The sequence below is a fragment of the Pseudomonas rubra genome (assembly GCF_028656935.1).
Taxonomy (GTDB): Bacteria; Pseudomonadota; Gammaproteobacteria; order Pseudomonadales; family Pseudomonadaceae; genus Aquipseudomonas; species Aquipseudomonas rubra.
Genome location: NZ_JAMDGZ010000047.1, coordinates 1 through 56,083, shown reverse-complemented (window position 1 = coordinate 56,083; position 56,083 = coordinate 1). Strand labels below are relative to the sequence as shown.

Annotated in this window: 51 protein-coding genes (1 of these 51 cut by a window edge); 27 read left to right on the top strand and 24 right to left on the bottom strand. The window is 61.3% G+C overall.

The features are described from left to right. Positions 1-792: the 5' portion of a mannose-1-phosphate guanylyltransferase/mannose-6-phosphate isomerase gene (locus M5G17_RS19995; protein ID WP_273894640.1), read on the bottom strand. The gene continues 663 nt to the left of window position 1, outside the view; the window shows 792 of its 1,455 coding nt (coding positions 1-792); it begins with the start codon at positions 790-792; its stop codon lies beyond the left edge, outside the window. Between the two features lie 280 nt (positions 793-1,072). Between M5G17_RS19995 and yegS the strand changes: the two genes are divergently transcribed. Then, positions 1,073-1,972, top strand: coding sequence for a lipid kinase YegS (yegS, locus tag M5G17_RS19990; RefSeq protein WP_273894639.1), 900 nt, complete (start codon positions 1,073-1,075; stop codon positions 1,970-1,972). Here yegS and M5G17_RS19985 read toward each other — a convergent pair. From M5G17_RS19985 to M5G17_RS19975, 3 genes are all read right to left on the bottom strand, one after another. Next, on the bottom strand, positions 1,956-2,615 hold the full coding sequence (locus tag M5G17_RS19985; protein WP_273894638.1) for a response regulator: 660 nt from the start codon (positions 2,613-2,615) through the stop codon (positions 1,956-1,958). The genes yegS and M5G17_RS19985 overlap by 17 nt on opposite strands. Further along, positions 2,612-3,502, bottom strand: a complete 891-nt coding sequence (locus M5G17_RS19980) for a sensor histidine kinase (RefSeq protein ID WP_273894735.1) — start codon at positions 3,500-3,502, stop codon at positions 2,612-2,614. The genes M5G17_RS19985 and M5G17_RS19980 overlap by 4 nt, the downstream gene beginning before the upstream one ends. Positions 3,503-3,938: 436 nt before the next feature. Next, on the bottom strand, positions 3,939-4,466 hold the full coding sequence (locus M5G17_RS19975) for a histidine kinase (RefSeq protein ID WP_420793377.1): 528 nt from the start codon (positions 4,464-4,466) through the stop codon (positions 3,939-3,941). A 344-nt stretch (positions 4,467-4,810) separates the two neighbouring features. On the opposite strand from M5G17_RS19975, the gene M5G17_RS19970 reads away from it, so the two are divergent. Together M5G17_RS19970 and M5G17_RS19965 are read left to right on the top strand one after the other, a co-directional pair. Continuing rightward, positions 4,811-5,746: a chemotaxis protein CheV gene (locus M5G17_RS19970; protein ID WP_273894636.1), complete on the top strand. Its 936-nt coding sequence runs from the start codon at positions 4,811-4,813 to the stop codon at positions 5,744-5,746. 43 nt (positions 5,747-5,789) lie between these two features. After that, complete coding sequence (locus M5G17_RS19965; RefSeq protein ID WP_273894635.1) at positions 5,790-6,593, top strand: MOSC domain-containing protein; 804 nt, start codon at positions 5,790-5,792, stop codon at positions 6,591-6,593. 118 nt (positions 6,594-6,711) lie between these two features. On the opposite strand, the gene M5G17_RS19960 is transcribed toward M5G17_RS19965, so the two are convergent. Next, the gene (locus M5G17_RS19960) at positions 6,712-8,640 is read right to left on the bottom strand and encodes a transglycosylase SLT domain-containing protein (protein WP_273894634.1); all 1,929 of its coding nucleotides are present in this window, start codon (positions 8,638-8,640) and stop codon (positions 6,712-6,714) included. 221 nt (positions 8,641-8,861) lie between these two features. Between M5G17_RS19960 and M5G17_RS19955 the strand changes: the two genes are divergently transcribed. After that, the gene (locus tag M5G17_RS19955) at positions 8,862-10,781 is read left to right on the top strand and encodes an ATP-binding cassette domain-containing protein (RefSeq protein WP_273894633.1); all 1,920 of its coding nucleotides are present in this window, start codon (positions 8,862-8,864) and stop codon (positions 10,779-10,781) included. A gap of 45 nt (positions 10,782-10,826) precedes the next feature. Here M5G17_RS19955 and M5G17_RS19950 read toward each other — a convergent pair whose 3' ends face one another. Continuing rightward, positions 10,827-11,270: a universal stress protein gene (locus tag M5G17_RS19950; RefSeq protein ID WP_273894632.1), complete on the bottom strand. Its 444-nt coding sequence runs from the start codon at positions 11,268-11,270 to the stop codon at positions 10,827-10,829. Between the two features lie 109 nt (positions 11,271-11,379). Between M5G17_RS19950 and M5G17_RS19945 the strand changes: the two genes are divergently transcribed. The 7 genes from M5G17_RS19945 (at position 11,380) to M5G17_RS19915 (ending at position 19,639) form a co-directional block, all read left to right on the top strand. Next, positions 11,380-11,817 carry a hypothetical protein gene (locus M5G17_RS19945; protein WP_273894631.1) on the top strand — a complete coding sequence of 146 codons (438 nt, stop codon included), beginning with the start codon at positions 11,380-11,382 and terminating at the stop codon, positions 11,815-11,817. Between the two features lie 483 nt (positions 11,818-12,300). Further along, positions 12,301-14,448 carry a fatty acid oxidation complex subunit alpha FadB gene (gene fadB / locus M5G17_RS19940; RefSeq protein ID WP_273894630.1) on the top strand — a complete coding sequence of 716 codons (2,148 nt, stop codon included), beginning with the start codon at positions 12,301-12,303 and terminating at the stop codon, positions 14,446-14,448. A 31-nt stretch (positions 14,449-14,479) separates the two neighbouring features. Continuing rightward, positions 14,480-15,655 carry an acetyl-CoA C-acyltransferase FadA gene (gene fadA / locus M5G17_RS19935; RefSeq protein ID WP_273894629.1) on the top strand — a complete coding sequence of 392 codons (1,176 nt, stop codon included), beginning with the start codon at positions 14,480-14,482 and terminating at the stop codon, positions 15,653-15,655. Between the two features lie 78 nt (positions 15,656-15,733). After that, on the top strand, positions 15,734-15,985 hold the full coding sequence (locus tag M5G17_RS19930) for a DUF1653 domain-containing protein (protein ID WP_273894628.1): 252 nt from the start codon (positions 15,734-15,736) through the stop codon (positions 15,983-15,985). A 100-nt stretch (positions 15,986-16,085) separates the two neighbouring features. Next, positions 16,086-18,698 (top strand): type I DNA topoisomerase, encoded by a 2,613-nt coding sequence (gene topA / locus M5G17_RS19925; protein WP_273894627.1) that lies wholly within the window; start codon positions 16,086-16,088, stop codon positions 18,696-18,698. Between the two features lie 135 nt (positions 18,699-18,833). Then, on the top strand, positions 18,834-19,355 hold the full coding sequence (locus tag M5G17_RS19920; RefSeq protein WP_273894626.1) for a DUF6586 family protein: 522 nt from the start codon (positions 18,834-18,836) through the stop codon (positions 19,353-19,355). 50 nt (positions 19,356-19,405) lie between these two features. Beyond that, the gene (locus tag M5G17_RS19915) at positions 19,406-19,639 is read left to right on the top strand and encodes a hypothetical protein (RefSeq protein WP_010226971.1); all 234 of its coding nucleotides are present in this window, start codon (positions 19,406-19,408) and stop codon (positions 19,637-19,639) included. Between the two features lie 66 nt (positions 19,640-19,705). On the opposite strand, the gene sulA is transcribed toward M5G17_RS19915, so the two are convergent. Then, positions 19,706-20,200, bottom strand: a complete 495-nt coding sequence (gene sulA / locus M5G17_RS19910) for an SOS-induced cell division inhibitor SulA (RefSeq protein WP_273894625.1) — start codon at positions 20,198-20,200, stop codon at positions 19,706-19,708. Between the two features lie 10 nt (positions 20,201-20,210). Further along, positions 20,211-20,819, bottom strand: a complete 609-nt coding sequence (gene lexA, locus M5G17_RS19905; protein ID WP_273894624.1) for a transcriptional repressor LexA — start codon at positions 20,817-20,819, stop codon at positions 20,211-20,213. Positions 20,820-21,049: 230 nt separating this feature from the next. On the opposite strand from lexA, the gene M5G17_RS19900 reads away from it, so the two are divergent. Genes M5G17_RS19900 through nagZ form a run of 3 tightly spaced genes read left to right on the top strand, consistent with a single transcriptional unit; the run spans position 21,050 to position 23,355 of the window. Next, complete coding sequence (locus M5G17_RS19900; RefSeq protein WP_273894623.1) at positions 21,050-21,763, top strand: TetR/AcrR family transcriptional regulator; 714 nt, start codon at positions 21,050-21,052, stop codon at positions 21,761-21,763. A 46-nt stretch (positions 21,764-21,809) separates the two neighbouring features. Further along, complete coding sequence (locus tag M5G17_RS19895) at positions 21,810-22,334, top strand: L,D-transpeptidase (protein WP_273894622.1); 525 nt, start codon at positions 21,810-21,812, stop codon at positions 22,332-22,334. 22 nt (positions 22,335-22,356) lie between these two features. Then, on the top strand, positions 22,357-23,355 hold the full coding sequence (gene nagZ, locus M5G17_RS19890; RefSeq protein ID WP_273894734.1) for a beta-N-acetylhexosaminidase: 999 nt from the start codon (positions 22,357-22,359) through the stop codon (positions 23,353-23,355). Positions 23,356-23,436: 81 nt separating this feature from the next. Here nagZ and M5G17_RS19885 read toward each other — a convergent pair whose 3' ends face one another. Genes M5G17_RS19885 through mfd form a run of 3 tightly spaced genes read right to left on the bottom strand, consistent with a single transcriptional unit; the run spans position 23,437 to position 30,797 of the window. Continuing rightward, positions 23,437-26,772 (bottom strand): DEAD/DEAH box helicase, encoded by a 3,336-nt coding sequence (locus M5G17_RS19885; protein ID WP_273894621.1) that lies wholly within the window; start codon positions 26,770-26,772, stop codon positions 23,437-23,439. Positions 26,773-26,776: 4 nt separating this feature from the next. Next, entirely contained in the window at positions 26,777-27,337 is a 561-nt protein-coding gene (locus tag M5G17_RS19880; RefSeq protein ID WP_273894620.1) for a CsiV family protein, read from the bottom strand. Positions 27,338-27,347: 10 nt separating this feature from the next. Continuing rightward, positions 27,348-30,797 (bottom strand): transcription-repair coupling factor, encoded by a 3,450-nt coding sequence (gene mfd, locus M5G17_RS19875; RefSeq protein ID WP_273894619.1) that lies wholly within the window; start codon positions 30,795-30,797, stop codon positions 27,348-27,350. Between the two features lie 169 nt (positions 30,798-30,966). Between mfd and M5G17_RS19870 the strand changes: the two genes are divergently transcribed. The 3 genes from M5G17_RS19870 to sthA all read left to right on the top strand — a co-directional run bounded on the left by M5G17_RS19870 (position 30,967) and on the right by sthA (position 35,123). Then, a complete protein-coding gene (locus tag M5G17_RS19870) occupies positions 30,967-32,430 on the top strand; it encodes a glyceraldehyde-3-phosphate dehydrogenase (RefSeq protein WP_273894618.1) in 1,464 nt (487 codons plus the stop codon). A 73-nt stretch (positions 32,431-32,503) separates the two neighbouring features. Further along, complete coding sequence (locus M5G17_RS19865) at positions 32,504-33,502, top strand: FAD:protein FMN transferase (RefSeq protein ID WP_273894617.1); 999 nt, start codon at positions 32,504-32,506, stop codon at positions 33,500-33,502. Between the two features lie 226 nt (positions 33,503-33,728). After that, on the top strand, positions 33,729-35,123 hold the full coding sequence (sthA, locus tag M5G17_RS19860; RefSeq protein ID WP_130265491.1) for a Si-specific NAD(P)(+) transhydrogenase: 1,395 nt from the start codon (positions 33,729-33,731) through the stop codon (positions 35,121-35,123). A 42-nt stretch (positions 35,124-35,165) separates the two neighbouring features. On the opposite strand, the gene M5G17_RS19855 is transcribed toward sthA, so the two are convergent. Beyond that, positions 35,166-35,888, bottom strand: a complete 723-nt coding sequence (locus tag M5G17_RS19855) for a glycerophosphodiester phosphodiesterase (RefSeq protein ID WP_273894616.1) — start codon at positions 35,886-35,888, stop codon at positions 35,166-35,168. Positions 35,889-35,916: 28 nt separating this feature from the next. Beyond that, on the bottom strand, positions 35,917-36,504 hold the full coding sequence (locus tag M5G17_RS19850) for a PilZ domain-containing protein (protein WP_273894615.1): 588 nt from the start codon (positions 36,502-36,504) through the stop codon (positions 35,917-35,919). Between the two features lie 94 nt (positions 36,505-36,598). Between M5G17_RS19850 and M5G17_RS19845 the strand changes: the two genes are divergently transcribed. The 3 genes from M5G17_RS19845 to M5G17_RS19835 all read left to right on the top strand — a co-directional run bounded on the left by M5G17_RS19845 (position 36,599) and on the right by M5G17_RS19835 (position 39,857). After that, a complete protein-coding gene (locus tag M5G17_RS19845) occupies positions 36,599-37,849 on the top strand; it encodes a lipoprotein-releasing ABC transporter permease subunit (protein ID WP_273894614.1) in 1,251 nt (416 codons plus the stop codon). 7 nt (positions 37,850-37,856) lie between these two features. Continuing rightward, positions 37,857-38,540 (top strand): lipoprotein-releasing ABC transporter ATP-binding protein LolD, encoded by a 684-nt coding sequence (lolD, locus tag M5G17_RS19840; RefSeq protein WP_273894613.1) that lies wholly within the window; start codon positions 37,857-37,859, stop codon positions 38,538-38,540. A 72-nt stretch (positions 38,541-38,612) separates the two neighbouring features. After that, complete coding sequence (locus M5G17_RS19835) at positions 38,613-39,857, top strand: lipoprotein-releasing ABC transporter permease subunit (RefSeq protein ID WP_273894612.1); 1,245 nt, start codon at positions 38,613-38,615, stop codon at positions 39,855-39,857. Positions 39,858-39,932: 75 nt separating this feature from the next. Here the strand turns inward: M5G17_RS19835 and M5G17_RS19830 are convergent, their stop codons facing one another. Beyond that, positions 39,933-41,282, bottom strand: coding sequence for a heavy metal sensor histidine kinase (locus M5G17_RS19830; protein ID WP_273894733.1), 1,350 nt, complete (start codon positions 41,280-41,282; stop codon positions 39,933-39,935). After that, positions 41,279-41,959 (bottom strand): heavy metal response regulator transcription factor, encoded by a 681-nt coding sequence (locus M5G17_RS19825; RefSeq protein ID WP_273894611.1) that lies wholly within the window; start codon positions 41,957-41,959, stop codon positions 41,279-41,281. The genes M5G17_RS19830 and M5G17_RS19825 overlap by 4 nt, the downstream gene beginning before the upstream one ends. A gap of 156 nt (positions 41,960-42,115) precedes the next feature. Here M5G17_RS19825 and M5G17_RS19820 point away from each other — a divergent pair, with 156 nt between their 5' ends. Together M5G17_RS19820 and queF are read left to right on the top strand one after the other, a co-directional pair. Then, the gene (locus tag M5G17_RS19820; protein WP_273894610.1) at positions 42,116-42,625 is read left to right on the top strand and encodes a cupredoxin domain-containing protein; all 510 of its coding nucleotides are present in this window, start codon (positions 42,116-42,118) and stop codon (positions 42,623-42,625) included. A gap of 68 nt (positions 42,626-42,693) precedes the next feature. Further along, complete coding sequence (gene queF / locus M5G17_RS19815; RefSeq protein WP_273894609.1) at positions 42,694-43,524, top strand: NADPH-dependent 7-cyano-7-deazaguanine reductase QueF; 831 nt, start codon at positions 42,694-42,696, stop codon at positions 43,522-43,524. Between the two features lie 45 nt (positions 43,525-43,569). Here queF and M5G17_RS19810 read toward each other — a convergent pair whose 3' ends face one another. Both M5G17_RS19810 and M5G17_RS19805 read right to left on the bottom strand, forming a co-directional pair. Continuing rightward, complete coding sequence (locus tag M5G17_RS19810; RefSeq protein ID WP_123565405.1) at positions 43,570-43,833, bottom strand: DUF4404 family protein; 264 nt, start codon at positions 43,831-43,833, stop codon at positions 43,570-43,572. Between the two features lie 123 nt (positions 43,834-43,956). Further along, positions 43,957-44,514, bottom strand: coding sequence for an HAD superfamily inactivated hydrolase PcrP (locus M5G17_RS19805; RefSeq protein WP_273894608.1), 558 nt, complete (start codon positions 44,512-44,514; stop codon positions 43,957-43,959). 191 nt (positions 44,515-44,705) lie between these two features. On the opposite strand from M5G17_RS19805, the gene M5G17_RS19800 reads away from it, so the two are divergent. Then, positions 44,706-45,407 (top strand): MlaA family lipoprotein, encoded by a 702-nt coding sequence (locus tag M5G17_RS19800; protein WP_273894607.1) that lies wholly within the window; start codon positions 44,706-44,708, stop codon positions 45,405-45,407. Between the two features lie 52 nt (positions 45,408-45,459). Here the strand turns inward: M5G17_RS19800 and M5G17_RS19795 are convergent, their stop codons facing one another. Beyond that, the gene (locus M5G17_RS19795) at positions 45,460-45,759 is read right to left on the bottom strand and encodes a PilZ domain-containing protein (RefSeq protein ID WP_273894606.1); all 300 of its coding nucleotides are present in this window, start codon (positions 45,757-45,759) and stop codon (positions 45,460-45,462) included. Positions 45,760-46,021: 262 nt separating this feature from the next. Between M5G17_RS19795 and rssB the strand changes: the two genes are divergently transcribed. Next, the gene (gene rssB / locus M5G17_RS19790) at positions 46,022-47,206 is read left to right on the top strand and encodes a two-component system response regulator RssB (protein WP_273894605.1); all 1,185 of its coding nucleotides are present in this window, start codon (positions 46,022-46,024) and stop codon (positions 47,204-47,206) included. Then, positions 47,203-47,685, top strand: a complete 483-nt coding sequence (gene rssC, locus M5G17_RS19785) for an anti-sigma factor antagonist RssC (protein ID WP_273894604.1) — start codon at positions 47,203-47,205, stop codon at positions 47,683-47,685. The genes rssB and rssC overlap by 4 nt, the downstream gene beginning before the upstream one ends. A gap of 28 nt (positions 47,686-47,713) precedes the next feature. Here rssC and M5G17_RS19780 read toward each other — a convergent pair whose 3' ends face one another. The 3 genes from M5G17_RS19780 to dusA all read right to left on the bottom strand — a co-directional run bounded on the left by M5G17_RS19780 (position 47,714) and on the right by dusA (position 51,827). Then, complete coding sequence (locus M5G17_RS19780) at positions 47,714-49,618, bottom strand: alkaline phosphatase D family protein (RefSeq protein ID WP_273894603.1); 1,905 nt, start codon at positions 49,616-49,618, stop codon at positions 47,714-47,716. A 146-nt stretch (positions 49,619-49,764) separates the two neighbouring features. Continuing rightward, complete coding sequence (gene tal / locus M5G17_RS19775) at positions 49,765-50,691, bottom strand: transaldolase (RefSeq protein ID WP_273894602.1); 927 nt, start codon at positions 50,689-50,691, stop codon at positions 49,765-49,767. Positions 50,692-50,816: 125 nt separating this feature from the next. After that, entirely contained in the window at positions 50,817-51,827 is a 1,011-nt protein-coding gene (gene dusA, locus M5G17_RS19770; protein WP_273894601.1) for a tRNA dihydrouridine(20/20a) synthase DusA, read from the bottom strand. A gap of 370 nt (positions 51,828-52,197) precedes the next feature. On the opposite strand from dusA, the gene M5G17_RS19765 reads away from it, so the two are divergent. Next, a complete protein-coding gene (locus M5G17_RS19765; RefSeq protein ID WP_273894600.1) occupies positions 52,198-52,860 on the top strand; it encodes a hypothetical protein in 663 nt (220 codons plus the stop codon). 10 nt (positions 52,861-52,870) lie between these two features. On the opposite strand, the gene M5G17_RS19760 is transcribed toward M5G17_RS19765, so the two are convergent. Continuing rightward, the gene (locus M5G17_RS19760; RefSeq protein ID WP_273894599.1) at positions 52,871-53,119 is read right to left on the bottom strand and encodes a hypothetical protein; all 249 of its coding nucleotides are present in this window, start codon (positions 53,117-53,119) and stop codon (positions 52,871-52,873) included. 223 nt (positions 53,120-53,342) lie between these two features. Between M5G17_RS19760 and M5G17_RS19755 the strand changes: the two genes are divergently transcribed. After that, on the top strand, positions 53,343-54,383 hold the full coding sequence (locus M5G17_RS19755) for a DUF1176 domain-containing protein (RefSeq protein WP_273894598.1): 1,041 nt from the start codon (positions 53,343-53,345) through the stop codon (positions 54,381-54,383). A gap of 135 nt (positions 54,384-54,518) precedes the next feature. Here M5G17_RS19755 and M5G17_RS19750 read toward each other — a convergent pair whose 3' ends face one another. Further along, positions 54,519-54,872, bottom strand: a complete 354-nt coding sequence (locus tag M5G17_RS19750; RefSeq protein ID WP_273894597.1) for a hypothetical protein — start codon at positions 54,870-54,872, stop codon at positions 54,519-54,521. A 218-nt stretch (positions 54,873-55,090) separates the two neighbouring features. Then, positions 55,091-55,876: a sulfite exporter TauE/SafE family protein gene (locus M5G17_RS19745; protein ID WP_130265464.1), complete on the bottom strand. Its 786-nt coding sequence runs from the start codon at positions 55,874-55,876 to the stop codon at positions 55,091-55,093. Between the last annotated feature and the right edge of the window lie 207 nt (positions 55,877-56,083).

Below are 56,083 nucleotides of genomic sequence, written 5' to 3'. Positions count from 1 at the left end.
CACTTCCATCACGGCATAATCGATGGAGATGTCTGCCACCAGGGCAAAGCTGTCCGGGTCCAGTTCCACCTGGCGCTCGCGTGCGCCTTCCTTGCAAGGGCTCAGGGCCAGGCAGTGATTGACCGCCGCCAGCAACTGCGGGGTGTGCTGTTCCAGCTCATGGAGGATGGCATCGACGCGCATGCAGAACATGCCGGCATTCCACAGGTGCTGTCCGCCGTCGAGGTAGTGTTGTGCGGTTTGAGCGTCGGGCTTTTCGACAAAGCGTGCGACCTTGAAACCGTTGGCGTCCAGGGGCTGACCTTTTTCGATGTAGCCAAAACCGGTTTCGGCGCGGCTTGGCACCAGGCCGAAGGTGGTCAGCCAGCCTTGGGCGGCCAGGGCCCGAGCCTGGTTGACGGCCTGTTCGAAAGCGTTGAGGTCGGTGATCAGGTGGTCGGCGGGCAATACCAGCAATTGTGCGTCTTCGCCATAAAGGCGGGCGCAGTGCAGGGCGGCGGCGGCGATTGCAGCTGCAGTGTTGCGGCCGATAGGCTCAAGGATGTAATCCAGGGCCAGGTTGGCTTTGTTCAGTTGGCGGAATTCGTCCTGGGTGCGGAAGAACACGTCGCGATTGGTCACGGTCAAGACCCGCTCGACGTCGGCCAGTCGGCTGGCGCGGCTAAAGGTCTTTTGCAGCAGGCTCTGGCCATCGGGCAGGCGCATGAACGGCTTGGGCATGGTCTCCCGGGAGACCGGCCACAGACGGGTGCCAGCGCCACCAGCGATGATGCAGGGAATCAGAACACTCATCTCACAGCCTCGAGTCAGAGGCACTGCCGGGGCAGTGCAGCAACAGTAAACAGAGCAACCAGGCAGGCTTTTGCGCAATGAGTCAATAAAATGACTTTTACCACTGGCATCTTCCGTGAAGGCCAAATATTTGTCGAATGATGCTCCTAGGCGGCGAAGCTTTCAATGATATTTATATGAACGGTGTGCGAATCACTGCATAAAACTCAAATGCGGTGCAGTAAAGGCGTGCTGGAAAAGGTCGAGATATTCGACGCTCAATTGTTCGGGGAATGCACACATGGCGCAGCAAAAGGCATTGATGATCCTGCATGGCAAGCAAGCCATGAATGAAGAGGTACGCGCCGCAGTGGCCGCCATGCGTGAGCGTGGCTGGCAGTTGGAGGTGCGCCTGACCTGGGAGGGTGGAGATGCCCAGCGCCTGGTGCAAGAAGCATTGGCCGCCGGTTACCCGCAGTTGGTCGCGGCTGGCGGCGATGGCACCTTGCGCGATGTGGCCGAGGCCATGGCGCGCGCAGGTACTGACACCAGCCTGGTGTTGCTGGCGTTGGGTACCGCCAATGACTTTGCCAGGGCTGCTGGCGTGCCGCTGGAGCCGGATCGGGCCCTGGCGCTGTTGGAAGCGCCGGCGCAGGCGATTGATCTGGGGGAGGTCGGTGGGCAGGTGTTTTTGAATATGGCCACTGGCGGCTTTGGCAGCCAGGTCACGGCCAACACCAGCGAAGACCTGAAAAAGGTCTTGGGCGCTGCGGCCTACCTGTTTACCGGCCTGTCGCGCTTCAGTGAGCTGAGCGCCGCTTCGGTGCAGTTGCAGGGGCCGGATTTCCAGTGGCAGGGCGAATTGTTGGCGCTGGGTATTGGCAATGGTCGGCAGGCCGGGGGTGGGCATGTGTTGTGCCCGCAGGCCCAGGTCGACGATGGCTTGCTCGAGGTCAGTATTCTGCCGGCGCCCCAGGAAGTGGTCGGGACTTTGCGTGGCTTGCTCAGCGACGGCTTGGGTCTGGAAAGCCTGTTTGTCCGCGCGCGCTTGCCTTGGGTCGAGATCAAGAGTTCGCAAGGCCTGGACATCAACCTTGATGGCGAGCCCTTGCAGGGCGACAACCTGTGCTTTCGAGTAATGCCGCAAGCCTTGCGGGTGCATTTGCCCCAGAACTCGCCGTTACTCAGTCGTCAAGGCTGATGATCTGCTCGCGCACGGCGAACAGGACCAGGCCAGCAACATCGTAGATCTGCAGGCGTTTCATGATTTGCGAACGGTGGGTCTCGACGGTCTTGATGCTCAGGCCCAGGCCCTGGGCGATTTCCCGGGTCGATTTGCCGCGCACGATCAGGCGCAGGATCTCCAGCTGGCGGGCGGTCAGGTTGTGCTTTTCGGCTGCCTCCGGCTTGCCCGACTGGGCATGCAGCAGCGCCTGGTTGATCACCGTGTGGGCGATCGCCGGGCTCAGGTAGCGCTCGTTGCTGCGTAACGCCGCCAGCGCCTGTTCAAGCTCGGTGGCGGTGGTGTCCTTGAGCAGGTAGCCATGGGCGCCGCTTTCCAGTGCCTGCATGATCAGCTCCGGGTCGGTATGCATGGAGAGGATCAGGACCTTGCAGCGACAGCCGATGGCGCGCAAGCGGGCCAGGGCGTCCAGGCCGCTGGTGCTGCGCATGGAAATATCCAGCAGGACGATGTCCGGGTCCAGTTGCATGACCAGTTCCGGCACCTGGCCACCGTCATTGGCTTCACCGATCACGGCATAGCCGGGTATGTCGGACACCAGTGCGCGAACACCTGCGCGGATCAGTGAGTGGTCGTCCACCAACAGCAATGTACAGGTCATGAGGCGTTATTTGTCTTGGCGCGTTCGAGGGTACGGGGAGGCCAGGGAAACAGAGCATCGATCTGGGTGCCCAGGCCAGGCTGGCTGTTGACCGACAGTGTGCCATTGAGCAGGCCGGCGCGCTCGAGCATCCCGGCCATGCCGCGTTGGCCTGCATCGGCCGGGCTGTTGGCGGGCAAAAAGCCCAGGCCATCATCACTGATCGACAGGGCCAGTCCTTCGGACTGGCGCTGAATGCGCACCACCAGGTTCTTTGCCTTGGCATGGCGCAAGATGTTGGTCACTGCTTCCTGGGTAATGCGGAAGGCGGCAATCGCCATGTCTTTCGGGAGACCGCCCAGGCGTTGGCGGCATTCCAGGCTCCAGTGCAGGTTGGTGTTCTCCAGGGTGCGCAGCAGGTGCGCGCGCAAGCTGGCCTCCAGGCCCAGGCTGGTCAGTTGCCGTGGATTGAGGATGGTCGAGACATCGCGCACATTGGCCAAGGTGTCATCGAGGGTGCTGCGCAACATGCTGCAATGTTCCTGCAACTCTGCCGGAGCACGGCGTTGCAGCCAGTCGGCCTGTAGTTTGGCGGCGGTCAGCAGTTGGCCAATATCGTCGTGCAATTCGCGGCTCAGCCGCTGGCGTTCGCTTTCCTGAACCTTGAGCAGCCGGTCGGCAAGCTCCGCAGGGCGCAGGGCAATCGAGCGGGCCCATTGGCGCAACTGCCAGGCAATGCTCAGCAGGGCAATCAGTTGCAGGGCCAGGGCGGCGGCCGGCAGCGGGCGTTCAAGCAGGTAGACTGCCAGGTTGAAGGCAACCGAAGCCAGGCACAGCAGGGCGGTTGCCCAGCGCAACGCGGAGGCTTCGGGGCGCCAGCGCGTGAATGTCTTGAGGCTTGAGAGCATAGAAAATGAAGCCACTGAAATATCGCTGTTGAAAGCCCTGCAAAGGTCAAACTAGAGGCTTTTGTCGAATTGCCTTCAATAACGTTTAAATGTCGGCGCTGGGGTGTGGCGATGAAGTCTGCACTCGGCCTCTGGCGGGAGGCGCGCAATGATCAAGCCTTCATCTGCGCGCATGGTATCACTTCAAATACAATTGGTCGCGAACTCTTATAACTGACTGAATAGCCAGATTTTACGGGCTGGCACGAGTGTTCCGCTTGCCTGCAAATCTAGCACTTTGCCATCACTTTGCGGAACAACAATCTTGTCCGATATCAATTAAGTAGAGTGTTTTTTCGGCGTCACTAGAAACGTTGTGAATTACGCTAAGTTAGGCCTTAGTGTGCACGCATGAGGTCGACTGATTATCTTCGCCAGGGCAGTGTTGTTATATCCCTTAGTTGCCCTTGGTTGGCGAGGAAAGTGCGGGGGAGTGCGCGGCGGCTGGCGCAGTCTTTGCCGGGGCAGGGTGTTCGCAGGTGTGTCGGGCTTCGATGCAAGAGGCGCAGGCCAGAGAGGCTGCCGGGCTCAAGGCGCTGGCCAGGGTGTCGAGCAATTGCACCTGTTCCTCGGTATCCAGGCTCAGGCGCCCGGTGCGCGGGTCGATCAATTCCAGTTGCCAGGCGAGCAAGGTCAGGCAGCTTTCCAGGGCCTGCAGGGCTTCACCTTGCAACGCTGGTTGCGCCTTTGCAGGCTCCAGCAGCTGTTGCAATTGCAGGCTGTAGGCAGCGACCTCGACCAGCCTCAGCGCCTGTGCACGCTCCACCAGTGTGGTCAGGGTGTGGTTCAGGCAGTGGCAGGCATCCGGATCATTATCGATCAGTTGCAGGTGTAGCAGGCATTCCTCTGCCTTGGTCAGCAGCACCTGTGCGTCGATCAGGAAATCCTGTAGGGCGCTGTTGTAGAGTGCGTCGTTAGCCATCATTTGGCTCCAGCGTGAAAGGCTGGAGCGGGGGCTGTCCACCGTGAGGCGATCGCTGACAAAAGCCTGACTCCGTTCATGCAATGAGAATGGCGTCACATTAATGGCTAATGGATATTGCGAACATCAGGTCTCACCCGATTGTCACTAGGGGATTCCCTGATGAGGTGATTCCGGCACGACCCTTTGCGGGTGTTTGCGACAGCGGAGAGGTGAGCGCAGTAAAGCATGATGGTAAAATGACATCAATGGGCTGTGGAGCATTTTCTTCAAGGGGTCAAGCTCTGCGGCAAGCGGCCGATACAGGGCCATTGGGATCATTTTTCGACACACCTGGGGGCTCTTCGATGGCTGGCATTCTCGACACGGTAGACCAAAGAACGCAGCTGGTGGGCGAAAACCGCCTGGAAATCCTGATGTTCCGCCTGGCGGGCCGGCAATTGTTCGCGATCAACGTGTTCAAGGTCCAGGAAGTGCTGCAGATGCCCAAGCTGACCCTGATGCCACAGCGGCATGCGTACGTCTGCGGGGTGGTCAACCTGCGCGGACAGACCCTGCCGGTGATCGACCTGTCGCAAGCCATTGGCATGCGCCCGCTGGAGCCGGGCCCGGGCAGCACCATCATCGTCACCGAGTACAACCGTTCGGTGCAGGCATTCCTGGTCGGTGGGGTCGATCGCATCGTCAACATGAACTGGGAAGCCATCATGCCGCCGCCGGCCAGCGCCGGTCGTCAGCATTACCTGACGGCGATCAGCAAGGTCGACGAGCAACTGGTGGAAATCATCGACGTCGAGAAGGTCCTGGCGGAAATCGTCCCTTACAGCGCCAAGGTCTCGCGCGACAAGCTCGAAGACCCGGTGCTGGCTCGCGCCCGTGGCCGCGAAGTGCTGCTGGTGGACGACTCCACCGTCGCCCTGGCGCAGTTGCGTGACACCTTGTCACAGTTGGGGGTGAAGATGCACGTGGCCAGTGATGGCCTCAAGGCGTTGCGCATGCTCAAGGGTTGGGCCGATGCCGGCGAGGATGTCTGCAAGAAGCTGCTGATGATTTTCACCGACGCCGAAATGCCGGAAATGGACGGTTACCGCCTGACCACCGAAATCCGCAATGACGCGCGCCTGCGTCCACTGTACGTGGTGCTGCACACTTCGCTGTCGGGCAGCTTCAACGAATCGATGGTGAAAAAGGTCGGTTGCGACAACTTCCTTTCCAAGTTCCAGCCCGACAAGCTGGTCGATGTCGTGCGTCAACGTCTGATGATGGATGAAGCCACGGCCTGAGTCGGTATAAGCTAGGTCTTTAACCGACACAAGGCAGGTCGCGATGCACCTGAGAGCGTTGTATCGATATCCACTCAAATCAGCGCGCGGTGAGGCGCTGCAAGCTTCCTCGCTGGACCTTCTGGGGTTGAGCGGGGACCGTCGCTGGCTGCTGGTGGAGCGTGATAACGGGCGCTTTCTGACCCAGCGCATGTTCCCGCAGATGAGTCAGTTGACGGCCTTGCACAGCGCCGATGGCAGCCTCACCCTCCAGGCTGCGGGCCGCCCCGCACTGCAGGTTGCCGTGCCGCAGCCGGATGACGACCTGCGCGGCATCACTATCTGGCGCGACACCTTTCGCGTACCGGATGCCGGCGATACTGCTGCCCAGTGGCTCAGCGACTTTATCGGCAAGGACGTGCGCCTGGTGCACGTGCCCGAGCAACGCGCGCGCTTCTTGCCCAGCGGCTATGGCCTGATCGGCGACCGCGTGGCGTTCGCCGATGGTTTTCCCTTACTGCTGATTGGCCAGGCATCGCTAGATGATCTGGTTGCCAGGGTCGGGCGGCCTCTGGAGATGCTGCGCTTTCGTCCCAACCTGGTGGTGGAGGGCGCTGTGGCATTTGCCGAGGATGGCTGGAAGCGCATCCGCATCGGCGAGATGGAGTTCCGTGTGCTCAAGCCCTGTGAGCGCTGCATCATGACCACGATTGACCCGCAGACCGGTGAGCGCAGCGCGGACCGTGAGCCGCTGGAAACTTTGCGCACCTACCGGCAGAAGGAGGGGGGTGTGTTGTTTGGCCAGAACCTGGTGGCGGATGGGGCGGGGGTGCTTGAGGTGGGGATGGCGGTGACGGTGCTGGAGTAATTGGCAAGGCTTTGCCTTGCATCGCTGGCAAGGCCAGCTCCCACAGGTTGCATACAGGTCCATTGTGGGAGCCGGCCTTGCCGGCGATGGCTGCAAAGCAGCCTTGAGGGCACCTCAATCACTGGTCGTCAAAATACCGCTCATGCCAATCCACCAGCGGCTGCGGCGAATTGAGCTTTTGTCCGTAGATCACCGAATACGACAGCACGTTCTGCACATATTGGCGTGTTTCGTCGAACGGGATCGATTCGACCCAGACATCGAAGCTTAGGTGATCGGCACCGCGCAGCCATTGGCGCACACGGCCGGGGCCGGCGTTGTAGGCGGCGGAAGCGAGCACCCGGTTGCCATTGAACTGGCTGTGCACCTGGCTCAGGTAAGCTGCGCCCAGCTGGATGTTTTTGTCCGGGTTGAACACCTGGGCAGGCGAAGCCAGTGGAATGCTGAACTTGCGTGCGGTCTCTTTGGCGGTGGCCGGCATCAGTTGCATCAGCCCGCTGGCGCCCACGCTTGAGCGGGCGTCGTCCATGAAGGCACTTTCCTGGCGGGTAATGGCAAACACCCAGCTCGAATGCAGGCCGCGTACCTTGGCTTCGCGCACCAGGGTGTCGCGATGGGCCATCGGGAAGCGGATGTCCAGGTCGTCCCAGTACTTGGCCTGGCTGATGGTGCGAATGGCTGGGAAGTACCAGCGCATGTCGTAGGCCAGCTTGGCCTGGGCAACCATTTCGTCGCGGTTGAAATGCCGGCTGACGTGATACCACTCACGGCGGCCGTCAACGATCTGTCCGCGGGCGTGGAACTCCAGCGCACGCTTGACTCCCGGCGTGTTGCGTACCTTGTTGATCAACTGCTGGCTCAGTACCAGGGGCTTGTTGTTCAACTGATACGGCGTCTGCGAGCGGTCGGCGGCAAGGAAGCCATAGAAGTCGCGCTCGCGCGCCACGGTTTTGTACAGCAGTGTAATCTGCGGGTTTTTCGGCTGCGCCAGCTCCAGGCTGCGCGCTTGCCAGTAGCGCCAGCGGCTGCTGGTGGCCAGGTCCTGCGGCAGGCGTTTGGTCAGCTCGTAGGCATCTTCCCAGCGGCCCAGGCGCAGCAGCAGGCGCAGGCGCCATTCAGTGACGGTGTTGTCACGCAGTTCCGGGTCGTACCGGGTCATCAGCTCCAGCGCTCGCGGGTCGTAACGGCGTGCCAGGGTCAGGCCGATCTCGCGGGCAATGGCGACTTTCTCGTCGCGGGAGAAATGCATGCGGCTGGCGTAATCGTCGAGCAGGCTCATGGCCCGCTCCGGATCCTGGCGAGCCAGGCGGCGCAAGCCGAGGCTGACCACGTCGGACATCGCCTCATTGACCGGGGTGAAGCGCCCGGGTTGGTTGAGCAGCTCGGGTTTCTGCGCCACCTCAATCAGCAGGCGGCCTTGCGGTGCCAGGGTGTTGAGGCTTTTGACCAGGGTATTGGCCAGCGCATAGTTGCGGGTTTGCGCTGCCAGCTTGGCGCGCTCCCAGCGCTTTTGCTCGGTCAGTTGGCCTTCGGCGGCCCAGCGTTCGAACAGGGCGTCGCAGGCGGCGGGTTGCGACTTGCCAACCAGCCAGAGTTTCTCGGCGCTGGCGTTGCCTTCGGCGCGCTGGCCGTGGCTGAGCTGATACTGGCCGTTGAGGCAGTCCAGCTCGGTGAAATTGAGCTTCGGATCGTAATACTTGGTAAAGGTCGCCCATTCGCCACGCTCAGCCAGCCAGCGCAACCAGCGCAGCTTCATCCAGTTGGCCTGGGGCAGGTCGCCGTGGGCGGCGAGGAACTTTTCGATCTCGTCGTTGCTGGCGGTCTTCAGCCGGGCGGTGAGCTCGTCGTAGGCCAGGTACGGCGTCAACGGGTAGTCGCGCAGGGCGTCGGCATAACGCAGGTAGGGGCCCTTGTCACCCTTGGCCAGGGCGCGTTTGGCTTCATCGTAATATTGACGTTGCTGGGTAATGTCGGTGGCCTGGGCAACATTCACCGCCGAGGCAGTGAGAAACAGGCTGGATACGAGGCAGAATAGGCGGCTGCGCATGAGACTTCCGGGCAGTTTGACCATGAAAAGTGACGGCGAGGCCAGCACTGTTGGAATTGCATTGCCTTAGCTTAGCCGGTTGCCGCAGGCGGATGAAAGCATTGTGCTTGTATCTGGTTGTAAAGAAGCGGCCTGTCGTCGGAAGGTGCTGTAAGGCGCGCTGCTTAATGTGAAGCCGGCCCAAGTCAGGTAAAATGCGCGCCCGGTTTTTGGAGAAGATCATGACCCTGCTCAAATTAAGCGATGTGTCCCTTGCGTTCGGCGCTACGCCGTTGTTGGACAAGGTGTCCTGGCAGATCGCCCGTGGTGAGCGGGTGTGCATCATTGGTCGCAACGGTACGGGCAAGTCGAGCATGATGAAACTGGTCAAAGGCGACCAGAATCCTGATGATGGCTCGGTGTGGCGTGCGCCTGGTTTGAAAATCGGCGAGTTGCCGCAAGAGTTACCAGTGGCCGACGAGCGGACAGTATTCGACGTAGTTGCCGAAGGCCTCGACGGTGTTGGCGCGCTGCTCGCCGAATATCATCACCTGAGCCAGAACATCGTCACCGACGCCGATCTGGAAAAGCTGATGCACGTTCAGCACGACCTCGAAGCGCGTGATGGCTGGCGTTTGCAGACCCTGGTCGACAGCACTCTGAGTCGCCTGCAGCTGCCTGCCGACAAGACCCTTGCCGAGTTGTCCGGTGGCTGGCGTCGTCGCGTATTGCTGGCGCAGGCTTTGGTGTCCGAGCCGGATCTGCTGTTGCTCGATGAACCGACCAACCACCTGGACATCGGTGCTATTGCCTGGCTCGAAGACGCACTGAAGGATTTCCAGGGCGCCGTGCTGTTTATCACGCACGACCGTTCCTTCCTGCAGAACCTCGCCACGCGTATTCTGGAACTGGATCGCGGCGGCTTGATCGACTGGAACGGCGACTACGCCAGCTTCCTCGTGCACAAGGAAGCCGAACTGGCTGCCGAAGCCACCGCCAACGCGCTGTTTGACAAGCGTCTGGCTCAGGAAGAAGTGTGGATCCGTCAGGGCATCAAGGCCCGTCGCACCCGTAACGAAGGCCGCGTGCGCGCCTTGAAGGCTCTGCGCGTTGAGCGCAGCGAGCGTCGCGAGCGCACCGGCAAGGCCAATATTCAGCTCGATACCGCCGACAAGTCTGGCAAGCAGGTGATGGTGCTCGAAAATGTGAGCTTTGCTCACCCGGGCGGGCCGTTCTTGATCAGGGATTTCTCCATGGTGCTGCAGCGTGGCGACCGAATCGGTCTGCTCGGTGCCAACGGTACGGGCAAGACCACGTTGCTCAAGCTGATGCTCAGCGGCTTGCAGCCAACCAGCGGTACAGTGGAAGAGGGTACCCGGATCGATGTGGCGTACTTCGACCAGTTGCGCCATCAACTGGACCTGGAAAAAACCGTGATCGATAACGTTGCCGAAGGTCGCGACTTCATCGATATCGACGGCCAGAGCCGCCACGTTCTGAGCTATCTGGGCGACTTCCTGTTCAGCCCGCAACGCGCACGCACTCCGGTGAAAGCGTTGTCTGGTGGCGAGCGAGCGCGTCTGCTGCTGGCCAAGCTGTTCAGCAAGCCGGCGAACCTGCTGGTCCTTGATGAACCGACCAACGATCTTGACGTTGAAACCCTCGAGCTGCTTGAAGAGGTGCTGCTAACCTTCAGCGGCACCGTGCTGATGGTCAGCCACGACCGGGCATTCCTCGACAACGTGGTCACCAGTACCTTGGTCTTCGAAGGCGAGGGCAAAGTGCGTGAATATGTCGGTGGCTATCAGGACTGGATCCGTCAAGGCGGTTCGCCGAAGTTGCTCGGCGTCACTGAAAGCAAGTCGGGTAAATCCGAGTTGAACACGGCGGTGGTCGAGGCTGCTGAGCCTGAGCCTGTGGCAGCAACGGTGGCGGACGCGCCGAAGAAAAAACTCAGCTACAAGCTGCAGCGCGAGTTGGAGGCCTTGCCAGGCCAGATCGACGCAGTGGAGCAGAAGATGGCGGCGTTGCAGGAAGAGATTTCTGCCCCGACCTTCTATCAGCGTCCGATCGAGCAGACCAGCGCCGTACTGGCGAGCCTGGAGAAGTTGCAGGCTGAACTGGATGTGCTGGTCGAGCGCTGGGCCGAACTCGACAGCTAAAGGGCAGGGCCCGGTGCCTGAAGCTGCACCGGGCCCGCCAGGGCGTTACTCGGCTTTTTTCTGCAGGCGTACCGCCAGCACATCGCAGGGCGCGCCGTGTAGTACGTCGTTGGCGGTGGAGCCCAGCAGCAGGGCCAGACCGTGGCGGCCGTGGCTGCCGACCACGATCAGGTCGCATTGCTGCTCCTTGGCCAGCTGGTGGATCTCCTGGCGCGGCTGGCCGTAGGTCAGGTGCGAGTCGCCGCGGTTGATGTCCGGGTACTTGTTGTACAGGCGCTCCATCCGCTCCTTGGCCTGGTCGAACTGTTGCTGTTGCAGTTGCGACAGGTCCATTGGCACGTCGCCGCCAAAGGCCATGGCCATGGGTTCAACGATATGTACCAGGGATACCTTGGTCTTGTTCGGCTCGGCCAGGGTCATGGCGCGCTTGATGACCGGGTCGCACTCTTCGGTCAGGTCGACGGCAACCAGTATGTGTTCGTAGGGCATGAGAAGCTCTCCTGACAGTCGCGATAGTTAAAGTATGGTCGGTTTCAGGCTGATCGCTTCGAACCTCGGCTAACCAGCTCATTTGCAAGCCTTTGTGGGATCAACAGATATGACGGTCTGGGTAGTGGTGTCAATCCTTGCGCTGATTCTCAGCCCTCTGGCCTGGCTACGCCCTTCGCGTAGCCAGAGTGGTCGGATGGCCCTGCGTATGGAGGCTCGACGCATGGGCTTGAACATGCAGCTGGCGCCCCAGGAGTGGCCGCACTGGCTGCCCAAAGAGCCGCCAAGCCCCTGCGCCCAGTACCTGCGGCCCCGGCGTCAGGGGCGTGGCGACAGCTGGTGCTACTGGCAAACCACCCCCGGTGTCTGGCTCAATCAATGGCGCGAGCCGTGCACCGATGTGGTGCATGCCGAGCAGTTGGCACGCTTGCCGGAGAGCGTTTACAAGGTTGAAGCAGGTCCGCAAATGGTTGCCCTGTACTGGGGTGAGCGCGGTGAAACGTCTGTATTGCAGGATATTGCCGGAGTCCTCAAGGCTCTGGCCTGACCACCATCAATAAAAAGCCCGATGCAAAGATCGGGCAGAAAGGCCAGGCAGGCCGGCGTAATGTTTCAATACCTCCCAGTGTAGCCATCTCACGGCTATCCGCTGCCCGATACCTCTGCTATTCGACGTTGATCGTTGATCAATGCGTGTAAGCCATTGACCACTATCGCGCCACTGAATGGCGCGCCATCACTGCTGCGGGTGTTTGCCCTGCGTCGTTAGAAAATGACCGCAAAGTCGAGCGTTCGCGCTGCTTTTGGGTATTTGACAACGGCGATCTTTTCGTTGAATGTGTGCATACCCAAATCAAACGGGCGTATGAATTGAGCGTTTGTATTGTCAGACGGCTCTTACAGAATCCCGACTATCGCGCTGGCGGGTGTGCCTGGAGCAAGGGTTCGGCGACAACGGCCTTAGGCCTGCCGGATCTTTCACCAGCGATCGGCGTGTACAGTTCAGCTTCCATATCGTGGAGATCAGTTGATGATTTACGAAGGTAAAGCCATCACGGTTAAGGCTCTTGAAAGCGGCATCGTCGAACTGAAGTTCGACCTCAAGGGTGAGTCCGTCAACAAGTTCAACCGTCTTACCCTGAACGAATTGCGTCAGGCCGTAGACACCATCAAAGCCGACGCATCGATCAAAGGCGTGATTGTCAGCAGTGGCAAGGACGTGTTCATCGTCGGCGCGGACATCACCGAGTTTGTCGATAACTTCAAGCTGCCCGAGGCCGAACTGGTCGCCGGCAACCTGCAAGCCAACCGGATTTTCAGCGATTTCGAAGACCTGGGCGTGCCGACCGTTGCCGCGATCAACGGCATCGCCCTGGGCGGCGGCCTGGAAATGTGCCTGGCCGCCGACTACCGCGTCATGGCCAGCAGCGCCAAGATCGGCCTGCCGGAAGTCAAGCTGGGTATCTACCCGGGCTTCGGCGGTACCGTGCGCCTGCCGCGCATCATCGGTGCCGACAACGCCATCGAGTGGATTGCCGCCGGCAAGGAAAACCGTGCTGAAGACGCGCTGAAAGTCGGCGCCGTCGATGCCGTGGTGGTGCCTGAGCTGCTGCAAGCCGCTGCCCTGGACCTGATTCAGCGCGCCATCAGCGGCGAGCTCGACCACAAGGCCAAGCGCCAGCCGAAGCTGGAAAAACTCAAGCTCAACGCCATCGAGCAGATGATGTCGTTCGAAACCGCCAAAGGTTTCGTCGCCGGTCAAGCTGGCCCGAACTACCCGGCGCCGGTCGAAGCGATCAAGAGCATCCAGAAGGCCGCCAACTTCGGTCGTGACAAGGCTCTGGAAGTCGAAGCCGCAGGTTTCGCCAAGCTGGCCAAGACCTCGGTTGCCGAAAGCCTGATCGGCCTGTTCCTCAACGACCAGGAGCTCAAGCGCAAAGCCAAGGCCCACGATGAAATCGCTCACGACGTGAAGCAGGCCGCCGTACTGGGTGCCGGCATCATGGGTGGCGGTATCGCTTACCAGTCGGCGGTCAAGGGCACCCCGATCCTGATGAAGGACATCAACGAAAGCGCCATCCAGTTGGGCTTGAACGAAGCTTCCAAGCTGCTCGGCAAGCGTGTTGAAAAAGGCCGCCTGACCCCGGCGAAAATGGCTGAAGCGCTGAACGCGATTCGCCCGACCCTGTCCTACGGCGACTTCGCCAACGTCGACATCGTTGTCGAAGCCGTTGTCGAGAACCCGAAGGTCAAGCAGGCAGTGCTGGCTGAAGTTGAAGGCCAGGTGAAAGAAGACGCGATCCTGGCGTCGAACACCTCGACCATCTCCATCAACTTGCTGGCCAAGGGCCTCAAGCGTCCGGAAAACTTCGTCGGCATGCACTTCTTCAACCCGGTGCACATGATGCCGCTGGTCGAAGTCATCCGTGGCGAGAAGTCCAGCGAAGTGGCGGTTGCAACCACCGTGGCCTACGCCAAGAAGATGGGCAAGAACCCGATCGTGGTCAACGATTGCCCGGGCTTTTTGGTCAACCGCGTGCTGTTCCCGTACTTTGGTGGTTTCGCCAAGCTGGTCAGCGCCGGTATCGACTTCGTGCGCATCGACAAGATCATGGAAAAATTCGGCTGGCCGATGGGCCCGGCCTACCTGATGGACGTGGTCGGCATCGACACCGGCCACCACGGCCGTGACGTCATGGCTGAAGGCTTCCCGGACCGCATGAAGGACGACCGTCGCTCGGCCATCGACGTGCTCTACGAAGCCAAGCGCCTGGGTCAGAAGAACGGCAAGGGCTTCTACGCCTACGAGACCGACAAGCGCGGCAAGCCGAAGAAAGTCGCCGACGCGGCAGTCCTCGAAGTGCTCAAGCCGATCGTCTACGAGCAGCGTGAAGTCAGCGACGAAGACATCATCAACTGGATGATGATCCCGCTGTGCCTGGAAACCGTTCGCTGCCTGGAAGACGGCATCGTCGATACCGCCGCCGAAGCCGACATGGGCCTGGTCTACGGTATTGGTTTCCCTCCCTTCCGTGGCGGTGCGCTGCGTTACATCGACTCGATCGGTGTAGCCGAATTCGTTGCCCTGGCCGACAAATACGCCGATCTGGGTCCGCTGTATCACCCCACCGCGAAGCTGCGTGAAATGGCCAAGAATGGCCAGAGCTTCTTCGGTTAAGCGCCCAACGATATAGAGCGAGAGTGAACATATGAGCCTGAATCCAAGAGACGTGGTGATTGTCGACTTCGGTCGCACCCCGATGGGCCGCTCCAAGGGTGGCATGCACCGCAATACCCGCGCCGAAGACATGTCTGCGCACCTGATCAGCAAGCTGCTGGAGCGCAACACCAAGGTCGATCCGAGCGAAGTCGAGGACGTCATCTGGGGTTGTGTCAACCAGACCCTGGAGCAGGGCTGGAACATCGCCCGCATGGCCTCCTTGATGACCCAGATCCCGCACACCGCCGCCGGCCAGACCGTCAGCCGTCTGTGTGGCTCGTCGATGAGCGCACTGCACACCGCCGCGCAAGCGATCATGACCGGCAACGGTGATGTTTTCGTCGTCGGCGGCGTCGAGCACATGGGTCACGTCAGCATGATGCACGGCGTCGACCCTAACCCGCACATATCGCTGTACGCCGCCAAGGCTTCGGGCATGATGGGCCTGACCGCTGAAATGCTCGGCAAGATGCATGGCATCAGCCGTGAGCAGCAGGACCTGTTCGGCGTGCGTTCGCACCGTCTCGCCCACAAGGCGACGGTCGAAGGCAAGTTCAAGGATGAGATCATCCCGATGCAGGGCTACGACGAAAACGGCTTCCTCAAAGTCTTCGACTACGATGAAACCATTCGCCCGGAAACCACCCTGGAAAGCCTGGCGGCCTTGAAGCCGGCGTTCAACCCCAAAGGTGGTACCGTGACTGCCGGTACCTCGTCGCAGATCACCGACGGCGCTTCGTGCATGATCGTCATGTCGGCCCAGCGTGCCCAGGACCTTGGTATCCAGCCTCTGGCGGTGATCCGTTCCATGGCCGTGGCCGGCGTTGACCCTGCAATCATGGGCTACGGCCCGGTGCCGGCGACCCAGAAAGCGCTCAAGCGTGCGGGCCTGTCCATTGCCGATATCGACTTCTTCGAGCTCAACGAAGCCTTCGCCGCACAGGCCCTGCCAGTGCTGAAGGATCTGAAAGTGCTCGACAAGATGGATGAGAAGGTTAACCTGCACGGCGGCGCCATCGCCCTGGGCCATCCTTTCGGTTGCTCCGGTGCGCGGATTTCCGGCACTCTGCTCAACGTCATGAAGCAGAATGGCGGGACCCTCGGCGTTTCGACCATGTGCGTCGGCCTGGGCCAAGGCATCACCACCGTCTTCGAACGCGTTTAACGCATCGCTGGATGGAAACCGGGGCCTGGTGCCCCGGTTTTTGTTTTTGCAGGATTTTTTTTCAAGAGGGTGGGCAACATGCAGATACAACCAGGCGTATACCGGCATTACAAGGGGCCTGAGTATCGCGTGTTCGGCGCCGCGCGCCATTCCGAGACCGAGGAGTGGGTAGTGTTCTACCAGGCGCTGTACGGTGAATTCGGCCTGTGGGTGCGACCGCTGTCGATGTTTCTCGAGTCGGTCGAGGTTGACGGCGAGCAAGTGCCGCGCTTTGCTTTGGTCAAGGCTGAAGCCGGGCTGATTTATGGGTCTGAAGCCAAGGGTGGTTAAAGCCCCGCGCTTGACCTCACTCTGTTGCCACTATATATAGCGGTGCCGCGTCAGGTACCTGCCGTGTTTTTATTTTCAGTATTCAGGAATTTTCCGATCCATGGGCAAATCGCTGGTCATTGTGGAATCCCCGGCTAAGGCCAAGACCATCAACAAGTACCTGGGCAGCCAGTACGTGGTGAAGTCGAGTATCGGCCATATCCGAGACCTGCCCACCAGCGGTTCGGCCAGCGCCAGCAAAGAGCCTGCCGCCAAGCGTGGCAAGGCCGCCGCAGGTGATGCGCCGGCCCTGTCGCCGAAAGAGAAGGCGCGCAAGCAACTGGTCGCGCGCATGGGTGTCGACCCTGACCACGGCTGGAAAGCCAAGTACGAGATTCTCCCGGGCAAGGAGAAGGTCATCGACGAATTGCGTCGCCTGGCCAAAGACGCCGACACCATCTATCTCGCAACCGACTTGGATCGCGAGGGGGAAGCCATTGCCTGGCACCTGCGCGAAGCCATCGGTGGTGATGACAGCCGCTACAAGCGCGTGGTGTTCAACGAAATCACCAAGAAAGCCATTCAGGAGGCGTTCTCGCAGCCTGGCGAGCTGGATATCGACCGGGTCAACGCGCAGCAGGCGCGGCGCTTCCTCGACCGCGTGGTGGGCTACATGGTCTCGCCGCTGCTGTGGGCAAAAATCGCCCGTGGCCTGTCCGCTGGCCGTGTGCAGTCGGTGGCGGTGAAGCTGGTGGTCGAGCGTGAACGCGAGATCCGTGCCTTCATCCCTGAAGAATACTGGGAAGTGCACGCCGACCTGGGCACCGCCAAGGATGCCAAGGTGCGTTTCGAAGTGGCCCGTGAGAACGGCGAAGCCTTCAAGCCGCTGAACGAAGCTCAGGCCATGGCAGCGCTTGCGCAGCTCAAGTCCTCCAGCTACACCGTGGCCAAGCGTGAAGACCGCCCGACCAGCAGCAAGCCGTCGGCGCCGTTCATCACCTCGACCCTGCAGCAGGCGGCGAGCAATCGCCTGGGCTTCGGCGTGAAGAAAACCATGATGATGGCCCAGCGTCTGTACGAAGCTGGCTACATCACCTACATGCGTACCGACTCGACCAACCTCTCGGTCGATGCGGTGGAAATGGCCCGCAGCTACATCGAAAGCGAGTTCGGCAAGAAATACCTGCCTGAAGCGCCAATCGTCTATGGCAGCAAAGAGGGTGCCCAGGAAGCGCACGAAGCGATCCGCCCTTCAGACGTCAATACCCATCCGACCAAGCTCAGCGGCATGGAGCGTGATGCCGAGCGTCTGTACGAGCTGATCTGGCGCCAGTTCCTGGCCTGCCAGATGCCACCTGCGCAGTACCTGTCGACGACCGTCAGCGTCACTGCAGGCAACTTCGAGCTGCGTGCCAAGGGCCGCATCCTCAAGTTCGACGGTTACACCCGGGTCTTGCCGCAGCAAAGCAAGCCGGGCGATGACGATGTACTGCCGGAAATGAACCAGGGCGAAGTGCTCAAGTTGATCCAGATCGACCCAAGCCAGCATTTCACCAAGCCGCCGGCGCGCTACTCCGAAGCCAGCCTGGTCAAGGAGATGGAAAAACGCGGTATCGGTCGTCCTTCGACCTATGCGGCGATCATCTCGACCATCCAGGACCGCGGCTACGTGACCCTGCACAACCGTCGTTTCTACTCCGAGAAGATGGGTGACATCGTCACCGAGCGCTTGTCCGAGAGCTTCGCCAACCTGATGGACTATGGCTTCACTGCCGGCATGGAGGAAAACCTCGATGACGTGGCTCAGGGCGAGCGTGACTGGAAGAGCGTCCTCGACGAGTTCTATGGTGATTTCAGCAACAAGCTGAAGCTGGCCGAAGACAGCGAGAAGGGCATGCGCGCCAACCAGCCGACCCTGACCAACATTGCCTGCAAGGAATGTGGCCGGCCGATGATGATCCGCACTGCCTCCACCGGCGTGTTCCTAGGCTGCTCGGGTTACAGCCTGCCACCCAAGGAGCGCTGCAAGGCCACCGTCAACCTGGTGCCGGGCGATGAAATCGCCGCCGACGACGAGGGTGAGTCGGAATCGCGCGTGCTGCTCAACAAGCACCGTTGCCCGATCTGCTCGACGGCCATGGACGCGTATCTGCTCGACGAGAAGCACAAGTTGCACATCTGCGGTAACAACCCGGATTGCACCGGCTACGAGATCGAAGAGGGTAGCTACCGCATCAAAGGCTACGAAGGGCCGAGCCTTGAGTGCGACAAGTGCGGCAGCGAGATGCAGCTCAAAACCGGCCGTTTCGGCAAGTTCTTCGGTTGTACCAATGCCGAGTGCAAGAACACCCGCAAACTGCTCAAGAGCGGCGAGGCGGCGCCACCGAAGATGGATGCGGTGAAAATGCCGGAGCTCAAGTGCGAGAAGGTCAACGACACTTATGTGCTGCGTGATGGCGCATCGGGGTTGTTCCTGGCGGCCAGCCAGTTCCCGAAAAACCGCGAGACCCGCGCGCCGCTGGTAATCGAGATCGTTCCGCACAAGGATGAAATCGATCCGAAGTACCACTTCCTTTGCGAAGCGCCGAAGAAGGACCCGGACGGTCGTCCGGCGGTCATCCGCTACAGCCGAAAAACCAAGGAGCAGTACGTGCAGACCGAGGTTGATGGCAAACCGACTGGCTGGCGTGCGTTCTACGACGGTAATGCCTGGAAGGTTGAAGACAAGCGCTGATCGGCTGTTCAGATAAAAATCGCGGGGCAAGCCCGTTCCCACAGGATTGAGAGACCCTGTGGGAGCGGGCTTGCCCCGCGATGCGTTTAAGGTCAAATTGACAGACCGCCTTGCAGCCTTTCGGAGGGCACCCAGATGGCCCAGGAACTCTACACCCGCACCAATCAGAAGATTTACTTCGCAGGTCTTGCTCTCGAAGCCCTCGGCAAGGCGCAGGAAAGCCGGGCCATGAACGCCCAGGCGCTGATCCAGGCCGAGCGCGAATCGGCGTTGTTTCACCTGTACGGCGCACTGCTGGGCCTGTGCCACGAGATTGCCGGCTTCTACCGCTTACCCCAGGCCGGCGCGCCCCGTGCCGAGCTGTTGCTGACCCGTGAAGTGCTCGAGGCTGTCGCCATTCCGGAGATGGCTGAACTGGTTGAACTGGCTGAGCAGCGCGAGACCTGGCTGGCCCAGCTGCTCGCAGCTTATGCCGATTTGTTCCGACCGCCGGTCGCGAAAAAAGCAGCAAAAACCGATGTCACCCAGCCCCTGATCCAGGCGGTGAGCCTTGATCAACCCGAGGTGCCAGCGCTGTCGCGCGAAGAACTGGAAGGCTGGCGGCAGAACCTAAAGGGCCTCACGGTGCGTTTTCGCGAGGGCTTGAGTGAGTGCTGATTGGGGCGCTGGCTGGTACAATACTGGCCTTTCGTGGAGAACAGCCCCTTATGCCAACGTCCTTTCTAGAAATTGTCGAGTTGCCTGATGGTCGGATCGAGCTGCGCCGTGCCGAGGACGAAGGTTCGTTGGTAACCCTGGATTTCTCCGAGGATGCCAAAGCCTTTTTGCAAGGTCAGCACGTAGAAGTAGCCAAGGCCATGCTCAGTGTTGGCGTGCAGATGGCTGGCAAGCTGGTAGAAGGCGAGATCGAACGCGACGAGGGGCCGCGGGTTCTGCACTGACCGCCAGCATGGCTTTCTCGTCCTGAGAAAGCCTGGCGAAATCAACCCTTGAAACAGACCTGAATATCAGCCGAGGCGGATGTTCAGGCTTTGTGCGTCTCCCGCGCGAGCGGCGTTGCTCAGTTGCTGGCGGGCGCTGCTGCTGACAGTGCTGAGCCAGCTGACCACGGTGTGGCTGCGGCCCAGGCGCAAGGCGTCACAGGCCAGCTGCAGGGCACTCTGGTTGCCGCGTGGTTGCAGCAGCAGGATGCGCTCGCGGTTCAGGCCAGCCTCGCGCAGCCAGGCCTGGGTCAGGCTGGCGGGTGGGGCGATCAGGGTCAGCCAGCGGGCGTCATGCTCTTCGCTCAGCTCGCTCAGTTCACGCAGCATCGGCGCCAACAGGCTCTGGCAGCTACCCAGTGCGCCACGCAAAGACAGCTCGCTGAACACCTGCGCTGCGCCGGGGTGGGGCGCAGGCTTGGTGTTTTTCAGGCCGGGCAGCACCGGCTGGGCCAGGAATGCCTCGAACAGTGGCAATTGCGCTTGCAGCGGTACGTTCTGTGACGCGGGGGGAAACTGCATGATGCCTCCTTTACCGGCGTATGACGCCGACGCTCAAGCCCTCGATCACCAGCTCCTGGTCTTTCAGGTTGACTTCGATGGGGGCGAATTCGGGGTTCTCGGCAATCAGCCAGACCTTGCTGCCCTCGCGCTTGAAGCGCTTGACCGTGACCTCATCGCCGATGCGGGCGACGACAATCTGGCCGTTGCGGGCTTCGCGGCAGGTGTGTACGGCCAGCAGGTCGCCGTCGACGATGCCGACATCCTTCATGCTCATGCCGTGAACGCGCAGCAGGTAGTCGGCGCGGGGGTGGAAGAAGGCCGGATTGATGTTGCAGGATTCTTCGATGTGTTGCTGGGCGAGGATCGGTGCGCCGGCAGCCACCCGTCCGATGATCGGCAAGCCGCTGTCGTCGGGCTTGGGCTCAAAGCCTGGGATGCGGATGCCACGTGACGCGCCCGGGGTCATTTCGATCGCACCCTTGCGGGCCAGGGCCTTGAGGTGTTCTTCGGCGGCGTTGGGCGATTTGAAACCGAGCTGCTGGGCAATCTCCGCACGGGTCGGAGGGAAGCCGTTGTCTTCCAGGCAGCGCTTGATAAAAGCCAGAATCTCAGCTTGGCGTGGCGTCAGTTTTAGCATGTCGATCGCTCTGTCTTTTTATACAGTGACTGGAATTATATACAGTAGATGGCAGGCTGCAAGCACTCAGCACCAAGAAAAGCCCGATGGGCGCTCTTGTGGCGTGCAACGTGTGGCTTGTAGCTATGGTTTAATACGTGACCGTATGGCCGCGAAACGGCTGCTTGGACTTGACAGATCACTACTTTGAAACGTATGTTTCAAACAAGTGTTTGTCAGGCGGAGTAGTCATGGCCCAGTCGGAAACCGTAGAACGCATTCTCGATGCTGCCGAGCAGTTGTTCGCGGAAAAAGGTTTTGCCGAAACCTCATTGCGGCTGATCACCAGCAAGGCCGGCGTCAACCTGGCGGCGGTGAACTACCACTTCGGTTCGAAGAAGGCCCTGATCCAGGCGGTCTTCTCGCGCTTCCTCGGGCCGTTCTGCGCAAGCCTTGAGCGCGAACTGGAACGTCGCCAGGCACGCCCCGAGCAAAAGCCTACCCTTGAAGAGCTGCTGGAGATGCTGGTCGAGCAGGCGCTGGTGGTGCAGCCACGCAGCGGCAACGACCTGTCGATCTTCATGCGCCTGCTGGGCCTGGCCTTCAGCCAGAGCCAGGGCCACCTGCGCCGTTACCTTGAAGACATGTACGGCAAGGTGTTCCGCCGCTACATGCTGCTGGTTAACGAGGCTGCACCGCGCATTCCGCCGATCGAGCTGTTCTGGCGCGTTCACTTCATGCTCGGCGCCGCAGCGTTCAGCATGTCCGGTATCAAGGCCCTGCGTGCGATTGCCGAAACCGATTTCGGTATCAACACCTCGATCGAGCAGGTCATGCGCCTGATGGTGCCGTTCCTGGCTGCCGGCATGCGCGCCGACAGCGGCGTCACCGATGAGGCCATGGCCGCCGCGCAACTGCGCCCGCGCAGCAAGTCGGTCAGCACCGCGGCGGCTGCCAAGGCTTGATGCCACGGCTGGGCGCGGCGAGCCGCATCGGCTAAGCTAGCGCCCCATGGCCAGTCTCGATTTCCTGCATATTTCCCTCGCCGATCAATGCCTCTATGGGTTCGCCCAAGGGCAGTTGCGCCTGCGTCTTGAGGTTTCCACTGCGCGTAACGGCGCCGGTGAGCTCAATGGTTCGGGCTGCACGCCCCGGGGGCGCCACCAGGTGCGCGCCAAGATTGGCGCCGGCCTGCCGCAAGGCGCGGTGCTGCGCGGGCGACGCTGGACGGGCGAGACCTGGTCGGCCGAGCTGCATGAACAATATCCCGGTCGCGACTGGATCCTTACGCGCATACTCTGGCTCAGCGGTTGCGAGCCGGGCGTCAATCGCCTGGGGCCGGTCGATACCTTTCGTCGTTACATCTACTTGCATGGCACGCCCGATAGCGAACCTATGGGCGTGCCGTTGTCCCATGGCTGCGTGCGCTTGCGCAACGCCGACCTGCTGAGCCTGTTCGACCAGGTGCCGGTGCATTGCCCGGTGCAGATCGACGAAGCCCCGTGCCCCCAATGGGCTCACATCAGCGTCAACTGAAGGATCAATTATGAGTGCCAGCCTGCAAGGCTCCCTGATGGTCGATATCGCCGGTACCTGGCTGACCGCCGAGGACCGCCAGCTACTGCGCCAGCCCGAAGTGGCCGGCCTGATCATTTTTGCCCGCAACATTGAAAGCCCGCGCCAGGTGCGCGAGCTGTGCGCCTCGATTCGCGCGATTCGCCCGGAGCTGATCCTGGCGGTGGACCAGGAGGGTGGCCGGGTCCAGCGCCTTCGCCAGGGCTTTGTGCGCTTGCCGGCGATGCGCGCAATTGCCGACAACGACAACGCCGAGTACCTGGCCGAGCAGTGTGGTTGGCTGATGGCGACCGAAGTGCTGGCGGTGGGCCTGGACCTGAGTTTCGCACCGGTTCTGGACCTCGATCACCAGCGCAGCGCCGTGGTCGGCAGCCGCGCCTTTGAAGGTGACCCCCAGCGCGCCACGCTGCTGTCTGGTGCCTTTATCCGCGGCATGAACGCCGCTGGTATGGCTGCCTGTGGCAAGCACTTTCCCGGGCATGGCTGGGCCGAGGCAGACTCCCACGTGGCGATCCCCACCGACGAGCGTAGCCTTGAGCAGATCCGTGCCGCCGACCTGGTGCCGTTCACTCGTTTGAGCGGGCAATTGGCGGCAGTGATGCCCGCTCATGTGATCTACCCGCAGGTCGACAATCAGCCGGCCGGATTTTCCCGGCGCTGGTTGCAGGACATACTGCGCGGCGAGCTGGGCTTCAATGGCGTGATCTTCAGTGATGATCTGTCCATGGCCGGTGCCCATGTGGTCGGCGATGCCGCCAGCCGTATCGAGGCAGCGCTCAGTGCTGGTTGTGACATGGGGCTTGTGTGCAATGATCGTGCGGCCGCCGAACTGGCCTTGACTGCGGCCCAGCGCCTGAAGGTCAAGCCTTCGTCGCGTATTGCGCAGATGCGCGGGCAGGGGTTTGCCCGCACCGACTATCGGCAGCAGCCGCGCTGGCTCGAGGCGCTTGGCGCGCTCAAGGAAGCGCAACTGGTCGATTGATTGTAGGGCTGCGTTGCAGCCCATCGCTGGCAAGCCAGCTCCCACAGGGGTGGTGTGGGAGCTGGCTTGCCAGCGATGAATTCAACGCGAACTGGAGCCGTGCCGCTTCCCTGGCAGCGGTGCAAACAACGCATCGATATCTTCCGCCGCCAAGCGCCAATCCCCCGCCTGACGCCCATCCAGTACGCCGGCCGCCAGCGCCGATTTCTCCTGCTGCAACTGCTGGATTTTCTCTTCCACGGTGCCGCGGGTAATCAATTTGTAAACAAACACCGGCTTTTCCTGACCAATGCGATAGGCGCGGTCAGTGGCCTGGTTTTCGGCGGCCGGATTCCACCACGGGTCGTAATGGATCACGGTATCGGCTGCGGTCAGGTTCAGGCCCACGCCACCCGCCTTGAGGCTGATCAGGAAGATCTGTAGCCGGCCGTTCTGGAAGTCCTGCACCGGCGCCCGACGATCACGGGTCTCGCCGGTCAGAAGGGCGTAGGCGATAGCGCGCTGTTGCAGTTCGGCCTCGATCAGCCGCAGCATGCTGGTGAACTGGGAAAACAGCAGCACCCGCCGGCCTTCGGCCAGAAGCTCTTCGAGCATCTCCATCAGGCTGGTCAGCTTGCCTGAATGAGCGCCTCGAACGGTGCTGGCTTCGCTGTTGATCAGGCGCAGGTCGCAGCACACCTGGCGCAACTTGAGCAGTGCCTCAAGAATGATGATCTGGCTGCGGGCCACGCCTTTGCGGGTGATCTCGGCACGCACCTTCTGATCCATAGCCAGGCGCATGGTCTCGTAGACATCGCGCTGGGCATCGCTGAGGTCGACCCAGTGGATCATTTCAGTCTTGGACGGCAGTTCCGTGGCCACTTGCTCTTTGGTGCGGCGCAGCAGGAACGGCTTGATCCGAAAGTTGAGGTGCTGCAGGCGCTCATTGTTCCCCTGGCGCTCGATCGGTGTGCGGTATTCGCGGTTGAAAGACTGCGCATCGCCCAGCCAGCCAGGCAGCAGGAAGTGGAACAGCGACCACAACTCGCCCAAATGGTTTTCCAGGGGCGTGCCGCTCAGGCACAGGCGCTGACGGGCTTCGAGCTGGCGTGCGGCTTGGGCTGCCTTGCTGCTCGGGCTTTTGATGTACTGGGCCTCGTCGAGGATCAGTACATGCAGGGTGAGGCCTTTGAAGTGCTCCAGGTCCTTGGGCAGCAGGGCGTAGGTGGTCAGCAGCAGGTCGTAGTCTTGCAGCGTGTCAAAGTGCTTGCGCCGGCTCAGGCCTTGCAGGGTCAGTACTTTCAGGCTGGGTGCAAAGCGTTGCGCTTCGTCCTGCCAGTTGGGGATCAGGCTGGTCGGCATCACCACCATGGCCGGGCGGGTCAGGCGTCCGGCGTTTTTCTCGGTCAGCAGATGGGCCAAGGCCTGCAGGGTTTTGCCCAGGCCCATGTCGTCGGCGAGGATGCCACCCACTTCCAGCTCGCGCAGGGCCTGCATCCAGCTCAGGCCCTCGAGCTGATAGGTGCGCAGCGTAGCGTTGAGGCCTTGCGGAATCTGTACGGGTTGCTGGCGGATATCACGCAGACGTTCGCCCAGGTTGCGTACCCGGTCGCCGCCTTGCCAGTTCAGGGGGATGTCTTGCAGTGCGTTAAGGCGGCTGGCATCAAGCGTGGGCAGGCGCACGCTGGTCTCACCCGGCTCACGCAGGTAAAAGTTGCCCAGAGTAGCCAGTACGGGCTTCAGCCGGCCGTACGGCAGTGCTACTTGCAGGCTGCGGCGTACCTCGCCTTGGGGGGCGGGGATCTGTACCAGCAGGCTCTCGTCGTCGCGCCGTTTGTTCAATTGGGCGGGATTGAGCAGTTCCGGGTGGGTGCGTAGTACGTTGAGCAGAATAGGCAGCAGGCTCAAGCGTTGGCCGTTGACCTCAATGCCCACTTCCAGGTCGAACCAGTCGCGCCCGCTGGCCTCGTCAATATGGGCGTACCAGTCATCGACCTCGGTGAGATTGAAGGCAAAATCGTCGGTGTATTCGATTTCCCAGCCTTGCTCGCGCAGGGCCGGTAGGTCGTTGAGCATAAAGCGCAACCAGGCGCCTTCGGTTGTTAGCTCCAGAAGCTCGCCGGCACTTTCTGGCAGTGCTTTACTTTGGCGGGTGGCCACTTTGAAGCCTAAGCGCAGCAGGGTCAGGCGTATCAGCTTCTCGGCATCGGGCTGGCGTTGGATGCGCTGGTTGGTCGTGCCATCAAGGCGGGTGATTTCTGTGCCTTGCTTGCCGCTGGCGCGGATGCCGTCATAGACAAACGAGAGTGCCGCGCGGTGCTGATGCTGGCGTTGCATCCGACCTGATTGCGGCACATAGGCGCTGAACTCGTGGCTGCCCAGAATAAGGTGTGGCGTGGGGGCAATACCGTCGATGATCGTCTCGCTCAATGTTCTGGGGGTTGGGATCTGCCGGTTGAGGGTCTGGATCCTGTGGCTGAAATTCACCACCTGGCTTGCTGGCACCAAGGGTGCCAGCGTGAGTGAGCAAGCAATCACTTCATCATAGCTGTGGCTGAGCAGGCCAATGACGTCCTCCTCAGCATCAACGTAGTACAGCGGCTTCAAGGCCAGTACCAGTTTGAGCATCCTGCCCTGGTGGTACCAGCTGCCTGTGTAGGATTCGCTATTGCGTGCTTCCCAGCGAAACTCGCCCGTCAAAGTCGGGCCTGGTTTGAGTGGCTGCTCGCCTGCAAACAGAAACAGGCGCTCGGTGGCCAGGGCGTGGGCAAGCAGCTCGGTGCCTTCACTGCCTTCGAGGTTCACACCGCGCGAAAGAGCGCCGTTGGACGTGCCGGCAACAACCATGCGTAAAAATTTCGCGTCGCTTTCGCTCAGGAAGCCGGGGTTCTGTCGCAGTATCTCGTGCGGGTACAGGATTACCTTGTGGCCTGTGAGGCGACCGTCCTTGAGGCGCTTGCACTTGTAGGGCGTGATGGTGGCTGTTCCGCTTGGATGGAACTCAAGCTCGTACATCAGGGTGCGCGTGCTGGGCTCGGCAGGTTTTTCGGCATCGGGAGCTGATTTTTCCAGGCGCCCCAGCCAGTTTTCCAGCTCAGGGCTTAGCTGCTCACCGTCGTCTTTTTGCGTACCGGCCTGTAATTCGCAAACCGTTGTCAGGTGGAACAAGGCGGCTACGCAGTGCTTGCAGTCGAAGCCGACTGGGCAGGTGCAGTCGGCATTCAACGAAGAGACGTGCTTGCCTGGATTTACGCTGATGGACTGGGTGTAGACGTTAGCGCCTGAACCGCGACAGACCGAGGTGAATTTGTAATCTTCCAGGGAGATCACCTTTACCCGGTGTTCATCGGCATAGCGAAATCCTCTTTCCAGCGCATTGGGTGGGAAGGACTCGGTCCAGTCGCTATCTTCGAGCACTTGTCGCAGCGTTTTGCGCATCAGGCTACTGCTCCATCATCTCCGGTGCAGGAGTGGGATCACTGGCGGGTCGATTGGCCATTACCTTGAGCAGCACGGCCAGGTGGCCGCCATCGAGAAAGGTCAGTTCGCCATTTTTTACCGTGCTGTTGCTCTGCTTGAGCTGTTCGCTCTGGATCACGGCGCCATTGCCATCGAACTGGTTGACCCAGAGGCTGGCCTCGACGCTGATGAAACGGTCTTCCTTGAGGTTCAGGTTGCCCTCGATAGGGAAGTGGCCGAACTGCTTTTGCCCGTCACTGATGGCGACCGTGCCGGCATCCTGTTTCCAGGCTTTATGCAGGAGCACGGTGTATTGGTTGTCGGCGCTCAGCTTGGACGCTTCGTCGGTCATGGCCGGTTGGCGCAGGTCGCCTTCGGCAATGGCCTGGGCGCCGTTGCTCCAGTCTTCCGGGGCGAACTGGCTGGTGATTGCCGGCACGGCGTTCTGCCGTACCAGGATCATTTCGACCTGATAAATGCCGTCGGCAAACGCCGCCGGAGCAATCAGCGCCAGCAGCAGGGTCAGGCTACGCAGTGCACGCATGGTACTTCCTTCACGCAGATTGTGGGGTCAGGCGCTCGAACAGCGCCTCAAGGTTGTTGAAGCGTTCTTCCGGGCGTTCCATCGGCACCATGAACTTGAACTGGGTCGCGCCTTCGAACTTGTAGCGTTTGGGCTGGCCCTGGATCAGTTTGATCAGCACCAGCGGATCGACCGGGGTTTCTGGCTCGAACTCGATCTTGCCGCCATTGGGCCCGGCGTCGACTTTCTTGATGCCGAGTTTTTCCGCCTGCAATTTGAGCAGGGTCAGGCGCACCAGGTTCTTGGTCGGTTCGGGCAGCAGGCCGAAGCGGTCGATCATCTCGACCTGCAGGTCCTTGAGGCCGTCTTCGTCCACCGCCGAGGCGATGCGCTTATAGAGGATCAGGCGCGCATGCACATCCGGCAGGTAGTCTTCGGGGATCAGTGCCGGCAAACGCAGGTTGATTTCCGGGCCGCCACCGAGCGGCTGGTCAAGGTTCGGTTGGGTGCCCTTGCGGATGGCCTTGACCGCGCGCTCGAGCATTTCCATGTACAGGGTAAAACCAACCGCCTGGATCTGCCCGCTCTGGCCTTCGCCGAGCAGCTCGCCAGCGCCGCGGATCTCCAGGTCGTTGGTGGCCAGGACGAAACCTGCGCCCAGGTCCTGGGTGTTGGCGATGGCTTCCAGGCGCTTCTCGGCGTCCGGGGTGATCTGCTGGCGTGGCGGGGTGAGCAGGTAGGCATAGGCCTGGTGGTGGCTGCGCCCGACCCGGCCGCGCAACTGGTGCAACTGGGCCAGGCCGAACTTGTCGGCACGCTCGATGATGATGGTGTTGGCGCTCGGCACGTCGATGCCGGTCTCGATGATGGTCGAGGCGATCAGCACGTTGAAGCGCTTGTGGTAGAAGTCGCTCATCACCTGCTCGAGTTCGCGTTCGCGCATCTGCCCATGGCCAATGCCGATGCGCGCCTCGGGTACCAGCTCGGCAAGGTCGGCGGCGCATTTCTCGATGCTTTTGACATCGTTGTGCAGGTAGTACACCTGGCCGCCGCGCAGCAGCTCACGCAGCAGTGCCTCTTTGACCGTGCTCTTGTTCTGCTCCATGACGAAGGTGCGTACCGACAGCCGGCGGGCCGGCGGCGTGGCGATGATCGACAGGTCGCGCATGCCGGCCACGGCCATGTTCAGGGTGCGCGGGATCGGCGTGGCGGTCAGGGTGAGGATGTCCACCTCGCTGCGCAGGGCTTTGAGCTGTTCTTTCTGGCGCACGCCGAAACGGTGTTCTTCGTCGATGATCACCAGGCCCAGGTCCTTGATCTTGACGTCGTCCTGCAACAGCTTGTGGGTGCCGATGACGATATCGATCTTGCCTTCGGCCAAGTCCGCCACTGCGGTGGCGATTTCCTTGGGCGACTTGAAGCGGCTCATCACTTCAACGGTCACCGGCCAGTCGGCAAAGCGGTCGCGGAAGCTGTTGTAGTGCTGCTGGGCGAGCAGGGTAGTGGGCACCAGAATGGCTACCTGGCGGCCGCCGTGCACGGCGATGAAGGCTGCGCGCATGGCCACTTCGGTCTTGCCGAAGCCAACATCGCCACACACCAGGCGGTCCATCGGCTTGGCCGCCAGCATGTCTTCGCGCACCGCTTCGATGGCGTTTTGCTGGTCGGGGGTTTCCTCGAAGGCGAAGCCGGCGCTGAAGGTGGCGTAATCCACCGACGGGTCGGCAAACGCATAGCCCTTTCGTGCAGCGCGGCGGGCATAGATATCGAGCAGTTCGGCAGCCACATCGCGTACTTGCTCGGCGGCCTTGCGCTTGGCTTTTTGCCAGACTTCGGAGCCGAGCCGGTGCAGCGGCGCCAGGGCATCGTCGCTACCGGTGTAACGGGCGATCAGGTGCAGGTTGGCCACCGGCACGTAAAGCTTGGCGCCCTCGGCGTATTCGAGGGTAAGGAACTCGGCAACCTGATTGTCGATTTCCAGGGTCGCCAGGCCCAGGTAGCGGCCCACACCGTGGTCGATATGCACCACCGGCGCGCCTTCGCGCAGCTCGGTGAGGTTCTTGATCACCGCATCGTTGTTGGCATCACTGCGTTTGTCGCGGCGCCGGCGCTGCATGACCCGCTGGCCAAACAGTGGGCTTTCGGCGACCAGGGCAATGGCCGGGTCATCCAGCAGCAGGCCTTCGTCCAGCGGCGCGATAGTGATCGCCAGGCGCTCTTTGCCAGCAACGAACGTGCTCCAGCTGTCAACGGTTTGCGGGCGCAGCTTCAGGCGTTCGAGCAGTTCCAGCAGCACTTCGCGGCGGCCCGCCGATTCAGCGGTAAACAGCACGCGGCCAGGGAACTGGTCGAGGAAACCCGACAGCGCCGCCAGTGGCTGGTTGGCCTTGGCTTCAATGGCCAGGTTGGGCAGGGGCTGAGCCGGGAAGCGTTCGCGACCGACGCCGCTGTCGACGTCATCCTGGCTTGCGACCACCCGCGGCCAGCTTTTGAGCCGGGCAAAGCAGTCTTCCACCGGCAGGAACAGTTCGGCCGGCGGCAGCAACGGCCGCGCCGGGTCGATGCGGCGCTCCTCGTAACGGTTGCGCACATCGCTCCAGAAGTGCTCGGCGGCCTGCTCGACGCCCGGCAGTGAGAACACCTGGGTGTCCTGGGGCAGGTAGTCGAACAGGGTCGAGGTGTCTTCGAAGAACAGCGGCAGGTAGTACTCGATACCGGCCGGGGTAATGCCGCTGGACAGGTCCTGGAAGATCGGGCAGCGGCGGAAATCGACATCGAAGCGCTCGCGAAAGCGTGCCTTGAAGCGCGTTACCGCCTCTTTTTGCAGCGGGAACTCGCGGGCCGGCAGCAGCCGCACCGAATCGACCTTGTCGATCGAACGCTGGGTTTCCGGGTCGAAGGTGCGCAGGGTCTCGATTTCGTCATCGAACAGGTCGATGCGGTACGGTAGCTTGCTGCCCATCGGGAACAGGTCGATCAAGGCGCCGCGCACGGCGAATTCGCCATGCTCGTAGACCGTGTCGACACAGCGGTAGCCGCTGGCCTCAAGGCGTGTGCGCATCTGCTCGACATCCAGCTTCTGGCCAATGTCCAGGACCAGGCTGCTGCCGAGCAAAAAGCGTGTCGGCGCCAGGCGGTGCAGGGCCGTGGTGATCGGCACCACGAGAATCCCGTGGTCGAGCTCCGGCAGCCGGTACAGGCTGGAAATGCGCTGGGAGATGATGTCCTGGTGCGGCGAGAACAGATCGTAGGGCAGGGTTTCCCAGTCGGGGAAGGGCAGTACCGGCAGCTCGGGCGCAAAGAAACGCAGCTCTTGCTCGAGGCGGTCAGCGCTCTGGCTGTCGGCGGTCAGTAGCAGGGTGAAGCGTTTGGCGGCGCTGGCCGCTTCGGCAATGGCCAGGCTCAGGGCGGCGCCCGGCAGGTTGCCCCAGGTTTGTTTGCCGGCAGTGGCCGACAGGTGCGGTAGACGCAGAACAGGCACGGGAGGTCGAGCTCCAAGCGTTGCGACAAAGACGCCAATTGTACCGGGCGCAGGCCCGTGCTGTCAGGTTTGTGCAGGCTAAAAGCAGGTAGTGGCGTGCTGGCGACAGGCGCTCATTGCCCGATGGGCTGCGGGGCGTCATAATGTAGCCCCTTTTTTCTGTCCCTACATGTGGAAGGTTCCCGTGACTCAGAAGCCCGACCAGTGTCTTGGTGAGTGGATTGATCGTGAAGCGCTTGCAGAAGCGATGATCCCGCTTATCGGTCAGCTCTACCGCAATAACAATGTGGTGAGCTCGATCTATGGCCGTAGCCTGATCAACCGCTCGGTGATCTCGATCCTCAAAGCACACCGCTTTGCCCGTCATCGCCAGACCGACGAAACCGAACTGTCTGTACACGAGACATTCCCGCTGCTCAAAGCCATGAGCGAGCTGAAGCTGGGCGCAGCTTCAGTCGACCTGGGCAAGCTGGTCAACAAGTTCAAGCAAGAAGGCAACGGCCGCACTGCCGAGCAGTTCGTGCGCGAAGAAATGGCTGACGTGGTTGGCCAGCAAAACGTTTCGGCGCGCAAAGGCACCGACGTCGTGCTGTACGGCTTCGGTCGTATTGGCCGTCTGCTGGCGCGCATCCTGATCGAGAAGACAGGTGGTGGCGACGGCCTGCGTCTGCGCGCCATCGTCGTGCGCAAAGGCGCCGAGAACGATCTGGTCAAGCGTGCCAGCCTGCTGCGTCGTGATTCGGTGCATGGTCCGTTCGATGGCACCATCACCATCGACGAAGCCAACAACACCATCACCGCCAACGGCAACCTGATCCAGGTTATCTACGCCAAGAGCCCAAGCGAAGTCGACTACACCCAGTACGGCATCGACAACGCCCTGATCGTCGACAACACCGGTGTCTGGCGTGACGCCGATGGCCTGGGCCAGCACCTGGCCTGCCCGGGCGCTGCCCGCGTGATCCTCACCGCACCTGGCAAGGGCGCGCTGAAGAACATCGTGCACGGTATCAACCATGGCGAAATCAGCGCTGATGACAAGATCATCTCCGCGGCGTCCTGCACCACCAACGCCATCGTTCCGGTGCTCAAGGCGGTCAACGACAAGTTCGGCATCATCAACGGTCACGTTGAAACCGTTCACTCGTTCACCAACGACCAGAACCTGATCGACAACTTCCACAAGGGCAGCCGTCGTGGCCGCGCAGCACCACTGAACATGGTGATCACCGAGACCGGTGCCGCCACGGCAGCCGCCAAGGCTCTGCCGGTGCTCAAGGGCAAGCTGACCGGCAACGCGATCCGCGTACCAACGCCAAACGTGTCGATGGCCATTCTCAACCTGAACCTGGAAAAGGCCACCAGCCGCGAAGAGATCAACGAGTACCTGCGCCAGATGGCCATGCACTCGGACCTGCACAAGCAGATCGACTACGTGAGCTCCCAGGAAGTGGTCTCCACCGACTTCGTCGGCTCCCGCCACGCCGGTGTGGTCGATGCCGAAGCCACCATCTGCAACGATAGCCGTGTTGTCCTGTACGTCTGGTACGACAACGAATTCGGTTACAGCTGCCAGGTAGTGCGCGTGATGGAAGATATGGCTGGCGTCAACCCGCCTGCTTTCCCACGCTAAGCTTGGCTTTGTCGTGAAAGACGGGAACCTTTGGGTTCCCGTTTTTTTTGCCTGAATTTCCGAAGGAGGCTGGATGCGCAGGACAGTGTTGGTTGGCATGTTGCTGGGCCTGGCCGGGTGTGGGCAGGGTGACAGCCTGGAGCGCATCAGTGGCCCGACCATGGGCAGCAGCTATACCGTGCAGTATGTGCGCACGCCCCAGGGGCCGGCGCCGGAGCAGGTCAAGCGAGAGGTGGAGCGGATTCTCGAGGGCGTCGACAAGCGTTTTTCCACCTATCGCAGTGATTCGCTGATCGAAGCCTTCAACCGCTTGCCGGCCAACAGCTGTCAGTCAATGCCGGCCGATGTGCTGGAGCTGGTACGGGTGGGCGAGCAATTGGCGCAGCAGAGTGACGGCGCGTTCGACCTGACCGTGGAGCCCTTGCTCGACCTGTGGGGTTTCGGCCCGCAGTCGCGCCTGGAAAAAGTGCCGGATGCCCAGGTCTTGGCGGCCACTCGCCAACGGGTTGGGCATGGGCATTTGCGCATAATCGCCGAGCAGCTGTGCAAGGATGCACCGGTGGAAGTGGACTTCAACAGCATCGCCGCCGGGCATGCGGTGGACCTGCTGGTGGCGCGGTTGAACGCCCTGGGTATCGCGGATTTACTGGTCGAGGCCACCGGTGAGCTCAAGGCGGTGGGGCGCAAAGCCGATGGCAGTCCGTGGAAAGTGGCCCTGGAATTGCCCCGCGAGGATCGGCAGATTGCCCAGCAGGTGTTGAGCGTGGACGGTTTTGGTGTGTCCACCTCCGGTGACTATCGCAATTATTTCGAGGAGAATGGCCAGCGCTATTCACACACCTTCGATGCGCGCCTGGGCCAACCTGTGAAACACGACCTGGCGGCGGTGACGGTGTTCGATCGTTCGACCTTGATGGCAGATGGCTATTCGACCTTGCTGTTCATCCTCGGGCCTGAGCAGGGTTGGGATTTTGCGCTTGAGCACGGGATTGCCGCGGTGTTCGTGACCCGGGTCGCCGATGGGTTCGTCTCCAGAAGCACGCCGGCGTTTGCGCAAGTAGCGGTGAATTGACAAGCATCGCGGGGCAAGCCCGCTCCCACACACCAGTAGGAGCGGGCTTGCCCCGCGATGAATACATGTAGTGCAGAGAAAAATAGCCTACGACGCGACCAAGGGTTAATGTGCGCGGCGCTCAAGCTTGATTAGACTGCACCCGAATTTTTTCATGGCGCCGCTGGCGGCATGAGGTAGCCCCGCCCGCCGACGTGGCGCGTGGGCCTGTTCTGAAGGAGTACGCATGGCTGTCTACAACTACGACGTAGTGGTGCTGGGTTCCGGCCCCGCAGGAGAAGGGGCGGCAATGAATGCTGCCAAAGCAGGACGCAAGGTGGCGATGGTCGATAGCCGTCGCCAGGTCGGCGGCAACTGCACCCACCTGGGTACCATTCCGTCCAAGGCTCTGCGTCACTCGGTGCGCCAGATCATGCAGTTCAACACCAACCCGATGTTCCGGGCCATTGGTGAACCGCGCTGGTTCTCCTTCCCTGACGTTCTGAAAAGCGCCGAGAAGGTCATCTCCAAGCAGGTCGCCTCGCGCACTGGCTACTATGCGCGCAACCGCGTCGACGTGTTCTTTGGCACCGGCAGCTTCGCCGATGAGCAGACCATCGAAGTGGTCTGCGCTAATGGCGTGGTCGAGAAACTGGTGGCCAAGCACATCATCATCGCCACCGGCTCGCGGCCGTATCGCCCGGCCGATATCGACTTCCATCACCCGCGTATCTACGATAGCGATACCATCCTCAGCCTCGGCCACACTCCGCGCAAACTGATCGTCTACGGTGCCGGCGTGATCGGTTGCGAGTACGCCTCGATCTTCAGTGGCCTGGGTGTGCTGGTGGAACTGGTGGACAACCGTGCGCAGTTGCTGAGCTTCCTCGACTCGGAAATTTCCCAGGCGTTGAGCTACCACTTCAGCAACAACAACATCACCGTTCGCCACAACGAGGAGTACGAGCGGGTCGAGGGCGTGGACAACGGCGTGATCCTGCACCTGAAGTCCGGCAAGAAGATCAAGGCCGACGCCTTGCTCTGGTGCAACGGCCGTACCGGCAACACCGACAAGCTGGGCCTGGAAAACATCGGTATCAAGGTCAACAGCCGCGGCCAGATCGAAGTCGACGAGAACTACCGCACCCACGTGGCGAACATCTACGGTGCCGGTGACGTGATCGGCTGGCCAAGCCTGGCCAGTGCCGCCCACGACCAGGGCCGTTCGGCCGCTGGCAGCATCGTCGATAACGGCAGCTGGCGCTTCGTCAACGATGTGCCGACCGGGATCTACACCATTCCGGAGATCAGCTCGATCGGCAAGAACGAGCAGGAACTGACCCAGGCCAAGGTGCCTTATGAAGTGGGCAAGGCCTTCTTCAAGGGCATGGCCCGGGCGCAGATCGCCGGCGAGCCGCAGGGCATGCTGAAGATCCTGTTCCACCGCGAAACCCTGGAAATCCTCGGCGTGCACTGCTTCGGCTACCAGGCTTCGGAGATTGTCCACATCGGCCAGGCGATCATGGATCAGCCGGGTGAGCGCAATACCCTGAAGTATTTCGTCAACACTACCTTCAACTACCCGACCATGGCCGAAGCCTACCGGGTCGCGGCTTACGACGGTCTCAACCGGCTTTTTTGAGCGGCTCCGGCCGGTGGCCTGAGCCGGCCGGGGAGACCGATTTCAGCGATTCTCGAGGGTGGCGCTGGCCAAACCGGGAAAGTCTGTAATCAGGCTGTCTACGCCGAAGTCGGCGAGCCTGCGCATCAGCGCCGGCTCGTTGACGGTCCACACCGACACATGCAACCCCTGGCGCTGAGCCTTGATCAGGCGCTCGGGGGTGCACAGTGTCCAGTTCAATGCCAGCAAGTTGCAGCCATAGTTCTGGGCGACCTTCAGCGGGTCGAGCCAGGCGTACTCGGCGACCAGTCCCCTTGAAATATCCGGCGTCAGCTCAAGTGCTGCGCCCAGCACTTCGCGCGAGCTTGAGGTGATGGTGATCTTGTCGAGCAGGCCGAACTGTTGGGCCATTTCGCGGATGGCCAGTACGGTGGCGGCGGCGCGGGTGCGCGAGGCGCTCTTGACCTCCAGCTGCCAGTGCTCGAAGTCGCATTTTTCGAACAACTCTTCAAGACGTGGGACCGGGCAGGGCGAGATCCAGCCCGGGCCGCCTTTGCGCGCATCGTAGGTCACAAGGTCCGCGGCGCTGTGCTCGACCACCTTGCCGCGTCGGCCGGTGGTGCGCTTGAGGCTGGGGTCGTGGATCACCATCAGCTCGTTGTCTGCAGACAGGTGCAGGTCGAGTTCGCAGCGACGCACGCCGTGCCCAAGGCAATGCTGGAAGCTGGTGAGGGTGTTTTCGGGGGCTTCGCCCTTGGCGCCGCGGTGGCCGTAAATCGTGGTCACGTGTGTTCCTTCAACAAATAAGTGAAACTCAGGAGGCGCTTGGTTCGTTCTGTTCCAGCGCCTGGCGTCGTTGTTGGGCTTGGCGTTGCAGGATGTAACGGGCGAGCAATTGGCGTTGGGCATCGGTGGTGTCGATGAACTCGGCACCGATATCGTAGGCGCCATCATCCCTGCGATCACAATGGGTGATCCTGGCGCGCAGCAGCAGGCCAAGGGCCTGTGGCATCAGCACCATTTTCACCGCGACGCGGGCGCCGGCAGTCACCGCCTCGGCGCGGCTGAATTCGAGGCCACCCTCGGACAGCACCACCGGTTGTGGCGCGCTCAACTGCCCGAGCAGGGTTTGTGCGACCACTGCGCTGAGCAGGTCGATGCGTTTGTTCTGGGCCTTGAGAAAGGCCGCCAGAGTGCGGTCCTTGTCACTGAGCTGGCGCAGCAGGTGCTGGGATTCGAACTCGCTCAAGTGCAGTTCACTGAGCAGGTTGAACAGCGGTGAAGTATCTTGCAACAAGTCCGTGCCAAGCGCTTCAGAGGCGCTCAACGGGCTAATTTCCAGTGCGATCCGATCCTCGATACGGTAGTATTCGCGGCGATCTTCTTCATCTAATGTCGACATGGCGAACCCATGGTAGCGGCGGTGGTCTGAGTGTAAAGCTGCTAATCAAGCCCCGCCACAAGGACGTTCCTCTTTCCTCCGAACAAGCCCCGACATGTTCAGACCTCTCTTCGTATTCATCGGCACGCGTTATACCCGTGCCAAGCGTCGCAACCACTTCGTCTCGTTCATTTCCCTGACCTCGATGATCGGCCTCGCCCTGGGCGTTGTCGTGATGATCGTGGTGTTGTCGGTGATGAATGGCTTCGATCACGAGATGCGCACCCGGGTGTTGGGCATGGTGCCCCATGCCACTCTGGAAACCGGCCAGCCGATCAACGACTGGCCCGCCCTTGCCAGTCAAGTAAAGCAGAACCCGCAGGTTCTGGCGGTGGCGCCCTTCACCCAGATGCAGGGCCTGCTGACCCATGACGGCAAGGTACAGAAGGTGCTGCTCAACGGCATCGATCCGGCCCAGGAGCGCCAGGTCTCGATCATCGATGACTTTATCCGCGAGGGTAAGCTCGATGACCTGGCCCCCGGCGGCTTCGGCATCATGATCGGTGACAAGGCCGCCACCAAGCTGGGCGTCGGCGTCGGCGACAAGCTGACCTTCGTCGCCCCCGAGGTCACCGTGACCCCGGCCGGGATGTTCCCGCGCATGAAGCGCTTTACCGTGGTCGGCATCTTTCATGTCGGCGCCGGTGAAATCGACGGCTACCTGGGCCTGACCAACCTGTCCGACCTGTCCCGCCTGCACCGCTGGAAGGCCGACCAGGTCCAGGGCCTGCGCCTGAAATTCGATGACCTGTTCCAGGCCCCGCGAGTGGCCTGGGACATCGCCCAGAAGCTGGGCGAGCAGGAGTTCTACGCCCGCGACTGGACCCGCAGCCACGGCAACCTGTACCAGGCGATCCGCATGGAAAAAGCCATGATCGGCCTGCTGTTGCTGCTGATTGTCGCGGTGGCGGCGTTCAACATCATTTCTACCCTGGTAATGGTGGTCAACGACAAGAAGGGCGATATCGCCATCTTGCGCACCCTGGGCTCGACGCCCGGGCAGATCATGGCCATCTTCATGGTCCAGGGCACGGTGATTGGCGTGGTCGGTACCCTGATCGGGGCGCTGGTGGGTATTTTCGCCGCGCTCAATGTCAGTGCCGCTATTGCCGGCATCGAGACCCTGATCGGGCACAAGTTCCTCAATGCCGACGTCTACTTCATCGACTACCTGCCTTCGCAGATCATGGCCGAAGACGTGTGGATGGTCTGCGGTGCGGCATTGATCCTGAGTTTCCTCGCCACCCTGTATCCGGCCTGGCGTGCGGCACGCACCCAGCCTGCGGAGGCGCTACGTTATGAGTGAGTTGGGCATGAGTGATAAAGCAGTGCTGAGTTGCCGCAACCTGGGCAAGTCCTACGAGGAAGGTCCGGAGAAGGTCCAGGTGTTGTCCGGCCTGCAACTGGAGCTGCACCCGGGCGAGCGGGTGGCGATCGTCGGCAGTTCAGGTTCGGGCAAGAGTACCTTGCTCAATCTGCTCGGCGGCCTCGATACGCCGACCGAAGGCAGCGTCTGGCTGGCCGGCGAAGAGCTCTCGGCGTTGGGCGAGCGCGCCCGTGGCCTGCTGCGCAACCGTGCCCTGGGCTTCGTCTACCAGTTCCACCACCTGCTGCCGGAGTTCACCGCGCTGGAGAACGTGTGCATGCCGCTGCTAATCGGCCGCACGGCCATCCCCGAGGCCCGCGAGCGCGCCGAAGCGCTGCTCAAACGTGTGGGTCTGGGCCATCGCCTGAGCCACAAACCGGCCGAGCTGTCCGGTGGTGAGCGCCAGCGCGTGGCCATCGCCCGGGCGCTGGTCAACCGTCCGGGGCTGGTGATGCTCGACGAGCCTACCGGCAACCTCGACCATCACACGGCCCAGGGCATCCAGGACTTGATGCAGGAGCTCAGCACGTCCTCGCAAACGGCCTTTCTGGTGGTGACCCACGACCTCAACCTGGCGCGCCAGATGGACCGCGTGCTGCGCCTGGAAGACGGGCACCTGGTACCGATCTGATTGCCCGTGCACTGTGCCCGTCGACGTCAGGCGGGCACCTGGTTCCTTTTCTTTACCCGGGTGCTTTCACTCATGTTCAGACCCTTGTCTATTTTCATCGGCGCCCGCTATACCCGCGCCAAGCGCCGCAACCATTTCATCTCGTTCATTTCCATGACCTCGATGATCGGCTTGTCCCTGGGCGTACTGGCGATGATCGTGGTGCTGTCGGTGATGAACGGCTTCCAGCGCGAAATGAGTTCGCGCATTCTTGGCATGGTGCCGCACGCCAGTGTCCTGGGTGCCCAGCCGCTGGATGACTGGCGGCCGGTGGCGGCCCAAGCCCTGAAGAACCCCGAAGTGATCGCCGCTGCGCCACTGACCGAGATGGAGGGCATGCTCTCCTACAAGGGCTCGATGCAGCCGATCCAGGTCAGCGGCATCGACCCGGCCGAGGAGGGCAAGGTCTCGATCGTGGCCCAGCATATCGTTCGGGGCAGCCTTGAAGACCTCAAACCAGGCGAGTTCGGCGTGGTCATCGGTGAAATCACCGCGCGGCGTTTTCGCCTGAATGTCGGCGACAAACTGACCCTGATTGTGCCGGAAGTCAGCAGCGCGCCGGGCGGTATCACGCCGCGCATGCAGCGCCTGAACGTGGTCGGGGTGTTCAAGGTCGGCGCCGAGCTCGATGGCTCGCTGGGCCTGATGCACATGGCCGATGCCGCGCAGATGCAACGCTGGGCCCCTAACCAGGTGCAGGGTGTGCGCCTCAAGGTCAAGGACCTGTACGCCGCACCGCAGGTGTCCAAGGCCATCACCACAAGCCTTGGCGAGCAGTACCGCGCCGATGACTGGACCCACACCCAGGGCAGCCTGTTCAGCGCAATGAAGATGGAAAAAACCATGATTGGCCTGTTGCTGCTGCTGATCATCGCCGTGGCGGCGTTCAACATCATTGCCACGCTGATCATGGTGGTCAACGACAAGGGCGCCGACATCGCCATCCTGCGCACCATTGGTGCAACACCGGCGCAGATCATGGGTACCTTCATGGTCCAGGGCAGCCTGATCGGTATCGTCGGTACCCTGATCGGCGGCGTGCTGGGGGTGATCGCGGCGTTGAATGTCAGCCAGATCGTCGGTTGGCTGGAGCGGGTCAGCGGCCAGCACATCTTTACCTCGGACGTGTACTTCATCAGTACCTTGCCGTCCGAGTTGCAGTGGGGTGATGTGGCGCTGATCTGCAGCGCCGGCCTGATCATGAGCTTCCTGGCGACGCTGTATCCGGCGTGGCGGGCCTCTCAGGTAGAGCCGGCGTACGCCTTGCGTTATGAGTGATCGCTGATCGCGGGGCAAGCCCGCTCCCGCTGTGGGAGCGGCGATGCGGCGCCCCGACTTGCCCTGCGATAGCATTCACACCGTCGGCAAATCGATCACAAAGCGCGTCCAGCCTTCGGCCGACTCTGCACGAATACTCCCCCCATGGGCCTGCACAATCGAGCGGGTAATCGCCAGCCCCAGCCCGGCATGCTCGCTGCTGCCCTCGCGCCGCGCCGGGTCTGCGCGGTAGAAACGATCAAACAGCTTTGGCAGCAACGCCGGGTCAATCGGCTCACCCCGGTTGGCCACCTGCAGGCGCACCAAACCCTCCGATCGTTCAATCGTCACGCGTATCTCGCCGCCGGCCGGGGTAAAGCGCAAGGCATTGTCCAGCAGGTTGGACAGCGCCCGGCGCAACATATGCCGGTCGCCGTGCAAGGGCGCCTGCCCCTCGCGATTCAACTTTACGTCGGCCTCTTCGGCCAAGGGCGCGTAGTACTCGAGCAAGGCATCGGTCTCATCCTCAAGCGCCAGTTGCTGACGGCTGGGCATCAGCAAACCGTGGTCTGCCTTAGCCAGGTAAAGCATGTCGTTGACCAGTTGCGCCATCCATTGCAGCTCTTCGAGGTTGCTGTGCAGCGCCTCGCGGTATTCATCCAGGTTGCGCGGCCGGGTCAGGGTTACCTGGGTGTGGGTCAGCAGGTTCGACAGTGGTGTGCGCAGTTCGTGGGCAATGTCGGCGGAAAACGCCGACAGACGCTGGAAGGCATCGTCCAGGCGTTCGAGCATGGCGTTGACGGTCCGCGCCAGTTCCGCCAGCTCCACCGGCATCTGCCCTTCGGGCAGGCGTGTGGTCAATGACCGCGCTGACACCCCGGAGGCCACTTCACCCATTTTCCGTAACGGTCGCAGCCCACTGCGCGCGGCCCAGGCGCCGAGCAGTGCGGTAGCCAACGCCGAGAGGCCGACGGTAAGCCAGATCAGCTGCTGCATGCGCTGGAGAAAATGCTGATGGTGGGTGATGTCGAGAAACAGCGTTAGCTGTGCGTCGCCGTCGTTGAGCTGGACGCACAGGCTGCGGTAGTCGGTGCCGCTGCTGTGCAGGGTGCTGAGCCCGAGCACCTGTGGTACATCCGGCAGGTCCGCCTGGCTGTCGAACCAGATGCGCCCGTCATGGCCGCGAATGCGCACGGCCAAGTCGGCCTGATGGCTGAGTTCGGTCTGTAGGGCAGGCAGGCGTGGCGCCAGGCTGGCGGGGTCGTGCACGCCGTCGAGCATTTGCCGTAGCAGCGACAGGCGACTGTTGAGCAATTGCTGGTCGAGCTCGATGAAGTGGGTGGCGCTGGCGCGGCTGAAGAGCAGCCCGGCGCTCAGCGATACCACTGCCGTACAGGCGGCAAACAGCAGTGCCAGGCGGCTGCCCAGGGACAGGCGGCGCATCAGGCGCTGCGCTCTTCGAGCACATAACCCATGCCGCGCACGGTATGGATCAGCTTGTTGTCGTGACTGTCGTCGATTTTCAGGCGCAGTCGGCGGATCGCCACTTCGATGACATTGGTGTCGCTGTCGAAGTTCATGTCCCAGACTTGAGAGGCGATCAAGGATTTGGGCAGCACTTCGCCCTGACGGCGCAACAGCAGCTCGAGCAGGGCGAACTCCTTGGCGGTCAGGTCGATGCGCTGGCCTGTGCGTTCGACCCGGCGACGGATCAGGTCCAGGCGCAGGTCGGCAAGGCCCAGGGTGGTTTCCTGCGCCGGGCTGCTGCCACGCCGCAGCAGGCTACGCACTCGCGCCAGCAGCTCGGAGAAGGCGAAAGGCTTGACCAGGTAGTCGTCGGCGCCCAGTTCCAGGCCATGTACGCGGTCTTCGACGGCGTCGCGGGCGGTGAGGAACAGCACCGGGATTTCCAGGCCTGCGGCACGCACGGCCTGGAGGATCTGCCAACCATTGCGGCCGGGCAGCATGACATCGAGGATCAGCAGGTCGTAGTCGCCGGTCAGGGCCAGGTGCTGACCGGTGTTGCCGTCGCTGGCAAGCTCGGTGGCGAAGCCTGCTTCGCTGAGGCCCTGGCACAGGTACTGGCCGGTCTTGGTCTGGTCTTCGACGATCAACAGTTTCATCGGCTGGCTCTTTTGCGTGGATTGCCGGAGGGTTATACCGCGCCGGGCGGGGTGGATGGCCAAGCTGACAAAGTTGTAATCTTTTTGTCAGGTGACTGCCAGCGGCGGCTTTCTACAGTGAAGCCCGAACCGTAGCAACCCTGGAGTGGGCTTGAAATGAAACACCTTATGATCGTTGGCGCCCTGGCGCTGTTCAGCCTGCCAGCCCTGGCATCGCCCGCGCCTTCCTACGCCTTCGGTCAGCCGGCTGCGGCGGCCAAGGCCACGCGCACAGTCGAGGTGGTGATGGGCGACATGTACTACGAGCCGCGCAGCCTTGAGGTCAAAGCCGGGGAAACCGTGCGCTTTGCGCTGGTCAACAAGGGCGCGGTCGTCCATGAGTTCAGCCTTGGCGATGCCGTGATTCATGCCAAGCACCAACAAGAAATGATCGCCATGCAGGGCCAGATGGACCATTCGGCCATGGGCCACGGTGGTATGGACCACGGCAGCATGAGCCAGGGCGCGGGCATGCAGCACGACGACCCGAACACGGTGATGGTCGAGCCGGGCAAACGCGCCGAACTGACCTGGACTTTCAGTCAGTCAACGCCGATCGAGTTTGCCTGCAATGTCCCCGGCCACTATCAGGCGGGCATGGTTGGCAAGCTGACCATCGGCCAATAGCAGTCGATTGCCCTATGCATGGCCTAAAACCGATAAACTAGGCGTATTTGCTCCTACAGGTTTTAGCCATGCATCCTGCCGCCGAACATTCTCCGCTGGGTAAGTCCAGCGAATACGTCGCTACTTACACCCCTTCGCTGCTTTTCCCGATCCCGCGGGCGGCGAAATGGGCCGAGCTGGGTGTCAGCGCCCAGACCCTGCCATGGCAGGGTGTCGACTTCTGGAACTGCTTCGAGCTGTCCTGGCTGCTGTCGTCGGGCAAACCGGTGGTGGCCATTGGCGAGTTCGCCATTCCTGCCGATTCGCCGAACATCATCGAGTCGAAGTCGTTCAAGTTGTACCTAAACTCGCTGAACCAGACCGTGTTCGAATCGCCTGCTGCGCTGCAGGCGTGCCTGGTCAAGGACCTGTCCGCTGCCGCCGGCAAGCCGGTCGGCGTGCAGATCCGCAGCCTGACTGAGGTTGAAGGGCAGGGCGTGGTTGGCTTGCCGGGCGTGTGCATCGACGAGCTGGATATCAGCATCAGCAACTATGAACAGCCTCAGCCGGAGCTGCTGCGTTGCGACAGCGCCAAGATTGTTGAAGAAACCCTGCACAGCCATTTGCTCAAGTCCAACTGCCCGGTCACTGGCCAGCCAGACTGGGGCAGCGTTACCGTGGAATACCGCGGCGCGGCGCTGGATCATGCCAGCCTGCTGACCTACCTGATCAGCTTCCGCCAGCATGCGGACTTTCATGAGCAGTGCGTCGAGCGTATCTACCTTGACCTCAAGAACCTGCTCAACCCCGAGCACCTGACGGTCTACGCCCGTTATGTGCGCCGCGGCGGGTTGGACATCAACCCGTACCGCAGCACCGGGCAGGTGACCCAGCAGAACCTGCGACTGGTTCGCCAGTAACGAAAAAGCCCCGTTCGATGACGGGGCTTTTCTATTCGGGTGGGCTTAGATGCCCATGCTATGCAAGCTTACGGCGAGCCTGCGCAGGATTCCGGTCAAACTGGGATGGTTAGCTTCAAAGGTTTCCACTGCCAGGTTGACGCTATCGACCAGATCGTTGTCTGGGCTTGCCGCTTCCAGTTCGAGCTTGGCTTCGATTTGCCGCATCAGCTCATGCAGGTGTTCGCGCTCTTCTTCTGAAAGCGGTGGATTCTGCTCCAGTTGCTCGCGCAGCTCGTTGAGTTGCTGTTGCAGTTCGCGGGCAGGCATGGGTGTTCTCCCTCTATGGATAGGCACAGCCATGGACCTCGTCATCCGGCGAAAGGTCCATGCCATGCCTACAGAGTAATCCACCCGGCAGCGCTTTGCATGACCCGGATCAACACCGCTGTTTCAGGGTTTTTCGCCTTTGCGCCGGCGCTGGCCGATATCTGTCAGGCAGTCGGCCAGGGCTTCCAGGTGATCGATCACCGAATGCACGCCAAGGCTGAACAGTTGCACGGTGGCTTGCCCACGCTTGCGTTCCTGCTCCTGGGGGCTGAGCGTCTGCCACTGGCGGCTGCTGCGCCCGCAACTGGCCAGGCCGATGGTCCACAGCCCCGCGTTAAGGGCCGATTGCAGTAGGCGCGGCTCGCCACTGACCAGCACGCAACCTTCGAGTCTTTCTGCCTTGAGTCCCATCAATGCCCGCCAGCAGGCGTCTGGCGCCGGCCACGGTATTGCGCAGTCCGGGCAGGCCTGGAGCCAGGCCGGCAAGGCGCTGGCCAGCAGTGTGCCGTCTGCGGCCGGCAGCTCATCTAACCAGGCACAAGGCACCTTCTGCTGGTTCAGCCAGTCAAGGACGGGTAGCGCACCCGGGGTAGGGTGGGGGGATTCAGGGGTGGCGTGCAGATCAACAAGGCATCCGCGCAGGCCAAAGAGCAGGGCGGTAATGGCGGGGGAGTCTGGCATGGCAACGTCCCTGAAATAACCTGCAGGCTACGCTGGGTTTGTGACCTTCTGGTGACGCGACGGCTACACACTTGTTCACAATTTTGCGACGCTGTTTATGCCAGGCTGCTTAACAGCAGCAGAGGCATTATACTTGCTTCATTTTTCGGCGTAGGACGCGAGGCGTCTGCCCCAGTTCGAGGAGTAATTCTATGCGTAGGATCGGCCTGATTGATCGGATGACCCGGGCCTGTGTCTGTGCCGGTCTACTGTTGGCGCCAGCAGTCGCAACCCAGGCGGCGACTGAAGAAGATCCATGGGAAAGCGTCAACCGGCCGATCTTCCGCTTCAACGACACGGTCGACACCTATGCCCTCAAACCACTGGCCAAGGGTTACCAGGCGGTCACCCCGCAGTTCCTCGAAGACGGCATCCACAACATGTTCCGCAACCTGGGCGATGTCACCAATCTGGCCAACAACGTCCTGCAGCTCAAACCGCACGCGGCTGGCGTCGACACCGCGCGGATGATCGTCAACACCACCTTCGGCCTGGGCGGCTTCTTTGATGTCGGCACCAAGATGGGCCTGCAGCGCAATGACGAAGATTTTGGCCAGACCCTCGGCTACTGGGGCGTGAGTAGCGGCCCGTACGTGATGCTGCCGTTGCTCGGCCCAAGCACCGTGCGCGATGCCATCGCCAAATACCCGGACACCTACACCGAACCCTACCGCTATATCGACCATATTCCGACCCGCAACACCGCGATTGCCGTTGATGTGGTCGACACCCGTGCCAGCCTGCTGTCGGCAGAAAAACTGATCAATGGTGACAAGTACATCTTCATTCGCAATGCGTATCTGCAGAACCGCGAATTCAAGGTCAAAGATGGCGAAGTCGTCGACGACTTCTGATCAATGCGTTAAAGCAGAGGCGACCTCAGGGTCGCCTTTTTTGTGTCTGCATTTATTTCATGCTGAGGATGCGCAGGCCGAGCTTTTGTTTGCCTCCTGACTGATCGGCGACCCAGACCACCTCGGTGCTCGCTTCCAGCCCTTTCAATGCTGGGTGATCCGAGTCAATGCGTACCTCGAGGGTATCGCCAACCTCGAACCTACGCGGTGCCTGAACCTGCAGGCCGCTGCTGGAGAGGTCCAGGCAGACGGCCGAGATGACCTGACCCTGGTGGATCAGACTTACATCGGCCTCCACCCGCATGCGAATGAAATCGCGCTTCTCGCTATAGTCCAGGCACCCTGAGCTCATGTCTGCATCCTTTCATTGGGTTGCGGTTGAAGAGGTTTTTATAACTCCCGGTGCTTTCAGCTGCAAAGAGCAGCGCAGACCACCGGTGTGCCCTTGAAACGCCCGGCGGATGGGAGTACCGTCTGCGCCTTACAAGGCACCTCTGTTATTTGCCGGACAGGTTTTCATGTCCTACAACTCATAGAAGAGTAGCTTGAAGTGAACCCAGTACGTGGGCCCATGCTCACCTACACCCAACCTATTCCTGGCGCCGTTTGCCCACATGCAGAAAACCAGTGCAACGCTGCTGATCATCGATGACGACGACGTCGTACGTGCGAGTCTGGCCGCCTATCTGGAAGACAGTGGTTTCAGCGTCCTGCAGGCAAGCAATGGCCAGCAGGGCCTTCAGGTCTTCGAACAGGAACACCCTGATCTTGTGATCTGCGATCTGCGCATGCCGCAAATGGGCGGACTTGAGCTGATTCGGCAGGTGACCGAGCGTGCGCCGGAATTGCCGGTTATCGTGGTGTCGGGTGCCGGGGTGATGAACGACGCGGTCGAGGCCCTGCGCCTGGGGGCGGCGGATTACCTGATCAAGCCGCTGGAAGACCTGGCTGTGCTCGAGCATTCGGTGCGCCGGGCGCTGGACCGGGCCCGCCTGGTGCTGGAAAACCAGCGTTACCGGGAAAAACTGGAAACCGCCAACCGCGAGCTTGAGGCCAGCCTGCACCTGTTGCAGGAAGACCAGACGGCGGGGCGCCAGGTGCAGATGAACATGCTGCCGGAAAGCCCCTGGGTGGTCGACGACCTGTCGTTCGAGCACCAGATCATTCCGTCGCTGTATTTGTCAGGCGACTTCGCCGACTATTTCCGGGTGGATGAGCGGCGTATTGCCTTCTACCTGGCAGACGTTTCCGGGCACGGTGCTTCATCGGCGTTCGTCACCGTGCTGCTGAAATTCATGACCACCCGTCTGTTGTTCGAGTTCAAGCGCGGCGGCAACTTGCGCGACTTCAAGCCGTCGGAAGTGCTCGGGCACATCAACCGCGGCCTGATCAACTGCAAGCTGGGCAAGCATGTAACCATGGTCGGCGGGGTCATTGACGAAGATACCGGTATCATGACCTACAGCATCGGCGGTCACCTGCCGTTGCCAGTGCTTTACACCCCGGGCCAGAGCCGTTACCTGGAAGGTCGCGGGTTGCCGGTCGGACTGTTCGAGGAGGCCACCTACCAGGACCATGTTCTGGAGTTGCCGCCTCAATTCAGCCTGACCCTGCTATCTGATGGCATTCTGGATCTTTTGCCCGGTAGTACACTCAAAGATAAAGAGGCGGCCCTGCCTGAAATCATCAAGGCCGCAGGCGGTAGTCTGGATGGGCTGCGCCAACGATTCGGATTAGCTACGCTTGGGGAGATGCCGGATGATATCGCCCTATTGGTGTTGAGCAGGAACCTTCAATGAGTAAGGGTAGAATCCAGTTCGCCGAACAGAACGGCACCTTTGTGCTGAAGTTTGTTGGTGAAGTGCGCCTGACCTTGTGTTCGGCGCTGGATGCGACGATTGAAAAGATCTTCACGGCGCTGAATTTTTCGGCGATCGTCATCGATCTCACAGAAACCCACAGCATCGACAGCACCACCCTGGGCTTGCTGGCCAAGCTCTCGATCCTGTCTCGGCAAAAGGTCGGGCTGTTGCCAACGGTGGTCACCACCCACGCCGACATCACCCGGCTGTTGCAGTCGATGGGTTTCGATCAGGTGTTCAACATTGTTGACCGGCCGATTCCGTGCCCGGAGTGCCTGACCGACCTGCCGTCGCAGGATCAGAGCGAAGACGTGGTGCGTTCCAAGGTGCTGGAGGCGCACAAGATCCTCATGGGCCTGAACGACTCCAACCGCGAGGCGTTCCACGATCTGGTCAACGCCCTCGAGCGTACCTGATTAGCGCTGGGCGCCGTTCTGGCGCCCGTCAAACCTCTTTCAAGTCAGCGACCCGTGGTGGAAACTCGGTCGCCTCGCTGCCGTCGGCGTTGAGCTGGAAAATCCGTGCCGGCTGCCCCTGCTGGTTAAAAAATACCTGGCCCAGGCCTGCGCTGTTCCACAGCCGCTCGCCGGTCTTGCTGTGGCTGGGGGTGCGTGGTATCACCTCCATCTGTCGGCGCTTGGTAAACCAGTTGAGCGGCGAGCGTGGCGAGTACAGCCAGCGGTTGAGACGGTCGAAGGTGTCCAGCAGGCGCTTGGGAAACTGGTTCTTGATACCGCTGCTGGTGATCTGCCACAGGTGCGGGGCGCGTTGGCGATGGCGGATCAGCACCTCGTAGACAAACGAGTAATGTACGTCGCCGGAGAGGATCACATAATGCCCCGGCGTGCGTGAGTGGCGGAAGATGTTGAGGATGACCTGCGCCGCGCCGCGATGGGCCATCCAGTTCTCGGCATCCACCAGTAACGGGTACCCTAACCAGCTGAACACCCGCTGCACAGTCTCGATCAGCTTGACGCCGAAGATCGGTGCCGGTGAAACGATAATTGCCGAAGGGTGGTCAAGCAGCGCCTGCTGCAATTCGCTGAGGGCTTCCCAGTCGAGCAGACCCGAGGGCTTGTTGAAGTTGCTTTCGCTGCGCCAGCGCCGGGTGCGGGTGTCCAGCACCAGCAGTGCCGGGCTGCTCGGCAGCACGAACTGCCAGCCCTGAAAGCGCAGCACCTCGTCGATCAGGGCATCCTGCAAGGGTGTGTCGAGGTAGTCATCGGCGTCGGCACTTTGGCTGAAGGCCTGACAGTGCTCCAGCAACTCGGTAAAGGCATCCGGGTTGTTGCCCCAGCCCTGGCACAGCAGGTAGCCGAGCAGGGCGTTGCCAATGATGCGCTTGGAGAACGGATGGCCGTAGGCGGTTTCTTCCCACTGCGCCGACAGGTTCCAGTCATCGGTAATGTCGTGGTCATCGAAGATCATCAGGCTCGGCACATGCGCCAGTACCCGAGCGACGCCGCCCAGGCCGTTGACAAAGGTGTCGATGAGCTGTTGTTCCTGGCGATAGCGGGTCTGGCGCTGGGTGCTTAAGCCTTGCGGCATCTGCGTCTGTATCAGTGTCCAGGGCACCGGTGACCAGACCAGCAGGTACATGGCCATGACTTCGGCAAAGGTCACCAAATGGTTGTCGGCATTGCTGCTGGTGAAAATAGGCTTGCGCGTGCCACCGAAAAAACGCTCGCGCAGGGTTTCGTTGCTCTCCAGCGCCGGCAGCAGGTCGGCGCGGTGGTAATAGCTGGCCGGGTGCTGGTAGAGCGCGGCGCTGTCATTGACCACCGCACCTTGCAGGTGCTCGCCAAACAGCCCCAGGCGTTCGATCAGCCCATGAATGGCTCGCAGCATGGGCCCTGCAACATCGTCGGCATACACCTGGTCGCCGCTCATCATCAGCAGGGCAGGGCGCTGCAATGGCTCGGTGTTTTCTAGCAGCCAGCGGTCGGCGCACAGCAGGCCATCGGCTGCCGGGTGATGGGGCTTGCGGCACGAGCCGTGGAGCAAGTGCTCAAGGTGTGAGCGCAAGACGAAATTCGCCCGTTGCGCGCCCGGGTACAGCAGGTGCGAGGCGTACTGGGCAATGCCCTGGCCATCGAGGATGAGGTCGTAGTCGATCTGCTCATCGCTCGGCAGCGGGCTGTCGAGGCTGATGTCGAGCAGGTGGACGTAGGCGTGGCGACCGATCGGCACGACCGTGCGCTTGATAGTGGCGGTGATGCCAGCGCAGCTCAGTTCAAGCTCGGGGCGCAGCGGCCTGGAGGCAACCAGCCAGAACACGATCCGCGTGGGTTCGAGGCGGCGCAGCAACGGGCCGGCCAGTACTGCGGGTAATTCGGAAGATTCAGACATCAACATCTCTGAAAGCAAAGTCAAAAGCATCGCGGGTCAAGCCCGCTCCTACATGATCTGTAGGAGCGGGCTTGACCCGCGATGAGGCCCTGAAGGCCGACAAGATGCTCTACGCTGCACCCCTCACTGGCAAACCCAGATTTGTATCAGGCCTTTGCCGCCAACAACGCCTCAAGTTTTTCCTGGTCCCGGGCAAACTGGCGAATGCCCTCGGCCAGTTTCTCGGTGGCCATTGCATCTTCGTTGGAGGCCCAGCGGAACTGCGCCTCGTTCAGTTGCTGCTTCGCTTCGCCGTTGTTACCCGGCTTGAGCAAACGCGGCAGTTCGCCCTGGTCGTCGCTCAACTGCTGGAGCAGCTCGGGGCTAATAGTCAGTCGGTCACAGCCGGCCAGTTGCTCGATCTGGCCGATATTGCGGAAGCTTGCACCCATCACCACGGTGTTGTAACCGTTGGTCTTGTAGTAGTCGTAGATGCGCGTTACCGACTGCACGCCCGGGTCCTCGGCACCGACATACTCCTTGCCGGTGGATTTCTTGTACCAGTCGTAGATGCGGCCCACGAACGGCGAAATCAGAAACACCCCGGCGTCGGCGCAGGCCTGGGCCTGGGCGAAGGAGAACAGCAGGGTCAGGTTGGTCTGGATGCCTTCCTTCTCCAGTACCTCGGCGGCGCGGATGCCTTCCCAGGTCGAGGCCAGCTTGATCAGCACTCGGTCACGGCCGATGCCGGCCTGCTCGTACAGCGCGATCAGTTTCCGGGCCTTGGCCAGCAGTGCCGGTTGGTCGAAAGACAGTCGGGCGTCGACCTCGGTGGAGATACGCCCCGGAATCACCTTGAGAATGCCGGCGCCAACCGCCACGGCAAAGGCATCACAGGCAAGGCCGACATCGCCTTTGCTGTGTTCGACCGATTGCGTGAGCAGCTCGGCATAACCGGGCATGGCCGCGGCCTTGAGCAGCAGGGAAGGGTTGGTGGTGGCATCGACCGGTTTCAGGCGGCTGATGGCATCGATATCACCAGTGTCGGCAACCACAGTGGTGAACTGCTTGAGTTGTTCCAGCTTGGAAGTCATGGGCGTGCTCTGTCCTGTGCAATGGATCGACATTACCCGAGCGCCGCCAGCCGCTCAAGGGCTGGCTGGCAGGCGGGGCGAAGGGGATAAGCCTTCGAGTGCCGAACAGGCCGCAGGTTCCGGCGCTAGCGCCCTTGCAACAGCTCGCCGGCCTGGTCGAGCAGGGCCAGCGGGTCGTTGCTCTTGTGAATATCCACCGACAGCAACTGGCGGAACTTGCGTGCCCCCGGGAAGCCCTGGCCCAGGCCCAGAATGTGCCGGGTGATATGGTGCATAGCGCCGCCGCAGGCAAGGTGCGCGGCAATGTACGGGCGCAATTTGGCCAGTGCTTCGCTGCGGCTGATCACCGGTGCGGTGCTGCCGAACAGTTGCTGGTCGACTTCGGCCAGTACATACGGGTTGTGGTAGGCCTCGCGACCAAGCATCACCCCGTCGAACGTCTTCAGGTGCTCCTGGCATTCGGCCAGGGTCTTGATACCGCCGTTGAGCACCAGCTCAAGGTCCGGAAAATCCGCCTTCAATTGCGCGGCGACGTCATAACGCAGCGGCGGAATCTCGCGGTTCTCCTTCGGTGACAGCCCTTCAAGAATCGCGATCCGCGCATGCACGGTAAAACTGCGGCAACCGGCGTCGCGCACCTGGCCGACGAAATCGCACAGTTCGGCATAGCTGTCGCGGCCATTGATGCCGATGCGGTGCTTGACCGTTACCGGGATCTGCACCGCATCCTGCATTGCTTTCACGCAATCACCGACCAGCGCCGGATGGCCCATCAGGCAGGCACCGATCATATTGTTCTGCACCCGATCGCTCGGGCAGCCGACGTTGAGGTTGACCTCGTCATACCCCGCCGTCTGGGCAAGCTTGGCGCAGGCGGCCAAATCTGCTGGCACACTGCCGCCCAGTTGCAGGGCCAGCGGATGCTCGGCCTCGCTATGACGCAGGAAGCGCTCGGCGTCACCGTGCAGTAGCGCACCGGTGGTGACCATTTCGGTATAGAGCAGGGCGTTGCTGGAGAGCAGGCGCAGGAAGAACCGGCAGTGGCGGTCGGTCCAGTCCATCATGGGTGCCACGCTGAAGCGGCGGGACGGCTCAGGGCGCAGGTTTACTGGGGTTGAGGCGGATTTTAGGGGCATTTTCTACGACGCGTTTGTAGCAATCAGGGGTGTTTTTGCTCGGTACGGGTTGTTACTGCTTGCAGATCCGTAGCAAAAACAAGGTGGCATAGTCTACCAAGAGTCCGGAACATTCGCCCGCTGGCCAGCCATCCGGCGCAATCGTGTAAGTGTCGGCATGTGTATGACCGCTTCACGAATTAACGCTTGGGTAGTGCACGGCCGAGGTAGCTGAAAAGGAGGGGGCGAGAAATTACTGAGCCTCTTTCCATGTGTCAAGGAAACTGGACGCTTGCAAGACGTCAAGGAGCAACGCCGGGACATCAGTACTCAGGATGCGATAGCATTGGGCCATTAATGAAGATTTTGATCACCTGCAAGGGAATGTCTGATGTCGAAAAAAATGGGTTCTCTCGGATTGGCGTTGGCCATCACCCTCGGCGCCAGCCCGTCGGCAATGGCCGAAGCAAAGCTGTTCAAGGATTTCGCCTTTGACTCGCCACGGTCAGCCTATACCGAAGCCAAAGGCTATTACGATTGCTCGGAAGATCTTCTCGCTCCTGCCATGTGCAAGGATGATGTGGACTTCATCGGCCATAAGTTCACCCTGGCTTTAGTGTTTGCAGGCGGCAAACTGAGCACGGTTTCGCTGATCAGTGACTTTGATCAGGAACTCTACACTAACGCCATGACAGCACTGAGTAAGACTTTCATGTTGAGTTCGATGTCGGATGCCAACACCCAATTGGATTTGATCGAGCTGGCGAACAGTGCGCGTAGTCGCGATGACTATTTGACCCGGTATACCCGCTATGAAGAAGTGGGCGTCGCAGCGGGGGATTTCACTTATACCTTCCTTGAGGGCGCCGATACCTCGAAGAAGTACTCCAGTGTCCCTACCTTGCTAAACGGCTCTGCAGATAACATCCGCTCCGCCGAGCTGATGCTGACCGGTGAGGGGGCTGACTCGGCGCTGTACATCCGCTTCGCCTTCCCGAACCTGGAAATGAAAAAAGCCGAAGCGGCGGCAGAGAAGCCTGTCGAATCCTTCTGAACACTACATGTTAGCGGTGGATCAGCTCCCCAGTCAGAACATCGCGCACCTGGGCAATCAATGCGCGCCCATCGGCACGCGGCGCGACCAGCGAGAACTCCACTTCGGGCAAGGTCGGCAGGCTGTGGCTGGCGTTTAGTGGCTCGATGCCGGCAGTGATCACCGATACGTTGACGCACGACACGCCCAGCCCCGCTGCCACGGCCATCTGCAGGCCGGCGATGCCCGAGGCGGAGCGGGCGATAGCCAGCGGTGGCAACCCAGTGCAGGGTTTCGCGGTTCAGCGGGTGCTGCAGGGAGCTTTTGTGAATCAACACGTGCAGGCGCAGGCGCGGGTATTCCTCGCCCAGACGCTTGAGAAGGACGAGGATCCGCGTGGGACGTCAGGGCAACCGCCTACAGCTATGGAGGCATCAGCATGGAGCAGTACTTTCAGGGTGCCCAGCGCTAGAATGCGCCACCCACCCGAAACGGAATTCATCATGAGTGCACCCTTGCATGCAGCCTTTCTCTCCCTGCTGGCCTTGCCTTGCGTTGCCCAGGCCACGACTGCAGAGTCGGTGCCGCTGTACCAGCACCTCAAGGACTGGGTGGTGAGCTGTGACAACACCCGCCAATGCACGGCGCTGGCGGCCGATACCCAGGCTGACATGCCGCTTGGCATTCAGGTGGTGCGAGGGGCCGGCATCGATGGCCAGCTGCAATTGACCATTTACAGCAGAAGCTCGCTGGAGGCGCCGTTGCAGCTCGATGGTCAGCCTCTGGTGCTGCCGTTGAGCGATGCGCAGGAGGATGGCGTGGTGTTCTGGCTCGCCAGCGGCGAGCAGGCCATGGCCTTGCTCAAGGCCTTGCGCAACGGCGCGCGCCTGACCTCGCAGAGCAATGATGGTGAGCTTGGCAGCTCGCTCAACGGCTTGACGGCCTCGTTGTTGCTGATCGATTCGGTGCAGGGTCGGGTGGGGCATCGCAGTGCCTTGGTGCGCACAGGTGATGCGCCAGACAGTAGCGTACCGCCCGCACCAGCGCTGCCGAAGCTGGCGCCCTTCGTGCGCCCCGAGCCGCTGGGCGAAGAAGAGGCCCGGCGCATCAGTGAGGTGGTCATGGCCGCGACTGCCCATGACTGGCGCGAGCCTGACACGGACTGGACGCCAGACAGTGCCCAGGCCTATGCCTTGAGCAAGGAGACGGCGCTGGTCAGCTTTCGCTTTGGTTGCGGCGCCTACAACTGCGAGTACGCGCTTTACACCACGTCGCGGGCTCACCCTGAACAGGCCAAGGCTTTGCAGTTCGAGAAGATTGCGGTGGAGGAGCAGTGGGGAGATTTCGGTGGTTCGGTGGGCTATGACCCGGACACCGGGGTACTCAGCAGTTTCATCCTGTCGCGAGGCATCGGTGATTGTGGTATCGACCAGAGCTGGCGCTTCGATGGTGAGCGCATGCAGTTGCGCTCGCTGGCGCGGATGGGCAGTTGCAGCGGGAGCTGGCCGGACAAGTGGCCAGTTTTGTGGCGCTCGCAGGATTGACCCTGAGGCTACTGCGTAGCCCATCGCCGGCAACGCCGGCTCCCACAAGGGGTGAAGTTGCCTGCTAACTTTGTCGCGACGGCAAAAAACAGGTCAGTACTGTCTGGGCTCATCGGTACCGCCAGTCCGAGCCATTCAGTCAGTTCCGTGATGAGCAATACGAATCTCGTCTTGCAGACTGGCTGTTTTGACCGTGCCGGATCCAATTTTGTGGTTGACGAACCGGGCCCTGCTTTTGCCATTGAGCGGCAAGCCGCTGGCACGGCACCAGGTTTTGAACTCTTCGGGTGTGGAGCACACTCTAATGGTCACGCGACCACTGTTTCTCAAGCGAATTTCGAGGTCCAACGCGTCGCGTTGCCACTCTGCATACGTATCGTGCATCGCTTTGGCATCAACATAGATGCTTAAAAAATTACGGTACTGTTCAGCATCTGTGTACCAGAACAACCCGACATTTTCGGCTAGTGCAGGAGGGATGTTGTGCATGTGATGTTCCTCGAAGTCGCTACCAAAGCCGACGAGATTCGGTCGTTACCGTCGCAATCCATGCTGCGGTGCTCGCAGGATTGACCCGTGGTGTAGGAGCGGATTCATCCGCGAAGGTTCGCCGTGCGGCCCCATGAATGGGACTGCCATGAAGTCTTTCGCGGATGAATCCGCCCCCACACCCAGACACATCTCCCACAAAGTAAAGTCGCCTGGAATCAGAACGCCAGCTTGTAGCCGATCATCAATAGCATGCCGGCCAGGCATGGGCGCAGGACGCTGTCGGAGATCCGGCCGGTCAGGTGGCTACCCATGTAGATGCCTGGCAGCGAACCTAGCAGCAGGTAGCCGAGCAGCGACCAGTCCATGTTGCCCATGCTCGCATGGCCTAGGCCTGCGACCAGGGTCAGGGGCACGGCGTGGGCGATTTCGGTGCCGACCAGGCGGCGGGTGACCAGGTAGGGGTAGAGCAGGAACAGTGCCACGGTACCCAGGGCGCCGGCGCCGATGGAGGTCAGCGAGACCATCACACCGAGCAGGACACCTGTGACCACGGTCAGCAGGTTGAGGCTGGTACCGCTCAGGTGGTAGCGGTCGCCGGCGTGCTTGCTGGCAAATGCCTGGAGTTTGCTTTTGAACAGGATGGCCAGGGCGGTGAGGACCAGGACCACGGCCAGGCCTTGCTTGATGACGGCGTTGGCGGCCTGGGTGTCGGTGTCGAGGCTGGCGAGAAACAACAAGGTCAGGGCGGCGGCGGGGACGCTGCCGAGGGTCAGCCAGCCGGTGATTTTCCAGTCGATGTTCTTGTTCTTACCGTGGACCCAGACGCCGCTGGCTTTGGTGATGGCGGCGTAGAGCAGGTCGGTGCCTACGGCGGTGGCGGGGTTGATGCCGAACCACAGCAGGATCGGGGTCATCAGCGAGCCGCCGCCGACGCCGGTCATGCCGACGATGAATCCAACTACCAGGCCTGCAATGGTAAAACCGAAAGAACCTACATCCATAAGTAACCTAATGCCATCGAGCCCGTGATCGGATGGCAGCCAGCATAAAGGTTTTTTTATAGCTAAATAGACTTGTTCGTTATTAGGTTATAACTGTCTTTGACTGTGGGATGGATGGGAATATCCATTTTCTCGGGTGTTGCTGAATCACCTTTGCGCCCTTACGGCGCCTTACTTTTTTCAGTCGCGGTGCGTGTCAATGTACCT

Bases quoted from the DNA above. Each gene is read 5' to 3' on its own strand.
- yegS (WP_273894639.1), top strand. From the start codon at position 1,073: ATGGCGCAGCAAAAGGCATTGATGATCCTGCATGGCAAGCAAGCCATG.
- M5G17_RS19985 (WP_273894638.1), bottom strand. From the start codon at position 2,615: ATGACCTGTACATTGCTGTTGGTGGACGACCACTCACTGATCCGCGCA.
- M5G17_RS19980 (WP_273894735.1), bottom strand. From the start codon at position 3,502: ATGCTCTCAAGCCTCAAGACATTCACGCGCTGGCGCCCCGAAGCCTCC.
- M5G17_RS19975 (WP_420793377.1), bottom strand. From the start codon at position 4,466: ATGATGGCTAACGACGCACTCTACAACAGCGCCCTACAGGATTTCCTG.
- M5G17_RS19970 (WP_273894636.1), top strand. From the start codon at position 4,811: ATGGCTGGCATTCTCGACACGGTAGACCAAAGAACGCAGCTGGTGGGC.
- M5G17_RS19965 (WP_273894635.1), top strand. From the start codon at position 5,790: ATGCACCTGAGAGCGTTGTATCGATATCCACTCAAATCAGCGCGCGGT.
- M5G17_RS19960 (WP_273894634.1), bottom strand. From the start codon at position 8,640: ATGCGCAGCCGCCTATTCTGCCTCGTATCCAGCCTGTTTCTCACTGCC.
- M5G17_RS19955 (WP_273894633.1), top strand. From the start codon at position 8,862: ATGACCCTGCTCAAATTAAGCGATGTGTCCCTTGCGTTCGGCGCTACG.
- M5G17_RS19950 (WP_273894632.1), bottom strand. From the start codon at position 11,270: ATGCCCTACGAACACATACTGGTTGCCGTCGACCTGACCGAAGAGTGC.
- M5G17_RS19945 (WP_273894631.1), top strand. From the start codon at position 11,380: ATGACGGTCTGGGTAGTGGTGTCAATCCTTGCGCTGATTCTCAGCCCT.
- fadB (WP_273894630.1), top strand. From the start codon at position 12,301: ATGATTTACGAAGGTAAAGCCATCACGGTTAAGGCTCTTGAAAGCGGC.
- fadA (WP_273894629.1), top strand. From the start codon at position 14,480: ATGAGCCTGAATCCAAGAGACGTGGTGATTGTCGACTTCGGTCGCACC.
- M5G17_RS19930 (WP_273894628.1), top strand. From the start codon at position 15,734: ATGCAGATACAACCAGGCGTATACCGGCATTACAAGGGGCCTGAGTAT.
- topA (WP_273894627.1), top strand. From the start codon at position 16,086: ATGGGCAAATCGCTGGTCATTGTGGAATCCCCGGCTAAGGCCAAGACC.
- M5G17_RS19920 (WP_273894626.1), top strand. From the start codon at position 18,834: ATGGCCCAGGAACTCTACACCCGCACCAATCAGAAGATTTACTTCGCA.
- M5G17_RS19915 (WP_010226971.1), top strand. From the start codon at position 19,406: ATGCCAACGTCCTTTCTAGAAATTGTCGAGTTGCCTGATGGTCGGATC.
- sulA (WP_273894625.1), bottom strand. From the start codon at position 20,200: ATGCAGTTTCCCCCCGCGTCACAGAACGTACCGCTGCAAGCGCAATTG.
- lexA (WP_273894624.1), bottom strand. From the start codon at position 20,819: ATGCTAAAACTGACGCCACGCCAAGCTGAGATTCTGGCTTTTATCAAG.
- M5G17_RS19900 (WP_273894623.1), top strand. From the start codon at position 21,050: ATGGCCCAGTCGGAAACCGTAGAACGCATTCTCGATGCTGCCGAGCAG.
- M5G17_RS19895 (WP_273894622.1), top strand. From the start codon at position 21,810: ATGGCCAGTCTCGATTTCCTGCATATTTCCCTCGCCGATCAATGCCTC.
- M5G17_RS19885 (WP_273894621.1), bottom strand. From the start codon at position 26,772: ATGCGCAAAACGCTGCGACAAGTGCTCGAAGATAGCGACTGGACCGAG.
- M5G17_RS19880 (WP_273894620.1), bottom strand. From the start codon at position 27,337: ATGCGTGCACTGCGTAGCCTGACCCTGCTGCTGGCGCTGATTGCTCCG.
- M5G17_RS19870 (WP_273894618.1), top strand. From the start codon at position 30,967: ATGTGGAAGGTTCCCGTGACTCAGAAGCCCGACCAGTGTCTTGGTGAG.
- M5G17_RS19865 (WP_273894617.1), top strand. From the start codon at position 32,504: ATGCGCAGGACAGTGTTGGTTGGCATGTTGCTGGGCCTGGCCGGGTGT.
- sthA (WP_130265491.1), top strand. From the start codon at position 33,729: ATGGCTGTCTACAACTACGACGTAGTGGTGCTGGGTTCCGGCCCCGCA.
- M5G17_RS19850 (WP_273894615.1), bottom strand. From the start codon at position 36,504: ATGTCGACATTAGATGAAGAAGATCGCCGCGAATACTACCGTATCGAG.
- M5G17_RS19845 (WP_273894614.1), top strand. From the start codon at position 36,599: ATGTTCAGACCTCTCTTCGTATTCATCGGCACGCGTTATACCCGTGCC.
- lolD (WP_273894613.1), top strand. From the start codon at position 37,857: ATGAGTGATAAAGCAGTGCTGAGTTGCCGCAACCTGGGCAAGTCCTAC.
- M5G17_RS19835 (WP_273894612.1), top strand. From the start codon at position 38,613: ATGTTCAGACCCTTGTCTATTTTCATCGGCGCCCGCTATACCCGCGCC.
- M5G17_RS19825 (WP_273894611.1), bottom strand. From the start codon at position 41,959: ATGAAACTGTTGATCGTCGAAGACCAGACCAAGACCGGCCAGTACCTG.
- M5G17_RS19820 (WP_273894610.1), top strand. From the start codon at position 42,116: ATGAAACACCTTATGATCGTTGGCGCCCTGGCGCTGTTCAGCCTGCCA.
- queF (WP_273894609.1), top strand. From the start codon at position 42,694: ATGCATCCTGCCGCCGAACATTCTCCGCTGGGTAAGTCCAGCGAATAC.
- M5G17_RS19810 (WP_123565405.1), bottom strand. From the start codon at position 43,833: ATGCCTGCCCGCGAACTGCAACAGCAACTCAACGAGCTGCGCGAGCAA.
- M5G17_RS19805 (WP_273894608.1), bottom strand. From the start codon at position 44,514: ATGCCAGACTCCCCCGCCATTACCGCCCTGCTCTTTGGCCTGCGCGGA.
- M5G17_RS19800 (WP_273894607.1), top strand. From the start codon at position 44,706: ATGCGTAGGATCGGCCTGATTGATCGGATGACCCGGGCCTGTGTCTGT.
- M5G17_RS19795 (WP_273894606.1), bottom strand. From the start codon at position 45,759: ATGAGCTCAGGGTGCCTGGACTATAGCGAGAAGCGCGATTTCATTCGC.
- rssB (WP_273894605.1), top strand. From the start codon at position 46,022: ATGCAGAAAACCAGTGCAACGCTGCTGATCATCGATGACGACGACGTC.
- rssC (WP_273894604.1), top strand. From the start codon at position 47,203: ATGAGTAAGGGTAGAATCCAGTTCGCCGAACAGAACGGCACCTTTGTG.
- M5G17_RS19780 (WP_273894603.1), bottom strand. From the start codon at position 49,618: ATGTCTGAATCTTCCGAATTACCCGCAGTACTGGCCGGCCCGTTGCTG.
- tal (WP_273894602.1), bottom strand. From the start codon at position 50,691: ATGACTTCCAAGCTGGAACAACTCAAGCAGTTCACCACTGTGGTTGCC.
- dusA (WP_273894601.1), bottom strand. From the start codon at position 51,827: ATGCCCCTAAAATCCGCCTCAACCCCAGTAAACCTGCGCCCTGAGCCG.
- M5G17_RS19765 (WP_273894600.1), top strand. From the start codon at position 52,198: ATGTCGAAAAAAATGGGTTCTCTCGGATTGGCGTTGGCCATCACCCTC.
- M5G17_RS19755 (WP_273894598.1), top strand. From the start codon at position 53,343: ATGAGTGCACCCTTGCATGCAGCCTTTCTCTCCCTGCTGGCCTTGCCT.
- M5G17_RS19750 (WP_273894597.1), bottom strand. From the start codon at position 54,872: ATGCACAACATCCCTCCTGCACTAGCCGAAAATGTCGGGTTGTTCTGG.
- M5G17_RS19745 (WP_130265464.1), bottom strand. From the start codon at position 55,876: ATGGATGTAGGTTCTTTCGGTTTTACCATTGCAGGCCTGGTAGTTGGA.